Source organism: Litchfieldella anticariensis FP35 = DSM 16096 (assembly GCF_000409775.1).
GTDB lineage: Bacteria > Pseudomonadota > Gammaproteobacteria > Pseudomonadales > Halomonadaceae > Litchfieldella > Litchfieldella anticariensis.
In genome coordinates this window covers 235,766-291,843 of record NZ_KE332391.1, presented here as the reverse complement: position 1 = coordinate 291,843, position 56,078 = coordinate 235,766, and the positions used below count along the sequence as shown (strand labels likewise).

56 protein-coding genes and 1 riboswitch (1 of these 57 cut by a window edge) are annotated in these 56,078 nt (G+C 61.4%); of the genes, 36 read left to right on the top strand and 20 right to left on the bottom strand.

The genetic code is table 11. The annotated features are described in order from the left end of the window. Both L861_RS13755 and L861_RS13750 read left to right on the top strand, forming a co-directional pair. Positions 1-291, top strand: the 3' portion of a protein-coding gene (locus tag L861_RS13755; RefSeq protein ID WP_016417059.1) for an NUDIX hydrolase. 246 nt of this gene lie to the left of the window's left edge; only the last 291 of its 537 coding nucleotides appear in the window; its start codon lies off the left edge, out of view; it ends in the stop codon at positions 289-291. 65 nt (positions 292-356) lie between these two features. Next, the gene (locus tag L861_RS13750) at positions 357-851 is read left to right on the top strand and encodes a glutathione peroxidase (RefSeq protein WP_035568424.1); all 495 of its coding nucleotides are present in this window, start codon (positions 357-359) and stop codon (positions 849-851) included. Between the two features lie 63 nt (positions 852-914). Here L861_RS13750 and L861_RS13745 read toward each other — a convergent pair whose 3' ends face one another. Further along, positions 915-1,304: a DUF7079 family protein gene (locus L861_RS13745; protein ID WP_016417057.1), complete on the bottom strand. Its 390-nt coding sequence runs from the start codon at positions 1,302-1,304 to the stop codon at positions 915-917. A 179-nt stretch (positions 1,305-1,483) separates the two neighbouring features. Between L861_RS13745 and fabV the strand changes: the two genes are divergently transcribed. The 3 genes from fabV to L861_RS13730 all read left to right on the top strand — a co-directional run bounded on the left by fabV (position 1,484) and on the right by L861_RS13730 (position 4,091). After that, positions 1,484-2,683, top strand: coding sequence for an enoyl-ACP reductase FabV (fabV, locus tag L861_RS13740; RefSeq protein ID WP_027947663.1), 1,200 nt, complete (start codon positions 1,484-1,486; stop codon positions 2,681-2,683). Positions 2,684-2,742: 59 nt separating this feature from the next. Continuing rightward, complete coding sequence (locus L861_RS13735; RefSeq protein ID WP_016417055.1) at positions 2,743-2,946, top strand: hypothetical protein; 204 nt, start codon at positions 2,743-2,745, stop codon at positions 2,944-2,946. Between the two features lie 167 nt (positions 2,947-3,113). After that, entirely contained in the window at positions 3,114-4,091 is a 978-nt protein-coding gene (locus L861_RS13730; protein WP_174329832.1) for a GlxA family transcriptional regulator, read from the top strand. A gap of 40 nt (positions 4,092-4,131) precedes the next feature. Here the strand turns inward: L861_RS13730 and L861_RS13725 are convergent, their stop codons facing one another. After that, positions 4,132-4,926: an SDR family NAD(P)-dependent oxidoreductase gene (locus L861_RS13725; RefSeq protein ID WP_016417053.1), complete on the bottom strand. Its 795-nt coding sequence runs from the start codon at positions 4,924-4,926 to the stop codon at positions 4,132-4,134. Positions 4,927-5,146: 220 nt separating this feature from the next. Between L861_RS13725 and L861_RS13720 the strand changes: the two genes are divergently transcribed. The 5 genes from L861_RS13720 (at position 5,147) to astB (ending at position 11,456) form a co-directional block, all read left to right on the top strand. Then, a complete protein-coding gene (locus tag L861_RS13720) occupies positions 5,147-6,361 on the top strand; it encodes an aspartate aminotransferase family protein (protein WP_016417052.1) in 1,215 nt (404 codons plus the stop codon). Between the two features lie 50 nt (positions 6,362-6,411). Next, complete coding sequence (locus L861_RS13715; protein ID WP_016417051.1) at positions 6,412-7,476, top strand: arginine N-succinyltransferase; 1,065 nt, start codon at positions 6,412-6,414, stop codon at positions 7,474-7,476. Further along, positions 7,476-8,492: an arginine N-succinyltransferase gene (astA, locus tag L861_RS13710; RefSeq protein ID WP_016417050.1), complete on the top strand. Its 1,017-nt coding sequence runs from the start codon at positions 7,476-7,478 to the stop codon at positions 8,490-8,492. Before L861_RS13715 ends, astA begins: the two co-directional genes overlap by 1 nt. A 157-nt stretch (positions 8,493-8,649) precedes the next feature. Then, positions 8,650-10,119, top strand: a complete 1,470-nt coding sequence (gene astD / locus L861_RS13705) for a succinylglutamate-semialdehyde dehydrogenase (protein WP_016417049.1) — start codon at positions 8,650-8,652, stop codon at positions 10,117-10,119. Then, on the top strand, positions 10,119-11,456 hold the full coding sequence (gene astB, locus L861_RS13700) for an N-succinylarginine dihydrolase (RefSeq protein WP_016417048.1): 1,338 nt from the start codon (positions 10,119-10,121) through the stop codon (positions 11,454-11,456). Before astD ends, astB begins: the two co-directional genes overlap by 1 nt. A 60-nt stretch (positions 11,457-11,516) precedes the next feature. On the opposite strand, the gene L861_RS13695 is transcribed toward astB, so the two are convergent. Both L861_RS13695 and L861_RS24225 read right to left on the bottom strand, forming a co-directional pair. After that, positions 11,517-12,122 carry a putative adenosine monophosphate-protein transferase Fic gene (locus tag L861_RS13695; protein ID WP_016417047.1) on the bottom strand — a complete coding sequence of 202 codons (606 nt, stop codon included), beginning with the start codon at positions 12,120-12,122 and terminating at the stop codon, positions 11,517-11,519. After that, positions 12,122-12,286, bottom strand: a complete 165-nt coding sequence (locus tag L861_RS24225) for a YhfG family protein (protein WP_016417046.1) — start codon at positions 12,284-12,286, stop codon at positions 12,122-12,124. Before L861_RS24225 ends, L861_RS13695 begins: the two co-directional genes overlap by 1 nt. Before the next feature lie 83 nt (positions 12,287-12,369). Here L861_RS24225 and L861_RS13690 point away from each other — a divergent pair, with 83 nt between their 5' ends. After that, on the top strand, positions 12,370-12,855 hold the full coding sequence (locus tag L861_RS13690; RefSeq protein WP_016417045.1) for a GNAT family N-acetyltransferase: 486 nt from the start codon (positions 12,370-12,372) through the stop codon (positions 12,853-12,855). 16 nt (positions 12,856-12,871) lie between these two features. Here the strand turns inward: L861_RS13690 and L861_RS13685 are convergent, their stop codons facing one another. The 8 genes from L861_RS13685 to L861_RS13655 form a co-directional block, all read right to left on the bottom strand. Then, positions 12,872-13,912: an SPFH domain-containing protein gene (locus tag L861_RS13685; RefSeq protein ID WP_016417044.1), complete on the bottom strand. Its 1,041-nt coding sequence runs from the start codon at positions 13,910-13,912 to the stop codon at positions 12,872-12,874. A 2-nt stretch (positions 13,913-13,914) separates the two neighbouring features. Continuing rightward, complete coding sequence (locus L861_RS13680; RefSeq protein WP_016417043.1) at positions 13,915-14,373, bottom strand: NfeD family protein; 459 nt, start codon at positions 14,371-14,373, stop codon at positions 13,915-13,917. 23 nt (positions 14,374-14,396) lie between these two features. Next, positions 14,397-14,615 (bottom strand): hypothetical protein, encoded by a 219-nt coding sequence (locus L861_RS13675; RefSeq protein ID WP_016417042.1) that lies wholly within the window; start codon positions 14,613-14,615, stop codon positions 14,397-14,399. 126 nt (positions 14,616-14,741) lie between these two features. Beyond that, on the bottom strand, positions 14,742-16,010 hold the full coding sequence (locus tag L861_RS13670; protein WP_016417041.1) for a PHA/PHB synthase family protein: 1,269 nt from the start codon (positions 16,008-16,010) through the stop codon (positions 14,742-14,744). Next, positions 15,988-16,470: a poly-beta-hydroxybutyrate polymerase N-terminal domain-containing protein gene (locus L861_RS25240; protein WP_016417040.1), complete on the bottom strand. Its 483-nt coding sequence runs from the start codon at positions 16,468-16,470 to the stop codon at positions 15,988-15,990. Before L861_RS25240 ends, L861_RS13670 begins: the two co-directional genes overlap by 23 nt. Before the next feature lie 5 nt (positions 16,471-16,475). Then, positions 16,476-18,401 (bottom strand): ATP-dependent zinc metalloprotease FtsH, encoded by a 1,926-nt coding sequence (gene ftsH, locus L861_RS13665; RefSeq protein WP_081645870.1) that lies wholly within the window; start codon positions 18,399-18,401, stop codon positions 16,476-16,478. A 167-nt stretch (positions 18,402-18,568) separates the two neighbouring features. Continuing rightward, complete coding sequence (locus L861_RS13660; RefSeq protein WP_016417038.1) at positions 18,569-19,960, bottom strand: 3-hydroxyacyl-CoA dehydrogenase NAD-binding domain-containing protein; 1,392 nt, start codon at positions 19,958-19,960, stop codon at positions 18,569-18,571. A 2-nt stretch (positions 19,961-19,962) separates the two neighbouring features. Beyond that, positions 19,963-20,733 (bottom strand): enoyl-CoA hydratase-related protein, encoded by a 771-nt coding sequence (locus L861_RS13655; protein ID WP_016417037.1) that lies wholly within the window; start codon positions 20,731-20,733, stop codon positions 19,963-19,965. Between the two features lie 148 nt (positions 20,734-20,881). Here L861_RS13655 and L861_RS13650 point away from each other — a divergent pair, with 148 nt between their 5' ends. The 13 genes from L861_RS13650 to L861_RS13590 all read left to right on the top strand — a co-directional run bounded on the left by L861_RS13650 (position 20,882) and on the right by L861_RS13590 (position 33,584). Then, positions 20,882-23,167, top strand: coding sequence for a bifunctional salicylyl-CoA 5-hydroxylase/oxidoreductase (locus L861_RS13650; RefSeq protein WP_016417036.1), 2,286 nt, complete (start codon positions 20,882-20,884; stop codon positions 23,165-23,167). Further along, the gene (locus L861_RS13645) at positions 23,168-23,911 is read left to right on the top strand and encodes an SDR family NAD(P)-dependent oxidoreductase (RefSeq protein WP_016417035.1); all 744 of its coding nucleotides are present in this window, start codon (positions 23,168-23,170) and stop codon (positions 23,909-23,911) included. Between the two features lie 26 nt (positions 23,912-23,937). Next, complete coding sequence (locus L861_RS13640) at positions 23,938-24,390, top strand: MarR family winged helix-turn-helix transcriptional regulator (protein WP_027947667.1); 453 nt, start codon at positions 23,938-23,940, stop codon at positions 24,388-24,390. Next, on the top strand, positions 24,387-25,196 hold the full coding sequence (locus L861_RS13635) for an enoyl-CoA hydratase family protein (protein ID WP_016417033.1): 810 nt from the start codon (positions 24,387-24,389) through the stop codon (positions 25,194-25,196). Before L861_RS13640 ends, L861_RS13635 begins: the two co-directional genes overlap by 4 nt. After that, the gene (locus tag L861_RS13630) at positions 25,196-26,329 is read left to right on the top strand and encodes an acyl-CoA dehydrogenase family protein (RefSeq protein ID WP_016417032.1); all 1,134 of its coding nucleotides are present in this window, start codon (positions 25,196-25,198) and stop codon (positions 26,327-26,329) included. Before L861_RS13635 ends, L861_RS13630 begins: the two co-directional genes overlap by 1 nt. A gap of 61 nt (positions 26,330-26,390) precedes the next feature. Continuing rightward, positions 26,391-28,037 carry a benzoate-CoA ligase family protein gene (locus tag L861_RS13625; RefSeq protein ID WP_016417031.1) on the top strand — a complete coding sequence of 549 codons (1,647 nt, stop codon included), beginning with the start codon at positions 26,391-26,393 and terminating at the stop codon, positions 28,035-28,037. 56 nt (positions 28,038-28,093) lie between these two features. Then, a complete protein-coding gene (locus L861_RS13620; RefSeq protein ID WP_016417030.1) occupies positions 28,094-29,242 on the top strand; it encodes an ABC transporter substrate-binding protein in 1,149 nt (382 codons plus the stop codon). A gap of 73 nt (positions 29,243-29,315) precedes the next feature. Beyond that, a complete protein-coding gene (locus L861_RS13615; protein ID WP_016417029.1) occupies positions 29,316-30,236 on the top strand; it encodes a branched-chain amino acid ABC transporter permease in 921 nt (306 codons plus the stop codon). Further along, complete coding sequence (locus tag L861_RS13610) at positions 30,229-31,275, top strand: branched-chain amino acid ABC transporter permease (RefSeq protein ID WP_051149343.1); 1,047 nt, start codon at positions 30,229-30,231, stop codon at positions 31,273-31,275. The genes L861_RS13615 and L861_RS13610 overlap by 8 nt, the downstream gene beginning before the upstream one ends. Next, positions 31,268-32,011 carry an ABC transporter ATP-binding protein gene (locus tag L861_RS13605; RefSeq protein WP_016417027.1) on the top strand — a complete coding sequence of 248 codons (744 nt, stop codon included), beginning with the start codon at positions 31,268-31,270 and terminating at the stop codon, positions 32,009-32,011. The genes L861_RS13610 and L861_RS13605 overlap by 8 nt, the downstream gene beginning before the upstream one ends. A 1-nt stretch (position 32,012) precedes the next feature. Further along, complete coding sequence (locus L861_RS13600) at positions 32,013-32,693, top strand: ABC transporter ATP-binding protein (RefSeq protein WP_016417026.1); 681 nt, start codon at positions 32,013-32,015, stop codon at positions 32,691-32,693. A 58-nt stretch (positions 32,694-32,751) separates the two neighbouring features. Continuing rightward, positions 32,752-33,159 carry an acyl-CoA thioesterase gene (locus L861_RS13595; protein WP_016417025.1) on the top strand — a complete coding sequence of 136 codons (408 nt, stop codon included), beginning with the start codon at positions 32,752-32,754 and terminating at the stop codon, positions 33,157-33,159. Between the two features lie 11 nt (positions 33,160-33,170). After that, positions 33,171-33,584, top strand: a complete 414-nt coding sequence (locus L861_RS13590; protein ID WP_016417024.1) for a RidA family protein — start codon at positions 33,171-33,173, stop codon at positions 33,582-33,584. A 25-nt stretch (positions 33,585-33,609) separates the two neighbouring features. Here the strand turns inward: L861_RS13590 and L861_RS13585 are convergent, their stop codons facing one another. From L861_RS13585 to L861_RS13570, 4 genes are all read right to left on the bottom strand, one after another. Next, positions 33,610-34,461: an alpha/beta hydrolase gene (locus L861_RS13585; protein ID WP_016417023.1), complete on the bottom strand. Its 852-nt coding sequence runs from the start codon at positions 34,459-34,461 to the stop codon at positions 33,610-33,612. Positions 34,462-34,556: 95 nt separating this feature from the next. Beyond that, positions 34,557-35,279: an OmpA/MotB family protein gene (locus L861_RS13580; protein WP_016417022.1), complete on the bottom strand. Its 723-nt coding sequence runs from the start codon at positions 35,277-35,279 to the stop codon at positions 34,557-34,559. A 94-nt stretch (positions 35,280-35,373) separates the two neighbouring features. Next, positions 35,374-36,057 (bottom strand): hypothetical protein, encoded by a 684-nt coding sequence (locus L861_RS13575; RefSeq protein WP_236617163.1) that lies wholly within the window; start codon positions 36,055-36,057, stop codon positions 35,374-35,376. A 130-nt stretch (positions 36,058-36,187) separates the two neighbouring features. Next, positions 36,188-36,397, bottom strand: coding sequence for a hypothetical protein (locus L861_RS13570; protein ID WP_016417020.1), 210 nt, complete (start codon positions 36,395-36,397; stop codon positions 36,188-36,190). A 342-nt stretch (positions 36,398-36,739) separates the two neighbouring features. Between L861_RS13570 and L861_RS13565 the strand changes: the two genes are divergently transcribed. The 5 genes from L861_RS13565 to malG all read left to right on the top strand — a co-directional run bounded on the left by L861_RS13565 (position 36,740) and on the right by malG (position 43,652). Beyond that, the gene (locus tag L861_RS13565) at positions 36,740-38,053 is read left to right on the top strand and encodes a DUF2252 domain-containing protein (protein ID WP_016417019.1); all 1,314 of its coding nucleotides are present in this window, start codon (positions 36,740-36,742) and stop codon (positions 38,051-38,053) included. A gap of 113 nt (positions 38,054-38,166) precedes the next feature. After that, the gene (locus L861_RS13560) at positions 38,167-39,612 is read left to right on the top strand and encodes a DNA recombination protein RmuC (RefSeq protein WP_016417018.1); all 1,446 of its coding nucleotides are present in this window, start codon (positions 38,167-38,169) and stop codon (positions 39,610-39,612) included. A gap of 318 nt (positions 39,613-39,930) precedes the next feature. Further along, positions 39,931-41,121 carry a maltose/maltodextrin ABC transporter substrate-binding protein MalE gene (gene malE / locus L861_RS13555; protein WP_016417017.1) on the top strand — a complete coding sequence of 397 codons (1,191 nt, stop codon included), beginning with the start codon at positions 39,931-39,933 and terminating at the stop codon, positions 41,119-41,121. A gap of 57 nt (positions 41,122-41,178) precedes the next feature. Continuing rightward, the gene (gene malF / locus L861_RS13550) at positions 41,179-42,750 is read left to right on the top strand and encodes a maltose ABC transporter permease MalF (protein ID WP_016417016.1); all 1,572 of its coding nucleotides are present in this window, start codon (positions 41,179-41,181) and stop codon (positions 42,748-42,750) included. 11 nt (positions 42,751-42,761) lie between these two features. Next, positions 42,762-43,652 carry a maltose ABC transporter permease MalG gene (malG, locus tag L861_RS13545; RefSeq protein WP_016417015.1) on the top strand — a complete coding sequence of 297 codons (891 nt, stop codon included), beginning with the start codon at positions 42,762-42,764 and terminating at the stop codon, positions 43,650-43,652. A 235-nt stretch (positions 43,653-43,887) separates the two neighbouring features. Here the strand turns inward: malG and L861_RS13540 are convergent, their stop codons facing one another. Both L861_RS13540 and L861_RS13535 read right to left on the bottom strand, forming a co-directional pair. Further along, positions 43,888-44,661: a triose-phosphate isomerase gene (locus tag L861_RS13540; RefSeq protein ID WP_016417014.1), complete on the bottom strand. Its 774-nt coding sequence runs from the start codon at positions 44,659-44,661 to the stop codon at positions 43,888-43,890. Positions 44,662-44,709: 48 nt separating this feature from the next. Further along, positions 44,710-45,504 carry a hydroxypyruvate isomerase family protein gene (locus L861_RS13535; RefSeq protein ID WP_016417013.1) on the bottom strand — a complete coding sequence of 265 codons (795 nt, stop codon included), beginning with the start codon at positions 45,502-45,504 and terminating at the stop codon, positions 44,710-44,712. Positions 45,505-45,668: 164 nt separating this feature from the next. Between L861_RS13535 and L861_RS13530 the strand changes: the two genes are divergently transcribed. The 7 genes from L861_RS13530 to L861_RS13500 all read left to right on the top strand — a co-directional run bounded on the left by L861_RS13530 (position 45,669) and on the right by L861_RS13500 (position 54,561). Beyond that, a complete protein-coding gene (locus L861_RS13530; protein ID WP_016417012.1) occupies positions 45,669-46,652 on the top strand; it encodes a sugar-binding transcriptional regulator in 984 nt (327 codons plus the stop codon). Between the two features lie 74 nt (positions 46,653-46,726). After that, on the top strand, positions 46,727-48,286 hold the full coding sequence (locus L861_RS13525) for an FGGY-family carbohydrate kinase (RefSeq protein ID WP_016417011.1): 1,560 nt from the start codon (positions 46,727-46,729) through the stop codon (positions 48,284-48,286). 36 nt (positions 48,287-48,322) lie between these two features. Continuing rightward, entirely contained in the window at positions 48,323-50,113 is a 1,791-nt protein-coding gene (locus L861_RS13520) for a glycerol-3-phosphate dehydrogenase (protein ID WP_016417010.1), read from the top strand. Between the two features lie 57 nt (positions 50,114-50,170). Beyond that, entirely contained in the window at positions 50,171-50,827 is a 657-nt protein-coding gene (locus L861_RS13515; protein WP_016417009.1) for a DUF2291 family protein, read from the top strand. After that, on the top strand, positions 50,824-52,398 hold the full coding sequence (locus L861_RS13510; protein ID WP_236617162.1) for a sugar ABC transporter ATP-binding protein: 1,575 nt from the start codon (positions 50,824-50,826) through the stop codon (positions 52,396-52,398). Before L861_RS13515 ends, L861_RS13510 begins: the two co-directional genes overlap by 4 nt. Before the next feature lie 27 nt (positions 52,399-52,425). After that, positions 52,426-53,589 carry an ABC transporter permease gene (locus L861_RS13505; RefSeq protein ID WP_016417007.1) on the top strand — a complete coding sequence of 388 codons (1,164 nt, stop codon included), beginning with the start codon at positions 52,426-52,428 and terminating at the stop codon, positions 53,587-53,589. 12 nt (positions 53,590-53,601) lie between these two features. After that, complete coding sequence (locus tag L861_RS13500) at positions 53,602-54,561, top strand: D-ribose ABC transporter substrate-binding protein (protein ID WP_016417006.1); 960 nt, start codon at positions 53,602-53,604, stop codon at positions 54,559-54,561. 90 nt (positions 54,562-54,651) lie between these two features. On the opposite strand, the gene L861_RS13495 is transcribed toward L861_RS13500, so the two are convergent. Beyond that, a complete protein-coding gene (locus L861_RS13495) occupies positions 54,652-55,131 on the bottom strand; it encodes a 6,7-dimethyl-8-ribityllumazine synthase (protein ID WP_016417005.1) in 480 nt (159 codons plus the stop codon). Positions 55,132-55,204: 73 nt separating this feature from the next. Then, a riboswitch (FMN riboswitch) is annotated at positions 55,205-55,383 on the bottom strand. Positions 55,384-55,441: 58 nt separating this feature from the next. Next, positions 55,442-56,078, bottom strand: a 637-nt coding sequence (locus L861_RS23660; protein ID WP_330217783.1) for a transketolase-like TK C-terminal-containing protein, incomplete at its 5' end; no start/stop codon positions are given.

Here is a 56,078-nt window from a genome sequence, read left to right as displayed (position 1 = left end):
GTGGTCGGAGCTGGCGAGGCGGTGCACGTGGCAGCGCGTCGCGAATTGGCTGAGGAACTTGGCATCAGTGGCGTCCCGCTGCGATTCTGTCTCGAGTTTCGCTATGCCCGAGAGGGTAACCACATTTTTGGCAGTACCTACTTGGTCGAGTACGATGGCTCATTAACGCTGCAAGAGGACGAAGTCGTAGATGTCATGTGGTTGCCGCTGGATGAAGCGTTGGCTCATCCACGTGCGACACCGGACACTCACATGGCCCTGACACGCATGATCGAGGGCGGTTGGTTGTGATCCGGCTGGCGCCATGACACAAGTCGTGGCATCGTAAACCTACACGCTAGGTGATGTTTTCGGTCATGCAGATCTACGATCTCGACTGCTCGACCCATAGGGGTGAGCCTTTCAATTTACGCGCTCTGCGCGGCCAGGTGCTACTGGTGGTCAATGTGGCCAGCCAGTGCGGTTTTACGCCTCAACTCAAGGAGTTGGAAGAACTCTATCGGCGTTATCGTGACCAAGGGTTTACCGTGTTGGCATTTCCCTGCAATCAGTTCGCACACCAGTCACCGGAGTCGGCCACGGCGTTTTGTACCTTCAGCGAGCGCGAATATGGCGTTACCTTCCCGCTGATGGAGAAGGTCAAGGTCAACGGTGCTCACGCACATCCCCTGTTCGTTCGGTTGCGCCGCCAAGCACCAGGTGTACTGGGAAGCACCATGATCAAATGGAATTTCACCAAGTTTCTGGTGGGGCGCAATGGCGAGGTGATTCGTCGCTTCGGTCCCAGAGACGGTGCCGTGGAGATTCGCCCGGTCTTGGAGGAGGCATTGGAAGCGCCATTCTCCGCTTGAAGAAACATCGAAGAATTGCCTGCGCGGGCGAATCATTCTGCGTTTCCTTTCTTCCTTTGGTCGTCAGTGGGAGAGTTCACCGCGCTCGATCATGATCCTGGCCATCAGTTCGTTCCAGCGATGACGGGTCATCATGGTGGTCAGGCCGGAAAACAGCGCCCACATCTTGCGGCGCCAGCCATTCAAACGAAGATTGTGCGCTACCAATTGGCGCAGTAGCTTGTTTTCGTCGAAGGCGCGCCATTCTCCGGCTACCGACATCTGCTGGCGTGACAGCACTGGGGCCAGTTCCAGACGAAAGATCCATTCAAGCTGATTCAGGGTCAGGTCATGGCGCTGGATCACTTCCACCATGTGGGCATAGTCGGCTTCCCGGGGTTCACGCTCGAGCCACAGCGTGGACAGGGTCAGCCAGAGTTCGCCGCGTTCGTCGACCAGGGTTTGGGCATCCATCGGTGTTCTCCCGCCGTCACGGCATACACAGCATGAATCGATATCGTAATGGTCAAGCATGCCGAGGATTAGCTCAAGGGCGGACAGGGTATCGATGAGCCGTTAGAATGACCTACTGTAATCGATTTGCGCTCCACGTTGGAATGGTGCGCTTCGCTCATGGAATGTCGAGGTCTGTCGTGATCATCAAACCCAAGGTTCGCGGTTTCATCTGTACCACTACCCATCCCGTCGGTTGCGAGAAGAATGTGCTCGAACAGATCGAGGCGACCCGCGCGCGCGGTCTGGATCGCAATGCCGGTCCCAAGAAGGTGTTGGTGATCGGCGCTTCCAGTGGCTATGGACTGGCGGCACGTATTACCGCTGCCTTCGGCTATGGCGCTGACACTTTGGGGGTATTCTTCGAAAAGCCGGGTACCGAGAAAAAGCCGGGTACCGCTGGCTGGTACAACGCTGCCGCCTTTGACAAGTTCGCCAAGGCCGAGGGGCTCTACAGCAAGTCGATCAATGGCGATGCCTTTTCCCACGAAGCGCGTGACAAGGCGATCGAGCTGATCCAGAAGGATCTCGGCCAGGTCGACCTGGTGGTCTACTCGCTGGCTTCACCGGTACGCAAGCTGCCGGATAGCGGTGAACTGAAGCGCTCGGCGCTCAAGCCGATCGGCGAGACCTACCGGGCCACCGCCATCGATACCAACAAGGACACCATTATCGAGGCCGAAGTCGAACCGGCTACCCAGCAGGAAATTGACGATACCATTGCCGTGATGGGGGGTGAGGACTGGGAGCTGTGGATCAACGCGCTCGATAAGGCGGGCGTGCTGGCCCCTGGAGCCAAGTCAGTGGCTTTCAGCTACATCGGCACCGAAATCACCTGGCCGATCTATTGGCATGGTGCACTGGGCAAGGCCAAGGAAGATCTCGACCGTGCCGCCGGTGAAATCGATGCCAAGCTCAAGGTCAGTGGTGGTGGGGCCAATGTTGCTGTGCTCAAGTCGGTGGTTACCCAGGCGAGTGCCGCCATTCCGGTGATGCCACTGTATATCGCCATGGTCTATAGGATCATGAAGGAAAAGGGCCTCCACGAGGGCACCATCGAACAGTTGAATCGCCTGTTCGGTGAGCGGCTCTATAGCGGTCAATTGCCGGAGACCGATGAGGCTGGTCGCTTGCGTCTGGACGACTGGGAACTGCGTGACGATGTCCAGCAGGCGTGCAAGGACCTATGGCCCCAGGTTACCAGCGATAACCTGTTCTCGATTACCGACTATGCTGGTTACAAGCACGAATTCCTAAAGTTGTTCGGCTTCGAGCGCGAGGATGTCGACTATGATGCCGATGTGGACCCTGCGGTGGAATTTGATGTCGTAACGTTATAAAGGGAGCGCTGCCTCTCAGTGCTCCCATGTAGTTGTCTTGGGAACGCCGGGAGGTGGAGATGGATACCAGGGACAGCAAGAGTCGGGAAGAAGAAAAACGGCATGTGATGGGGCAGCGCATGCCGGAAGACTACGAGCATCCCGAACCGGATGAGGATCAGCCTGAGGCCAAGAGCCCTCCCTCAGGGATGTATCGCCTATTCCCCATCATCATCGTGCTGGTACTCTTGTCAGCTGTCGCTTTCCACTACTTCGGCAAATGAGACTTTCACTTGCCAAGTCCATGAGGTCGCCGGGTCATGCGAGTGGCCCGGTTTTTCATATCCGGGTCACGAGTTTCGTTCTTACCCTGCCGGCGCCGTTCGAGGCTTTCGTTTGCTGCCCTTTTGGTTAAGATGACCGCTTGTTCATGGACAAGCGTATTGCCACGATGCATGACTCTGCCTCCGCGCTGTCGGTTGACGGCGCCCCACGTCAGGTGGGGTTCGTGCTGTTGCCCGGATTTTCGTTGTTGGCTCAGGCATGTGCCCTGGAGCCGCTGACGGTAGCCAATCAACTGGGCGGACGCCGTTTGTACACCTCTGCTACCTTCGGACTCGACGGCCGTGGAGTCCGCAGTGCCGCCGAGCTGTCGTTGACACCTCAGGATGCGATTGGAGAGGAAACTGGTGCGTTGGACATGTTGTTGGTCTGTGCTCCCAGTCCTTTGCCGGCGGTCGATTTGAGCAGACTCGGGCAGTGGCTGAAACGTCTCGCCGGTCGGGGCGTGGTGCTCGGTGGTATCGCTGGGGGCAGCGAGGTGCTTGCACGGGCCGGGGTGCTGGATGGCTATCGTGCAACTCTGCCCTGGCAGCGCATCGATGCCGTTTCTCGTGACTATCCCCGCATCAACCTTTCGCACCAGTTGTTCGAGATCGACCGCGACCGGCTGACCTGTGGCGGCGGTACTGCAGCCATGGACATGATGATGACCTTGATCGGTATGCACCACGGTCAGCGCCTGGCTGACAGAGTCTCCGAGCATTTTGTCTGCGAACGCATTCGTATGGCCGATGAACCTCAGCATGTGCCACTGCGTTCACGCCTGGGGCATGCGCCACAGAGTCTGATCGATGCAGTGGTACTGATGGAAGCCAATATCGAGGAGCCGTTGACCACCCATGAATTGGCCGAACACTTGGGTATTTCCCGGCGCCAACTAGAGCGATTGTTCAAGAAGTATTTGCGGGCCGTACCCAGTCGCTATTATCTCGATTTACGGCTGCAACAGGCACGCAAGCTATTGCGTGAATCCGACCAGCCGGTGGGCGATATCGCGTTGCAAACCGGTTTCTCTTCCGGTGCCCATTTCTCCACCGCCTATCGTAATCACTTTGGCATGACGCCACGCGAGGAACGGCTCGGATAACGGTTTCCAATGGCCCGGCTTCAAGCCGGGCCATTGCCGTTCACGCCATGGTATCGACGACGCCACCTTCTACACGCAGCGCAGCGCCTGTAGTAGCGCTAGCCTGAGGCGAGGCGGCGTAGACGCTCATGCTGGCGACTTCCTCCGGAGTGGCCAGGCGTCCGATGATCGAAGAGGGACGGTTCTCCCTGACGAATCGTGCTTCCATCTCCTCCTGAGAGATCCCCGCCTTCTCGGCAGCCTTGGTAATCATGTCGAGCACACCTTCCGAGCGCGTCGGGCCTGGCATAATGGCATTGACAGTAACGTTGGTGCCCGCCAGCACTTTGGCCAGCCCTCGTGAGATAGACTGCACGGCACTCTTGGTCATACCGTAGTGAACCATCTCAGCGGGGATGTTGAGCGCCGATTCGCTGGACAGGAACTGAACCCGGCCCCAACCTCGCATCTTCATGCCCTGGGCATAGTGGCGAGACAGCCGTACGGCACTCATCACGTTGACCTGGAAGAACTGCTCCCAGGTGGCGTCGTCGATGTCAAAGAAATCTTGTGGTTCAAAGATCCCCAGGTTGTTGATCAGGATGTCGGTTTCAGGGCGGGCCGCGATCAGCGTTTGGCAACCTTCTGCGGTACCCAGGTCGACAGCGACGCCGCTTAGCTTGGCGTCGGGGTCCGCGTGCTTGATCATGTCGATGGCTTGGCCGACTCGTTGCTGGGTGCGGCCAGTGATCGTCACTTCGGCTCCGGCCTCGGCCAGCCCCTTGGCGATGGAAAAGCCAATTCCGGCGGTAGAACCGGTGACGATGGCACGTTTATCGGAAAGGTCGATACGCATGGAGAATACTCCCTATATCGTAACGAATACCCGGCATGTCCTGCCGGGAGAGAATGAGTCACCTGCCAGTAAGGTGGTTCGTGTGCAAAGAATCTCAAGTCGTCACCCGATGAAACGCCGCAGCCGCTTTTCATAATTTGCCGTCCCATTGCTGAAAGCCTGGCTTGGTGGCGGCCCCTATACTCGTTTGACTGATCGATCCCACCGGATGGAGAACAACATGAGCTATACCCCGACCCGCAGCGATTTCGACCATTACATGGCCCCTAACTATTCCCCGCAGAAGGTGATCCCGGTCCGCGGTGAGGGCAGCCACCTGTGGGACCAGGAAGGCCACGAATATATCGACTTCGCCGGGGGGATCGCGGTCAACTCCCTGGGGCATTGCCATCCGGTGCTGGTCGATGCGCTCAAGGCACAAGCCGACAAACTGTGGCATTTGTCCAACGTATATACCAACGAGCCGGCGCTGAAACTTGCCAAGTCGTTAGTCGAGCGTACCTTCGCCGACAAGGTGTTCATGTGTTCTTCGGGTGGCGAAGCGAATGAAGCGGCACTCAAGCTGGCGCGTCGCTACGCTCACGATCGCTTCGGAGAGCACAAGGATAAGATCATCTCTTTCCGTCAGTCGTTCCACGGTCGCACCTTCTTCACCGTCAGTGTCGGCGGCCAACCCAAATACTCCCAAGGTTTCGGTCCGGTACCGGGTGGCATTTTGCACGCTGAGTTCAACGATCTCGACAGCGTGCGCGCCCTGGTCGGTGACGACACCTGCGCGATCATGGTCGAGCCGATGCAGGGTGAAGGCGGCATCGTGCCGGCGACCCCCGAGTTCCTCGAGGGATTGCGCGAGCTATGTGACGAGCATCAGGCGCTGTTGATCTTTGACGAAGTGCAGACCGGCGTGGGGCGTACCGGCAAGTTCTTTGCCTACATGCACTACGGTGTGACGCCGGATATCCTGACCAGTGCCAAGTCGCTGGGTGGCGGCTTCCCGGTCGGCGCCATGCTGACAACCGACAAGGTAGCGCCGTCGCTTGCTATCGGTACCCACGGCTCCACTTACGGTGGCAATGCCCTGGCTTCCGCCGTGGCACTGGCAGCCATCGAGCATATCGATACCCCTGAAGTGCTCGAAGGTGTCCAGAAGCGCCATGAATTGTTCCGCGAACACCTTGAGAGCATCAACCGCAAGTATGGAGTGTTCCGGGAAATTCGTGGCATGGGCCTGTTGATTGGTGCCCAGATGGCGCCCGAGTACGAGGGACGCGCGAAGGATATCCTGCCATTGGCCATCGAAGAGGGCCTGATGGCACTGATCGCCGGCCCCAATGTATTGCGCATGGCGCCCTCGCTAGTGATTCCCGAAGCCGACATCCATGAAGGCATGGCGCGCCTGGAGCGAGCCATCGCCAAGCTTGTCGCTACGGCATGAGCGCAGCCATGAGCGAAGGCTCCCTGGAACCGACAACAAGAGGGCAAGCCATGTTGGTCGTTCGTCCTGCCAGGCCGGCGGATCTGCCGGCCCTGGAGCGCCTGGCCTCGAGCGCTACACCGCGCCTGACCAATCTGCCCGCGCATCGCGATCGTCTCGAGGAACGTATCACCCGTTCTCAACGGGCCTTCACTCGGGAGGTTGAATATCCCGGCGACGAACATTACACCTTCGTGCTCGAGGACCGCGAGCGTAACGAAGTGGTGGGAACGGCTACCATCCGTGCCCAGGCCGGTGCTCATGAGGCTTATTACACCTATCGCCAGGAAACGCTGATACATGCCTCGCAGCAGCTCAGTGTGCGCCGCGAGGTACAGACCCTGTCACTGTCGCACGAGGTTTCCGAGGCCACTCTGCTGTGTGCATTGTCGCTCCACCCCCGTTACAAGGGCACCAGTGCCGAGAGTCTACTGCGCCGTTCGCGGTTGATGTTCATCGCCCAGTATCCCGAGCGCTTCTCAGGGATTCTGGCGGTAGCCTTCCCAGGCTATCTCGACAGTGAGGGCGAGTCGCCGTTCTGGAACAGCGTTGGACGCCATTTCTTCGTGCGCGGTTATCAGGAGATGAATCACATCGCCGGGGTGCGCTCGAAAAGCTTCATCGCCGAGGTGATGCCGCAGTTCCCGCTCTATCTGCCGCTGCTCACGCCTCAGGCACGGGCGGCGATTGGACGTGAACACCCGGAACACGAACGTGCCTTGGAAGAGATGCTGGCCGAGGGCTTCAAACGCTCACGGCATGTCGACATCTTCGACGCCGGCCCGGTGGTCAAGGGGGAGTGCGAAAGGTTGGAGACCTTCCGCAACGCTGCCTGGCACCCGGTCCGCATCCGGCCCGGGCATGCGCTGCCCGATGCCGAGCCGGCCATGGTTGCCAACCAGAAGCTGGGTGATTTTCGCTGCGTGGTGGCGCGCTATGCGCTATCGCCGACGGGCCAGTTGATGCTCTCGTCCGAGCATGCCGAGATCCTCGGCGTGGAAGAGGGGCGAGCCGTATTGGTCGCGCCACTGGCGCTGCCCGCCGCCGAAGATGCTCTCGACGAAGGAGAACTGTGATGCGCATGCGTCCGATTGCCCGCGGCGACTTGGACGGCCTACAGGCCCTGGCCCAGCAGACCGGTGTCGGCTTCACGTCGCTGCCCGACAACCGCGATTTCCTGGCCAGCAAGATTGAATCCGCCTCGCGCGCCTTCGAAGAACGTACCCCGCTGGACGACCGCCTCTACTTCTTCGTTCTCGAAGATGAGGAAAACGGAGAATTGGCGGGTTGCTGCGCCATCGAAGGACAAGTTGGGCGCGAGGTACCGTTCTATCATTACCGACTGGGAACCCTGGCGCACTCCTCGGTGCAACTCGACCTGCACCGTACCATCGACACGCTGTTCCTGAGTTCGGATCATACCGGCGATGCCGAGGTGGCTTCGCTGTATCTGCGCCCTGAATACCGCAAGCATCGCAATGGGGCGCTGCTGTCCAAGGCGCGCTGGCTGTTCATGGCTCAGTTCCGTGATCGCTTCCCCGCCAAGGTATTGGCCGAAATGCGCGGGGTGTTCGACGAGAATGGCGTCAGTCCCTTCTGGGAATGCCTGGGCAGCCATTTCTTCCCCATGGATTTCAACGAGGCGGACCGTCTCACTGGGCTGGGCCAGAAGAGTTTCATCGGCGAGCTGATGCCCAAGTTCCCGATCTACACCACCTTCCTAAGTGAGGAAGCGCGAGCTTGTATCGGCCAGGTGCATGAAGATACCCGTCCAGCGTTGGAAATGCTCAAGAAGGAAGGCCTGCGCTGGGAGGGCTATGTCGACATCTTCGACGGCGGCCCCACCGTGGAAGCGTACATCGACGACGTGCGTGCGGTGCGCATTTCGCGACTATGCAAGGTCGAGGTAGTTGCCGATGCCGAGCAAACCGAACGTCCCACCTGGCTGGTGTCGACCACCGATATGCTTGGCTTTCGTGCCATCTGGATCGGCCGAGGCCCCGACGAGAACGATGTGATCACCCTGACCGAGGAGGAGGCGCGGCGGCTGGAGGTCGTGGCGGGCGATTCCCTCCGCGTCTTGGAAACCTAGTCGAAAAGCGTCTGCGCTCGGCAATACGGCGTTGAACATTGGCTTGGAATGCTCATTTACCCCCTTTGTAAACTCTGCTTCCTCGCCAATGTTCGCCTGGTCTTGCCTTCGCTCGTCAGCTTTTCGAATCAACGCTCAGTGCTATGGGAGACACGTTATGCAACCCAAGCAACAACTACTGATCGGCGGAACCTGGGTCGAAGGCGACGCAGACTCCTTCGCCAAGACCGACCCGGTGTCCGGTGAATCCTTGTGGCAAGCCGCGGCCGCCAGCCCGCAACAGGTCGAAGCCGCGGTTGCCGCGGCTCGTCAGGCTTTTCCTGCCTGGGCGCGGACACCCTTTGCCGAGCGCCAGTCACTGGTCGAGCGCTTCCGCGAGGTGCTGGAAACCCGTCGCGAGGACTTGGCCACCGCCATCGCCCATGAAACTGGCAAGCCACTGTGGGAGGCACGTACCGAGGTGGGGGCGATGATCGGCAAGGTGGCAATCTCGATTCGCGCCTATCACGAACGCACCGGGGAGCGGGAACGCGAGGTGGGGGATGCCAGGGCCGTACTGCGTCATCGCCCACATGGTGTGATGGCTGTGTTCGGCCCCTACAATTTCCCCGGCCACTTGCCCAACGGGCATATAGTGCCAGCGCTGCTGGCCGGCAATACCGTGGTCTTCAAGCCTAGTGAACAGACTCCGTTGACTGCCGATTTGACATTACAGTGCTGGCGCGAGGCCGGTTTGCCCGATGGCGTGATCAACCTGGTGCAAGGGGCGGCCCCGGTAGGGCAGGCGCTGTCCAATGCCCAGGACATCGATGGCCTGCTGTTCACCGGCAGTGCCAAGGTCGGTGGAATCTTGCACCAGCAACTTGCCGGTCAGTTCGACAAGATTCTGGCGCTGGAAATGGGCGGCAACAATCCGCTGGTAGTCAAGGATGTTCCCGATGAGGACGCCGCCGTACTGACCATTCTTCAATCGGCGTTTCTCTCCGGTGGCCAGCGCTGCACCTGCTCCCGGCGTTTGATCGTCCCCGAAGGTCAAGTTGGCGATCATTTGATCGAAACGCTGGTGGCAGCCATCGACAAGCTGCATGTGGCCGCTCAGTTCCACGAACCCGAGCCCTTCTACGGTGGCTTGGTTAGCCCTCAGGCGGCGGATGGACTGCTCAAGGCCCAGGACGACCTCGAAGCACAGGGTGCTACCGTGCTTTCACGCATGCGGCGGCTGAAGGAGGGCACCAGCCTGCTGTCGCCGGCGCTGATCGACGTCACCGGATTGCAGGTGCCTGATGAGGAACACTTCGGTCCACTGCTCAAGGTATACCGTTATCAGGACTGGAATGAGGCGATCGAACTGGCTAACGATACTCGATACGGCCTATCCGCTGGCATGATCGGTGGTGAACGTGCCGACTGGGACGACTTCCTGCTGCGCATTCGCGCCGGCATCGTCAATTGGAACCGCCAGACTACCGGTGCCTCCGGTGATGCACCGTTCGGTGGTGTGGGCGACAGCGGCAACCATCGCCCCAGCGCTTATTACGCCGCGGACTATTGCGCCTATCCGGTGGCTTCGATGGAAAGCGAAACCTTGGCGCTGCCCGATAACCTGCCACCGGGAGTGACGCTGTGATGAGCGTACGTGAAGTCAATTTCGATGGTTTGGTAGGGCCGACGCATAACTATTCCGGCTTGGCCCACGGCAATGTGGCCTCAATGAGCCATGAAGGCCTGGTGTCGAACCCCAAAGAGGGGGCGCTGCAGGGGCTGGCCAAGATGAAATCGCTGCTTGACGCCGGTTTCGCCCAAGGGGTGCTGCCACCCCAACAGCGCCCCGATCTGGGTGCACTGCGGGCGCTGGGTTTCTCCGGCAGCAACGCCGAAGTGCTCACCCGCGCCGCCAAGGAGGCACCACAGATCCTGCGCGCGGTGTGCTCAGCCTCGAGCATGTGGACGGCCAATGCTGGCACCGTCACGCCAAGCGTCGATGCACCGGACGGCCGGGTGCACTTCACCCCAGCCAATCTGCAGTCGAGCTTCCACCGTTACCTGGAGCCGGAAACCACTGGCCGGGTTTTGGCGGCGATCTTCCGCGATGAGACGCGATTCGCCCACCATCCGGTGCTGCCGGCGACGCCGGCGTTTTCCGACGAAGGCGCAGCCAACCATACCCGCTTGTGTGGCGAGCATGGCGAGCCCGGCGTGCACTTGTTCGTCTATGGTCGCCAGGCGTTTGGCGGCAAGAGAGAGCCAAAGCGGTTCCCGGCCCGCCAGACCCTGGAAGCGAGTCAGGCCATCGTTCGTCAGCATGGATTGGTCGAGGCTCAAGTGGTATTCGCCCAACAACATCCAGATGCCATCGATGCTGGGGTATTCCACAATGACGTGATCGCCGTGGGTAATGGGCCGGTGTTGCTTTACCACGAGATGGCCTTTCTCGACGAGCAGAAGACGCTTGACGAGTTACGCCGGAAAATGGCCGCACCATTGATCCCGGTACGAGTGCCCGTCGAGGCGGTCAGTCTCGACGATGCCGTAGCGTCCTACCTGTTCAACTCGCAACTGCTTTCCAAGCCCGACGGCTCCATGGCCCTGGTGGTGCCCGGCGAGTGCCAGGAGAACGAGGATGTGTGGCGGACCATCCAGGACCTGCTACTGGCCGGCCCCAACCCGATCAGCGAAGTGCTGGTCAAGGACGTCAAGCAAAGCATGCGCAATGGTGGTGGTCCCGCCTGTCTGCGACTGCGGGTGGCGCTCAGCAATGCTGAGCGTGATGCGCTCTCCGGCCGGGTACTGCTCGACGAAGCGTTGTATGGCGAACTCACCGCCTGGGTCGAACGTCACTATCGCGACCGCCTGGCGCCGGAAGACCTTGCCGACCCTCAGCTTGCCGAGGAAACCCTGACCGCCTTGGACGAACTGACCCGGATCCTGCAGATCGGCTCGGTGTATCCGTTCCAGTTGGTCTGACAAGAACATACAGAAGACCATTCCTGCATCGGTACCTCATGCAGGGGTGGTTTTTAGGGGTCAGGTAATGACTTCATCCAACGGCTGGCCAATACTGCGTTCGAAGACGGCAGTCATGGGGCCATAATCGCAGTAATAGGCCGCGATATTGGCATCGAGCCACTCTTGCTGGTCGATACCATCCCAGGAAATCTCGTAGCCGCAATTGATAACGATATGCTCGAAGAGCAAGCGTTGGGCCCTGCCATTGCCCTCCCTGAAGGGATGGATAACGTTCAGGTCTCCATAAAGCTCGGCTATTGCCGTGACAAGACGGTTGCGTTTAAGGTTCGTGAAGTCGTCGTTCTGTGCTAAATGGCTAAAGAGCTTGTGGGTTTCGGGCTCGACGCGTTGCACATTGCAAAATCGCGTCTCTCCTTTCGAGATATCGATGGTGCGAATCTGTCCTGCCCAGGGATAGAGATCGCCAAATAGCTGCCGATGCAGTTCTTGCAGATAGGCCAGGTCGTAAGGCGGCGGTGAGAATTGGATTGCTTCGGCGGCCAGCAGCGTTAACTCGCGTTCCGCTGCCTCAAGGGTCTTATCATCGTGGATGTCGAGCAGATTGCGGAGAGTGGAAGTCCCTTCATAGCAATAGGGATCCTGCCCTGAGCCGTACTTGTCCATCAGGAGTCGCGGCGGCGGTATTTTTCCAGGATTGCCGCTTTGCTGGCTGTGGGATAGGACTCTGAAGTGACGCTAAAACCTTCGAGCCGCATGCTGGCCGCGTAATTGGCTCGTTTCACCTTGGTGAAATAGGCTTGCTTGGTTTTCAGGGACACATGCGTCATCGGAAACCCTCGCCAGTGTTTTGCCTTATTTTACCGTATTGCCTTTTCAAGTGCACAAAACCACGTAACTAGAGAATGCTTGCATGAGTCATCCCCTGGAAATTTTGCGGCTGACCGCTGATTCGCCTCATGCGTCGACTGTGGCAAGGTGGACCTACGCCGAGTGGGGATATCTACATCCCGAAGAATCGGCCGAGATGTATTGCAAGGCCTTCATCGCCCAGTGTGGCGATGCTGGCGTGCCCTCGGTATTCGTGGCGATGCATGATGACCGCCCCGTGGGTACGGCGAGCCTGGTCGAGGACGATTTGAGCGTTCGCCGTGAGTTGACGCCGTGGTTGGCGTCGGTGTTCGTGCTTCCCGAGTGGCGTGGGCAGGGCATCGCCTCGCGTCTCGTGCAGCGGGTCGAGCACGAGGCGCGGGAGTGTGGTATGGAACGTTTCTATCTCTTCACACCGGATCAACAGGCGCTCTATTGCCGACTTGGTTGGCAGGATCACGAGTCACTGTCCTATCGCGGCGAAGAGGTAACCATCATGACGCGTGCCTTGACCGTCGGCCCGACCTGAGTGGTCGGGCCATGGATCAGCTTCCCGAGGCTGCGGCGCCGCCAACGATCCCACCACGCAGGCCGTTGCGCTTGAGGTGCTGCGAGACCACGTCTTCCGGCGAGCCGGCCATCTCGCGGAACATGCCCATCGAGCCGAGCAGGGCGGAGGACTCGTAGGGCACGAAGACCCGTTCGCCATCCTGGGCCATGGTTGGCAGGGCCTTGATGTAGCTCTGGCCCAACAGGTAGCCGACCACGGTGCGCTTGTTTTCCTCGCTGTCGCCGATGGCGTTCAACACCAGCTTGATCGACTCCTGCTCGCCTTGGGCGCGCAGGATGGCGGACTCCTTGTCGCCTTGGGCATTGAGAATCGCCGACTCGCGCTGGCCCTGGGCCTTGGCAATGGCGGCGGCCTTCTCGCCTTCGGCTTCGGTGACGGTGGCACGACGCTTGCGCTCGGCAGCCATCTGCAGGCGCATGGCTTGTTCCACTTCTTCAGGCATGGCGATGTCTTGCACCTCGACCCGTGAGATCTTGACGCCCCACTTGGAGGCGGGTTCCTCCATGGCAGCTTGGATCTCATTGTTGACCTCGGCACGCGACTCGAACAGCTTGTCGAGTTCCATCTTGCCGACCACGGAGCGGAGGGTGGTCTTGGCCAATATCTCTACCGCTTGGCTCATGTTCTCGACTTCGTAGACGGCACGCCTCGGGTCGATGATCTGGAAGTAGAGAGCGCCGTTGATCGTCACGGTCACGTTGTCGGTGGTCACCACCGGCTGACCGGGAAAGTCCATCACCGTTTCGCGTCTATCGATGCGAGTTTCGTCGCTGGTGAGTGGATGGAATTCCTCGCCTAGCTTCTTGTAGCGGATCATGGTGATAGCGCGTGGCTGTTCGATGAACGGAATAATGATGTTGATACCGCTCTCCAACACCCGATTGAACGACCCCAGTCGCTCGATCACCATCACCTCCGACTGGCGAACGATCACCAGCCCCTTGACGATGATCACGATACCGAGAACGACGACGATCAGGGCGAGTATCAGACCCGGGCTCACGGGAAACTCCATGTTCAGTGCTCCTTTTGCGATGTCAACGTGACGATGGCGGTGGTGCCATCGAACTCCTGGAAGATGACCTGGGTATCGGCCGGCAGCTCGGTCTCCCCACTCCCGGCGACGCGCAAGCGGTAGAAATCACCATTGATCTTGACGCCGCTGGCACCATCGTAATCGCGTTTAAGGGTTCGGTACTCCTGACCCTTTTCGACACCGGTGCCGGTGGTGCCGTAGGCCACACCATGGGGTGAGAACCTGGGACGAATCACCTTTATCGCCAGCGGGATCAGCAGCCCGGCAAGTACTCCGAATCCTAGCAGTTGCCAAGCTAATACCACGTCCAGATAGGCCAGTAGGGCAGTCAAGGCGGCAGCGATGGCCAAAGCGAGCAACACCAACGCGCCGGAGGTGAGTTCTGCCACTCCCAGCAACAGGGCGATGGCAAGCCAGGTGTGGGCCAGGGTCCAGTCCATGCGGTCTCCGAGTCGAAAAGATGTCAGCGTTCGGGCAGATCGGTCTGTTGGCGAACCTCGCCGTTCTCGTCACGGATGGTGCCGGGACGATATTGGGCATTGTTGCCGTCGGTGTCTTGCGGCACCCCCCACACAGTCTCGCGGCTGCCGTCGGGATAGGTATTGACGGTGCAACCCGCTAGTGTGCTGGCGAGAGATAGCATGACGGACAGAATGGCGAGAGGACGTAAGAATTGCTGCATCAATGAGGTCCCACTTGAGATCGATGATGGTGGACCAATGATCTCAGGAAATCGTTCGCCTGCCCACGATTATGATAGGCAGCGGCTAATGGAGTGCGGTCTGCAAAACCGAGAGCGGCTGGCTATTCACTCCTGCAGCACATAGGTACCGGGAGCATCGCCCAAGGGAGGGTAGCGCGTCGAACCCAACTCGGGAGGAGACGTCTTGGGACCTGAATGGTCCACCAGCCAGGCCTGCCAGGCTGGCCACCATGAGCCTTGGTTGACCGGCGTGCGCGCCAACCAGAGATCGGGATCCACGTAGGTGTCATGATCATGTGTCGTGGTCAGGCGGTAATGACGTCCCGAACCCTCGGGAGGGCTGATGATGCCAGCGTTGTGTCCACCGCTGGTAAGCAGGAAGGCTAATTCCTGGGTATCGGCCAGCAGGTGGATCTTGTAGGTCGAGCGCCACGGGGCGACGTGATCCCATTCGGTGCCTACGGCAAAGATGGGCACACGGATGTCACTGATCGTGACCGGTTTGTCGTCGACCAGAAAGCGCCCCTCGGCAAGGGCGTTGTTCAGAAATAGCTGCCGCAGGTACTCCGAATGCATGCGGTACGGCATACGGGTAGCATCGGCATTCCAGGCCATGAGGTCGTTCATGGGTTGACGTTCTCCCAGCAGGTAGCTGTTGACCATGCGTGACCAGATCAGGTCGTTCGAACGCAGCAGTTGAAATGCACCGGCCATTTGCCGGGTATCGAGAACGCCCTGTGCCCACATCACGTCTTCCAGGAAGGCGAGCTGCTTGTCATCGATGAATAGCATCAACTCACCAGCTTCCCGAAAATCGGTCTGGGCAGCGAACATGGTGATGGAGGCCAAGCGTTCGTCTCCATCCTGTGCCATGGCGGCTGCTGCAATGGCAAGCAGCGTGCCGCCGAGACAGTAACCCACGGCATGCACCTTCGCATCGGGACTCAAGGCGCCAACTACTTCCAGGCTGTCCATGATGCCCTGACGACGATAGTCGTCCAGTCCGAGGTCGCGATCCTCACTAGTGGGATTGCGCCAGGAAATCATGAAGACGGTGTGTCCCTGGTCGACCAGGTATTTGACGAGGGAGTTGTGCGGCGAGAGGTCCAGGATGTAGTACTTCATGACCCAGGCGGGGACGATCAGTACGGGCTCTGCATGCACTTGCGACGTCGTAGGAGCGTACTGAATCAGTTCGATCAGGTGGTTGCGGAACACCACCTTCCCGGGCGTGACGCCGACATTACCGCCCACGACGTAGTCCTCGGCCCCGGCGGGTTTCTTGCCGAGCATGTTGCGCTGCCAGTCATCGACAAGGTGATGCCAGCCCTGGATCAGGTTGGTACCGCCACTATCGAAGGTCTTGCGCAGCACCCTGGGGGTTGGTGAGCGGAAAGTTGGATGGCGCCCACATATCCAGCCATTGGCGTGCACCGAATTCGAGGGCCTGTTCATGATGAGGGGAAAGCCCACGTAACCCGGTGGTGGCATTGAACCACCATTGCTGGTGCAGCAGAAATCCTTGATAGATGACGTTGTAGGGAAACGATCGCCATGACTCGTGCCGGAAACGACGGTCCTGGGGCAGCGGTTCGATGCAGGGCTCGGCGCTGGAATCGAATGCCGATTGAGCGGCCCAGGCAGACAAGCGGAACTGCTTCTTGAGCGCCTTCTGGATTAGCGACATCTGTTTGCCTGGAGAAGCGGCGAGACTGGAGAGCCAGTCCACATAGGTCAGCATGAGTGCCGCCGGTGAAATGTCATTCGTCAGTTGCGCCAGCGACGCACGTATCACGCGATCGACATTCTCGTTCTGGCCATCGTCCTGAAACATGCCAATTACCCTTCTTGGCGCTTGTAGCCAATGATCGGATCAGTGGTAGTTGGATCCACTTCATCGGCCTTCTCGCTGACGACCGGGAGATGGTCAGCGCCATGGGATGGCAACGTGCCTTCGACACGAGGCTTGATGGGAGGAAACTCCTCGGCGGTGAGCGTCTCGCGCTCGAGCAACAAGGTGGCCCCGGCATGCAGGTCCGCCAGACGTCCCTCGAGAGTTTGCATGGCACGAGTGAAGGCTTCGTCGACGAGCTTGAGCACCGCGAGGTCGATTTCACGAGCCGTAGCCTCGGAATACTGCTTGGGACTGGCGATGCCGTAGGTATCGCCCAGAAAGGCTTGTCGCTCCTCCTCGTAGACGACCTGGACATCGCCATCGGCCATGCCGAAATGTGTGACCATACGCCGGGCGATATCCGTTATCTTGGCCAAGTCGTCGGCGGCGCCGGTAGACACCTCCTCGAAGATCAGCCTCTCGGCGGCCCGTCCGCCCATCAACACAGCCATGCGATTCTTGAGGTCCGCGGTGGTTTGCAGGAAACGATCTTCCGTCGGCCGTTGAATGGTATAGCCCAGTGCCCCCACGCCACGCGGAATGATCGACACCTTGTGCACCGGATCCATGCCCGGCAGTGAGGCGGCGACCAGGGCATGGCCCATCTCGTGGTAGGCCACGACCTTGCGCTCCAGGGGGTTGAGCAGCCGGCTCTTCTTTTCCAAGCCAGCCACGATGCGTTCGATGGCGTTGGTGAAGTCCGCCATGCTGACCGCCTCGGCATCGCGACGTGTGGCCAGCAGTGCCGCCTCGTTAACCAGATTGGCGAGATCGGCACCGGTGAAGCCCGGGGTTAGCGAGGCGATGTGGTCCAGGTCGACATCGGGGGCCAGTTTGCTGATCCTGCCGATATGTACCTTGAGAATGGCGATGCGCCCCTGGCGTTCGGGACGGTCGACCAGCACCTGACGGTCGAAGCGCCCGGCGCGCAGCAGCGCTGGGTCCAGTATCTCCGGTCGGTTGGTGGCCGCGAGCAGCACGATGCCCGACGAGGGGTCGAAGCCGTCGAGTTCGGTCAGCAACTGGTTGAGGGTCTGCTCCTTCTCGTCATGCCCGCCGCCTGGTATGCCGGCGCCCCTTGCCCGGCCCAAGGCATCCAGTTCGTCGATGAAGATGATACATGGCTTGGCCTTGGCGGCCTGTTCGAACAGGTCCCGGACCCGGGCGGCGCCAACACCGACGAACATCTCGACGAACTCAGAGCCCGAAATGGAGAAGAACGGCACTCCGGCTTCCCCCGCTACGGCACGGGCCAGCAGCGTCTTGCCGGTACCCGGCGGGCCGACCAGCAGGATTCCCTTGGGGATTCGGGCACCGAGCCGGCCATAGCGCTGCGGGTCGCGCAGGAATTCCACGACTTCCTGAAGCTCGCGCTTGGCCTCGTCGACGCCGGCGACATCCTCGAATGTCACCTTGGTGGCGGTCTCCACGTACACCTTGGCCTTGGACTTGCCCAGCGTCATCATGCCGCCCATTCCCGAACCGCTGGTCATACGGCGAATCAGGAAGGACCAGATCACAAAGAAGAACAGGATCGGTAGCACCCATGACAGGATGGTGGCGAAAAAGGTGTTCTCTACGCTGCCGTTGTAGGTGACATCGTAGCGTGATAACTCATCGGCTAGACCGGGGTCGACACGGTTGGTGGTGAAGGCAGTGCGCCCATCGGGTTGCGGAGACCTGAAGGTGCCGGTGAGACGATCGGTGCCGACCTTGATTTCGTCGATCTTGCCTGCTTCCAGCAGTCGGGTGAACTCCGAGTAAGGGATCGGTTCGACGGACTGCCAGCTGTGGTAGGCATTCTGAAACACCAGGAACAGCAGAACAGCAGCGAACACGTACAGCACATTGAACTGATGTTTCTTGTCCACGGAAGACCTCGAACTCGTTTCATCGGCAGGAGCGAGCCGCGCAAGCAGGGCAGGCCACTTCATTCAGCGGTTCCGTTACTGTAGCCCAGGAATGGCGAGAGAAGACTTGCGCTAGGTCAATGAAAGGTAATGCAGGCCGGGCCCGAAGACACGAGTGCTTGATGTGATCAAGAGGCGGCAGGTACATAGCGCCCGGAGCCGTCTTCTTCGGCGGCGCGTTCGAGTGTGGTGCGAATGCGTTCGGTACCCAGCCGCTCGAGCATTTTCCAGGGGCCAAGCGCAAAATTCAGCCCCAGGCGCATGGCGGTATCCATGTCGTCGGCGCTGGCGATGCCTTCATCCAGGGCGAAGCGGGCCTCGTTGACCAGCATGGCGGCGACGCGCAGCACGACCAGTCCCGCCCGGTCGGCAATTTCGACAAGGCGAACCCCCTGGCCAGCCGCAGCCTCCACCAGCTTCTCTCGAGAAACGGCATCGAGCCCGTGGCTGGCAAAGGCCAGTGTCGCCGGGCGGTCGTTGGGCCAAGGGCGCAGTAGGGTATCGAAGACGATGGTGGCTTGCCCGCGTTCCTTGGCCATCTCGGCGGCAGTGCGTCCATCACTGACCTGGCACCGCTGTGCTAAATCGTCAGGTAGATGCGCGATCACTTCCTCTACCGAGGTGACCCCAGGCGGTGCGAGAGGGGAGAGTTCTTCATCATGATCATCGCCATAGTGGTAGAAGCCCGCGCCACTCTTGCGGCCCAACTGGCCGGTCGCCACCTTGTCGGCCACCAGCGGCGAGGGACGAAAACGAGGGTGGTGGTCGAAGGCCCGCCAGACGGTTTCGGTGGCTCGCAGGCTGATATCGAGGCCCACCAGGTCGATCAGCTCAAATGGGCCGAGGGGAAAGCCGCCGCCACTCTTCAGGCAGACATCGATGGTAGCTGCCGAGGTGGTCCCGTGTTCCAGCAACCATAGTGCCTCGCTGTAGAAGGGGCGCGCGCAGCGGTTGACGATGAATCCCGGGCTGTCGCTGACATCGACAGGCGTCTTGCCCAGTGTGCGGGCGAAGTCGTGAAGTGCCCGTCGCGTGTTATGTGTCGTCGCGTCGGTACTGACGACCTCGACCAGCTTCATCGCGGTGGCTGGGTTGAAGAAGTGCAGGCCGGCGAAGCGTTGGGGCGTGTGCAGCTCGGCAGCGATCTCGGTGACCGATAGCGACGAGGTATTGGTACACAGTAAAGTATCGGCGCGGCACAGCCCTTCCAATTCGGCGAACAGGGCACGCTTGACGTCGAGATCTTCGACGACTGCTTCCACCACCAGGTCGGCCTCGGCCAAATCCCCAAGCGAGTTGGCCACGTTCACGCGGGACAGTGCCGTGGCGGCATCCTCAGTCGTCATCCGTCCCTTGGTGACCCGTTTGTCCAGTGCCTGAGCGATCCGCTGTCGCGCCTGCTCGGCGGCACCGTCCCGCACATCGTGAATCCAGGTGGTGTAACCATGCTGGGCAAAGAGCTGGGCGATACCTTGGCCCATGGTGCCGGCACCGATGACGGCAACGTTGGCGATCGACATGGTCATTTTCCGCTGAAGGAGGGTGGGCGCTTGTCGCGGAAGGCGGCGATACCTTCCGCCTTGTCGTCGGTGGAGAGCAGTAACTCGAAGGAGCGTCGCCCCAGTTCGAAGGCGGCCTGCTGCGGGGTCTCCGTGGCCGCCAGCACCGCCTGCTTGGCAAGGCGCTGGGCAAGCGGCGGACCCTCGGCAAGCCGTTCCGCGGTGGCAATTGCCGTGGCTAGGGCCTCGCCATGACCACAACATTGCGAGGCCAGTCCCCAGTCGTAGGCCTGGCCGCCACTGATGCGCTCGCCGGTGAATACCAAGTGCATGGTACGCGTCTTGCCCAGGGTAATGGCCAGGCGCTGCAGACCGCCGGCGCCGGGAATCAATCCCAGGCGGATCTCCGGTTGCCCCAGTTGGGCATCGTCGGCGACCACCAGCAGATCGGCGCATAGCGCCAGCTCGCAGCCGCCGCCCAGGCAGTAGCCCTCCACGGCAGCGATCAAGGGCTTGGGAAAGCGCTGTATACGTTGCCAGTAACCCAAGCGTGGGTCGCCGGGACCGTCGCTGGCAGATCGCTCGGCCAACTCATCGATGTCGGCTCCCGCGGCGAAGTGGTCATCCGCGCCGTGGATCACCACGCAGCGTACCGTCTCGTCTTGCGCCGCTCGGTCGAGAACTCCGGCCAGCGCTCCCAGCAATTCGGTGTTGAGGGCGTTGCGTACCTTGGGCCGGTTGAGGGTGAGTCGTACCACCCCAGCATCGTGTCGGGTCTCGAGGAGATCGGTCATGGAGCACCTCGGCGGCGGTTGATTGGAGAAGGCTATGCCTTGAGCGTATTGCCCGATGTTGAATACTTCAAGCTTAAAATTTTAAGCTTGAAGTATTTGCTGAGTCGGCCTAACGTGAAATTCAAGAACAACGAGCGAGTGGTGTCCGATGAGAATAGCCTGCCTCGGCGGTGGCCCCGCCGGCCTCTACTTCGCCATCAGCATGAAGCGGCGTGATCCGTCTCATGATATCGTGGTGGTCGAGCGCAATCGTCCGGACGACACCTTCGGTTGGGGCGTGGTGCTTTCCGATGAGACGCTCGACAACCTGGCCCGCAACGATGCCGTCAGCGCCGAGCGCATCCGCGAGCACTTCGCCTACTGGGACGACATCGCGGTGATCCACCAGGGGGTGAAGACGGTTTCCACCGGCCACGGTTTTTGTGGCATTGGGCGCCGGCAATTGCTGATCCTGCTGCAGCAGCGGGCCCGCGAACTGGGCGTGGAGCTGCGCTTCGAGACACCCATCGAGGAAGACGATATCGACGCCTACCGTCGCGAGTTCGACCTGGTGATCGCTGCCGATGGGATCAATTCAAAGACTCGCGAACGCTATCGGGAACACTTCAAGCCCGATATCGACACACGTGCCTGCAAGTTCGTATGGCTCGGCACTCACCAGACCTTCAACGACGCCTTTACCTTCATCTTCGAGCATACCGAACACGGCTGGGTATGGGCGCACGCCTATCAGTTCGACGCCGATACCGCGACCTTCATCGTCGAGTGCAGCGAGGAAACCTGGCGCAAGTTCGGCTTCGGCGAGATGAGCCAGCAGGAGTCGATCGCCGTCTGCGAACGGATCTTCTCCCGACACCTCGGCGGTCATTCGCTGATGAGCAATGCCCGGCACATTCGCGGCTCGGCGTGGATCAACTTCCCGCGTGTACTATGCGAGCGCTGGAGCTTCGACAACGTGGTGCTAATGGGCGATGCCGCCGCCACCGCGCATTTCTCGATCGGTTCCGGCACCAAGCTGGCGCTGGAGAGTGCCATCGCCCTGGCCGACTACCTGCATAGCGAGCCGAGCATGGCGAAAGCCTTCTTCCGCTACGAGGAGGAGCGGCGTCTGGAGGTATTGCGCCTGCAATCGGCGGCACGCAACTCCACCGAATGGTTCGAGCAGGTCGAACGCTACCTGCACCTCGACCCGGTGCAATTCAACTATTCTCTGCTGACGCGTTCGCAGCGCATCAGCCATGAGAACCTGCGCTTGCGTGATCCCGAATGGCTGGCCAGTGCCGAGTACTGGTTCCAGGCGCAGGCCGGCAACCCCGGCAGCCAGCGAGCGCCTATGTTCGCGCCCTTCGAACTGCGAGGGCTCAAGCTTGCCAACCGCGTGGTGGTGTCGCCGATGGCGCAGTACAAGGCTGTCGATGGCTGCCCCACCGACTGGCACTTCGTGCACTATGCCGAACGTGCCAAGGGCGGCGCCGGGCTGGTCTATATCGAGATGACCTGCGTCAGCCCCGAAGGGCGTATCACCCCAGGCTGTACCGGCTTCTATGCCCCCGAACACGAGACCGCCTGGAAGCGGCTATGCGACTTCGTGCACACCGAAACGCCAGCCAAGTTGTGTGCGCAGATTGGCCACTCAGGGCCGAAGGGCTCGACCCAACTAGGTTGGGAGGAGATGGACGCACCACTGCCGGACGGCAACTGGCCGGTAATGGCCGCGTCCGCCGTGCCCTGGTCCGAGCGCAACCAAGTGCCCAAGCCCATGGACCGCGACGACATGGACCGGGTCCGCGAGCAGTTCGTTGCCGCGGCACGAATGGCCGATCGTGCCGGTTTCGACATGCTCGAGATCCACGCCGCCCACGGTTACCTGCTGTCGTCGTTCATCTCGCCGCTGACCAATCATCGCGACGACGAATACGGCGGCTCGCTCGACAATCGCTTGCGCTATCCGCTGGAGGTGTTCCGCGCCGTGCGCGAAGCATGGCCCGACGACAAGCCGATCTCGATGCGTATCTCGGCCAACGACTGGATCGGCGAGGAAGGCGTGACACCGGCGGAGGCGGTGGAGATCGCGCGGCATCTCAAGGCGGCCGGGGTCGACATCTGCGACGTCTCGGCCGGCCAGACCTCGACCCGCGCACGGCCGGTGTACGGGCGCATGTTCCAGACTCCGTTCTCCGACCGCATCCGCAACGAGACCGGCATGGCGACCATCGCGGTGGGCAACATCTACGATGTCGACCACGTCAATTCGATCCTGATGGCCGGGCGTGCCGACCTGGTGTGCCTGGCGCGCCCGCACCTAGCCGATCCCTACTGGACCCTGCATGCCGCGGCACGCTTGGGCGATCGCGGCGTGAGCTGGCCGAACCCCTATCTTGCCGGTCGCGATCAGCTCTACCGACTGGCCGAACGCAACGAAGGACTCGTCTGAATGGAAACCTTGCATGACAAACGCGTCCTGATCACCGGTGGCGGTTCCGGCATCGGCGCCGACATGGCGCTGGGCTTCGCCGAGGCCGGCGCCCGGGTGACCATCGTCGGGCGCCGCCAGGAGGCGTTGGAGCGCGTAGCCGGGCAGCACGACAATATTGATGTGCAGGTGGCCGACGTCACCGACGAGGCCGCCATGCTGTCGCTGTTCGATACGCTCGGTGAGGTCGACGTGGTGATTGCCAATGCCGGTGCCGCCGACAGCGCACCGTTGGAAAGGACCGACCTCGCTCATTGGCAACGCATGCTCGACGTCAACCTCACCGGGGTTTACCTCACCCTGCGTGAGGGGCTGAAACATCTGCGTCCCGGTGGACGCCTGCTGGCGGTGGCCTCCACCGCAGGACTCAAGGGCTACGCCTATGTCGGTGCCTACTGTGCAGCCAAGCACGGCGTGGTCGGCCTGGTCCGGGCGCTGGCCCAGGAAACAGCGGCGCGTGGCATCACCGTCAACGCGTTGTGCCCCGGCTTTACCGAGACGCCGCTGCTCGAGGCCAGCATCGACACCATCGTCGACAAGACCGGTCGCACGACTGAGCAGGTACGAGAGCACTTCACTCGCACCAACCCTTCCGGACGCTTGGTGCAGCCCGCCGATGTCACTGCCACCGCATTGTGGTTGTGCGGCCCTGGCAGCGATGCCATTACCGGCCAGGCGATTTCGATATCGGGAGGCGAGATTTGATGGGAGTCGAGGAGAAATCCCAGGCCATGAGCCCGCAAACCCCCAGCAAGGAACGCCTGCGCCTGTGGCTGCGCATGCTGCGCGTGACGCGACAGGTCGAGGCCGAACTGCGCGAGAAGCTGCGCGTACAGTTCGATTCGACCCTACCGCGTTTCGACGTGCTGGCTGCGCTATACCGACATGCCGAGGGCCTGAAGATGAATGAGCTGTCGCGCCAATTGATGGTTTCCAACGGCAACGTCACTGGCATTGTCAGCCGCCTGGTGGAGGATGGCTATATCGACCGTATCGCCATCGAGGGCGACCGCCGCGCCACCCGCGTATGCCTGACCGAGCTTGGCCGCGCCGCTTTTGCCGAGATGGCCGAGGCCCATGAGGTCTGGGTCAACGAACTGCTCGATGGTGTCACCGAGGAGGACGCCCACCACATGGGTGAACTGCTGCACCGCCTGCCTGCCGAACCGGGAGCCGCACGATGAACATGGCAAGCCTTACCCCCAAGCATTTTCTGTGGCGTATGCAAGGCGAGGTCGCTGTCATTCAACTCGCCCGTCCCGAGCGCAAGAATCCACTGACCTTCGACAGCTATGCCGAGTTGCGCGACACCTTCCGCGACTTGGCCTATGCCGACGACGTCAAGGCGGTGGTGTTCGCCGCCAATGGCGGCAATTTCAGCTCTGGCGGCGACGTGCACGACATCATCGGCCCGCTGGTGGAGCGGGACATGAAGGGCCTGTTGGCCTTCACGCGCATGACCGGTGACCTGGTCAAGGCGATGCTCAACTGCCGGAAACCGGTGATCGCCGCCGTTGACGGGGTGTGCGTGGGTGCCGGGGCGATCATCGCCATGGCCTCCGACATTCGCTTCGCCACGCCCGAAGCCAAGACCGCTTTCCTGTTCACCCGCGTAGGGCTGGCCGGGTGCGATATGGGAGCTTGCGCGATCCTGCCTCGCATCATCGGCCAAGGGCGTGCCGCTGATTTGCTCTACAGCGGCCGCAGCATGAGCGCCGAGGAAGGCCATGCCTGGGGCTTTTACAACCGCCTGTTCGAGGCCGACAAGCTCGAAACCGAGGCCATCGCCTACGCTCAGCGGCTCTGCGAAGGGCCGACCTTCGCCCACGGCATCACCAAGACCCAGTTGAACCAGGAGTGGTCGATGAGCCTGGAGCAGGCCTTGGAGGCCGAGGCTCAGGCCCAGGCGATCTGCATGCAGACCAAGGACTTCGAACGCGCCTACCGGGCGTTCGTGGCCAAGCAAAAACCCGAGTTTGGAGGCGACTGATGAGCGACCGTAGCTTCCTGCAGTGGCCCTTCTTCGACGCTTCGCATCGCGAACTGGCCGAGCGCCTGGAGGAATGGTGCGCCGCGCACTTGCCGGTCTCCCACGCCGATGTGGACGCTACCTGCATCGGCCTGGTGCGTGCGCTCGGCGAGGCCGGCTTCCTGCGCTATACCGGTGGTGAATCCCTCGACGTGCGTTCGCTGTGCCTGCTGCGCGAGACCTTGGCGCGCCACGACGGCCTGGCCGACTTCGCCTTCGCCATGCAGGGCTTGGGCACCGGTGCGATCAGCCTGTTCGGCAGCGAGCAGCAGAAGCGTTGGCTGGACAGAACGCGCAACGGCCAGGCGCTGGCGGCTTTCGCCCTGACCGAGCCTCGCTCAGGGTCGGACGTTGCAAGGATCGAGACCAGCGCCACCCGCGACGGCGATCACTACGTGCTCAACGGTGAGAAGACCTGGATCTCCAATGGCGGGATCGCCGATGTTTATACCGTTTTTGCACGCACCGGCGAGGCGCCGGGCGCCAAGGGGCTGTCGGCATTCCTGGTGCCGGCGGACACGCCGGGGCTGGAGATCCGCGAGCGCCTGGAAACCATCTCTCCGCATCCGTTGGCGCGGCTAGGCTTCAACGATATGCGCCTGCCGCGCGAGAACCTGATTGGCGAGAGCGGGCAGGGCTTCAAGATCGCCATGTCGGTGCTCGACGTGTTCCGCTCCACGGTGGGGGCAGCGGCGCTGGGCTTCGCGCGTCGCGCGCTGGACGAGTCGCTGGCCCGCTGCCGCGAACGCGAGCTGTTCGGTGGGCCGCTCGCCGACCTGCAACTGGTGCAGGGCCATCTCGCCGACATGGCGTTGGATGTCGATGCCGCCGCGTTGCTGGTCTATCGCGCCGCCTGGACCAAGGACCAGGGCGCCGCGCGGGTCACCCGCGAAGCGGCCATGGCCAAGCTCTACGCCACCGACCGTGCCCAGCAGGTGATCGACAAGGCGGTGCAGTTGCATGGCGGTGACGGGGTGCGCAAGGGCCATATCGTCGAGAGCCTGTATCGTGAGATCCGCGCGCTGCGTATCTACGAGGGCGCTTCCGAGGTGCAGAAAGTCATTATCGCGCGCAGCGCCCTGGGAAACACATGAATGAATGCTGGCGCAGCTCAATCGCTGACAACAACAACGTCTCTGACGATGGAGGCCCACGATGTTGGGAAGAACGGCCCATCTCGATACCTTCACCCGGGATAACCTGCCGCCTCGCGAACAATGGCCCGAACTGAGGCTGGCAGGGTTCGACTACCCACTTCAGCTCAATGCTGCCGTCGAGCTCAGTGACCGGCTGGTCGAACGCGGTTTCGGCGAGCGCATTGCGCTGATCGGCAACGACCGGCAACGCACCTATCGCGAACTGGCCGAGTGGACCAACCAACTGGCCCATGCGCTGGTCGAGGACTATGGCGTGAAACCCGGCAACCGGGTGCTGATCCGTTCGGCCAACAACCCGGCGATGGTCGCCTGCTGGTTGGCGGCCACCAAGGCCGGTGCCGTGGTGGTCAATACCATGCCCATGCTGCGCGCCGGCGAGCTGGCGAAAATCGTCGACAAGGCCGAAATCAGCCATGCGTTGTGCGATACCCGGCTGCTCGACGAGTTGAATACATGTGCCGAGACCAGTCGCTACCTGACCAAGGTGATCGGCTTCGACGGCACCGCCAACCACGACGCCGAGCTGGACCGTGCCGCCCTGCACAAGCCGGCGACATTCACCGCCGTGGATACCGCCCAGGACGACGTCGCACTGCTCGCATTCACCTCCGGCACCACCGGCCAGCCCAAGGCCACCATGCATTTTCACCGCGACCTGCTGATCATCGCCGACAGCTATGCTCGCGAGATCCTGCAGGTCACGCCGGACGACATCTTCGTCGGCTCGCCGCCGCTGGCCTTCACCTTCGGATTGGGGGGGCTGGCGATTTTCCCGCTGCGTTTCGGCGCCACCGCAACGCTGCTGGAGAAGGCCTCGCCAGCCAACATGATCGACATCATCGAGACCTACCGGGCGACCGTTTCGTTTACGGCGCCCACGGCCTACCGTGGTATGTTGAAGGCAATGGACGAAGGTGCCGATCTGTCGAGCCTGCGTGTCGCGGTCTCCGCCGGCGAGACCTTGCCAGCCCCGGTCTATGAGGAGTGGAGGCAGAAAACCGGCAAGCTCATGCTCGACGGCATCGGCTCCACCGAGATGCTGCATATCTTCATTTCCAACCGGCTCGACGATGCCAAACCGGGATGCACCGGCAAACCGGTGGGGGGCTACGAGGCACGGGTCGTCGACCTGGAGATGCAAGAAGTGCCTCGTGGTGAGGTCGGCAGGCTGGCAGTGCGAGGCCCCACCGGTTGCCGCTATCTGGCTGACGAGCGTCAGGCTCAGTACGTGCGTGATGGTTGGAACCTCACCGGAGACAGCTTCGTTCGGGACGAGCAGGGATACTTTCACTTCGCCGCGCGCAGCGATGACATGATTGTCTCCTCAGGCTACAACATCGCTGGCCCGGAGGTGGAGGCGGCGTTGCTGGCGCATGACGAGGTGCTGGAATGCGCCGTGGTCGGTGCGCCCGACGACGAGCGTGGCCAGATCGTCGAGGCGTTTGTCGTGCTGGCGCCGGGTGTGGTGGGTGACGAGGCGTGTGCCCAGCGTCTGCAGGGCTTCGTCAAGCAGACCCTGGCACCCTACAAGTACCCGCGCTCGGTGCGTTTCATCGACGAACTGCCCAAGACGGCAACCGGCAAGATCCAGCGTTTTCGCCTCAAGCAGGCGTACCATCCCGCTGCCGCCGGTGGCCAGGCATGATGCCAACCACAACGAGATGACGTGACAACAACACCTGTGCACAAGGGGATCTAACAATGAAGAAACTGACTGCCATCGGCCTCGGCCTGTTGATGTCGACCGGCCTGGCGTCGCTCCAGGCCCAGGCCGACGAGGTCAAGATCGGCATGATCACCACCCTTTCCGGAGGTGGGTCGCACTTGGGCGTAGATATCCGCGATGGCTTCCAGCTCGCCCTCCAGCAGTCCGGTCGCGACGACATCGAGCTGCTAGTGCAGGACGATGCCCGCAAGCCTGATGTGGCCAAGAGCCTGGCCGACGAGTTCATCCAGCGTGACGAGGTCGATATCCTCACCGGCATCGTATGGTCGAACCTGGCCATGGCGGTGGTGCCCTCCGTGGTGCGTCAGGGAGTGTTCTACCTCTCGCCCAATGCCGGACCTTCGGACCTGGCGGGACGTCTGTGTCACGAGAACTATTTCAATGTCGCCTGGCAGAACAACAACCTGCATGAGGCCATGGGTGCCTACATGCAGCAGCAGGGTCTCAAGAAGCCCTTCATCCTGGCGCCCAACTACCCGGCCGGGACCGATGCCCTGGAGGGCTTCAAGAGTCGCTACGGCGGTGAACTGGCCGGCGAGATCTATACCCAACTGGGGCAGACTGATTATGCCGCCGAAATCGCACAGATTCGTGCCAGCGATGCCGACAGCGTGTTCTTCTTCCTGCCGGGTGGTATGGGCATCGCCTTCACCAAGCAGTTCCATGGCTCCGGTGTCGAGCTGCCGATGTTCGGGCCGGCGTTCTCCTTCGACGAGATCATCCTCGGTGCGGTAGGCGATGCGGCGATCGGCGTGGTGAACACCTCACAGTGGGCCTACGACCTCGACAACCCCACCAACCAGGCCTTCGTCGAAAGCTTCCGTGAAGCCTATGGCCGGACTCCGACACTATATGCCTCGCAGGGCTTCGATACCGCCAACCTGATCCTCAGTGCCCTGGAAACGGCGCATCCGGATGATGCGGATGCTTTCCGCGAGGCCCTGCGCGCCGCTGACTTCGAATCCACACGCGGTGACTTCCGCTTCGGCAAGAATCACCACCCGATCCAGGACATCTACGTGCGTACCGTGGTTGCCGGCGACAACGGCCAGCCGACCAATCGGCTGGTGGGTGTTGCCGTCGAGGACATGCAGGACGTCTTCGCGGATGAATGCCGGATGTAACCCGTTCTCACCGTACGGACCGGTGCGCCGCTCCGTACGGTGATCGCTCCTTGCCTGACTCAGGGACGCCAACGTGACCCTACCCCTGCTATTCGAACAACTCCTCAATGGCCTGCAGCTTGGCACCATGCTGTTCCTGATGGCCAGCGGCCTGACCCTGGTGTTCGGCGTGATGGGCCTGATCAATCTCGCCCATGGTTCCTTCTACATGGTCGGGGCTTTCGTGACCGCCTGGACCGCCGGTACCACCGGCTCGTTCTGGGTCGGCCTGGGGGCCGGTATCCTGGCCGCCGCCGCGGTTGGTGCCGTGGTCGAATTGTTGGTAATTCGCCGTCTCTATCATCGCCAGCATCTCGATCAGGTGCTGGCGACCTTCGCCTTGATCCTGATCTTCTCCGAAGGTACGCGCTGGTTGTTCGGCTCCTCTCCCTTGTGGCTCAACGTGCCCGAGGCCCTCTCGGGGGCCGTGGCCCTACCTGGCGGGTCGCGCTACCCGGTATTCCGGTTGGTGATCATCGCCGTGGGCGTGCTGGTGGCGGTGGCGCTGTTCCTGCTGATTTCCCGCACTCGCTTGGGCATGCGCATCCGCGCCGGTGAAAGCGACCGGGAGATGATCGGGGCACTGGGTATCGATATCGCCAAACTCTATACGCTGGTGTTCGCCTTGGGAGCGGCGTTGGCGGGGCTGGCCGGATCGATGATCGGGGCCTTGCAGTCGGTGCAGGTGGGCATGGGTGAACCGGTGCTGATCCTGGCCTTCGTGGTGATCGTGATCGGCGGCATCGGCTCGATCAAGGGGGCCTTGATCGGTTCGATTCTAGTGGGGCTCGTCGACACGCTGGGCCGGGTGTTCCTGCCATCGCTGTTCAAGCTGTTCATGGCCCCGGCTGATGCATCTGGTGTCGGCGCGGCGCTGGCCTCGATGCTGATCTACGTGCTGATGGCCATCATCCTGGCGTTCAAACCGAAGGGGCTGTTTGCTGCCAATGACTAGATTACACAAGGGCGCGTTTGACAAGACGCCAGGAGTGGCGCCGGTGACGGTGCCGCGGATTCACCGCGAAACCTGGGTCAACTGGACGCTGCTCGGCTTGCTGCTGGTGGCGCCGGTGATCGCCAATGCCTTGGGCGAGGTCTACTACGTCAACCTGGCAACCCGTATCGCGATCGTGGCGATGGCGGCGGTGGGGCTCAATCTGGCGATCGGCTATGGCGGCATGATCAGTTTTGGCCACGCCGCCTTCTTCGGGTTGGGTGGCTATGTCGCCGGCATCAGCGCTTTTCACGCCTTCGACATGACACCGGTGCTGAGCTGGCCCGTCACAATGACGGGCACCGACAACTTGCTGGTGATCTGGCCTGCGGCGATGCTGGCATGCGCCGTGCTGGCGCTAGCGATCGGGTCGATTTCGCTGCGTACCTCCGGGGTGTACTTCATCATGATCACCCTGGCGTTCGCGCAGATGATCTATTACTTCGCCGTCTCCTGGCCGACCTATGGCGGTGAGGACGGGTTGCCGATCTACCTGCGTAACCAGTTTCCCGGGCTCGATAGCAACGATCCGCTGAGCTTCTTCCTGATCTGTTTCGTGGCACTGGTGCTGGCTCTGGCGATTACCGCACGGCTGATGCAATCACGTTTCGGGGCGGCGCTGAGCATGGCACGGATCAACGAAACCCGGCTGGCTACCGCCGGCATCGCCCCCTATCCAATCCGCCTGGTGGCATTCGTGATCTCGGCGGTGATCACCGGCCTGGCCGGCGCGTTGTTCGCCGATCTCAACGGCTTCGTCGGGCCGAGCATGCTCAGTTGGCATCGCTCCGGCGAGATCATGGTCATCGTCATCCTGGGCGGTGTCGGCCGGCTCTATGGCCCGCTCTCCGGGGCCATACTGTTCGTGCTGATGGAAACCCTGCTCGGCGGGCTGACCGAATACTGGCTGCTGTTCCTCGGGTTGGTGCTGCTGTTCGTGGTGCTGTTCGCCCGCGGTGGCGTAATGGGGCTGCTGGCGGGGAGGGCGCGTCATGAGTGATGCTGTGCTGACGCTCAGCCATCTTCACAAGAGCTTCGGTGCACTGCAGGCCACCCAGGATATCTCGCTCGACCTCAGGGCGGGAGAAATCCATGCCTTGATTGGTCCCAACGGTGCCGGCAAGTCGACGCTGATCGGTCAGATTACCGGCCATCTGACGCCCGACCGGGGCAAGGTCCAACTGGCCGGTGAGAACATCACCGCGCTCAGCGTGGCGCAACGGGCACGGCGCGGTCTGGGACGCAGCTTTCAGGTCTCCTCACTGGCCGATTCGTTGTCGGTGCTGCGTAACGTGATGATTGCCGTGCAGGGCTTGCAGGGGCACAGCTTTCGCTTCTGGAAGCCGGTGCATCGCGACGCCAGCCTTGTGGAGCCGGCACGCGCGGCCATCGCGCGAATGCAGCTCGAGTCGCGTGCCGAGACGCCGGTGTCGGAGCTTTCCCATGGCGAGCGTCGCCAGGTGGAAGTGGCCTGTGCGCTGGCGTTGAAGCCGCGTGCCCTGTTGCTCGACGAACCCATGGCCGGACTGGGACCGGAAGGCTCCGCGCGGCTTACCGAACTGCTCGAAGAACTCAAGCATGAAGTGCCGATCCTGCTGATCGAGCATGACATGGACGCCGTGTTCCGCCTGGCCGATCGTATCTCCGTGCTGGTGGCGGGGCAGATGATCGCGCACGGTGTCAGCGATGAAATCCGCGCCAATCCGTTGGTTCGTGAAGCTTACCTGGGGGACTGACATGCTGAGCATCGCTGGTATCGAAACCTTCTACGGTCCTTCCCAAGCGCTGTTCGGGGTCGACCTCGAGATCGGCGAGGGCGAAATGGTGGCGTTGATGGGCCGTAATGGCATGGGCAAGACCACCACCATTCGCTCGCTGTTCGGTCTGACGCCAGCCGCCAGTGGCACCATCGAGTTTGAATCTCGCGACCTGCGTAAGCTGCCGTCCTATCGTATCGCGCGTTTGGGGTTGGGGCTGGTGCCGGAGGGGCGTCGTTGCTTTCCCAATCTGACGGTACGCGAGAACCTGGTCGCCACCGCACGTCCTGGTCAGTGGGACCTGACCCAAGTCGAGCGGCTGTTCCCGCGCCTGGCCGAGCGTGCCCAACAGTCGGCGCAAACCTTGTCGGGCGGCGAGCAACAAATGCTAGCCATCGGCCGGGCGTTGATGACCAACCCACGCCTGCTGGTGCTCGATGAAGCCACCGAGGGCCTGGCCCCGGTGATTCGCAAGGAAATCTGGATGGCCATCCACACCCTCAAGCAACAGGGGCAGTCGACGCTGATCGTCGACAAGTCGCTTTCCGAGCTACTGCCACTGGTCGATCGCTGCACCATCCTGGAAAAGGGGCGCACCGCCTGGAGCGGGCTGCCCGGCGAGCTCGACGAAGGTATCCGCGATCGCTACTTAGGCGTATAGCATTTGCCCGAAAAGTCGCCAAGCAAAGGGCGGTTTTCACCCCGGTGAAGGAGATCACATGCCATACATCACGCGGCGCAAGGTACGCTTTCAGCATTGCGATCCGGCGGCCATCGTCTTCTATCCGCGTTACTTCGAGATGATCAATTCGGTGATCGAGGACTATTTCGCCGAGGTGGTGGAGGTCGATTTCCGGGCCATGCATGTCGAGCGTCACGTCGGGGTACCCACCGTATCGATCGAGACCCATTTTCATGCACCTAGCCACCTTGGTGACGAACTGGAGTTCAGCCTGGAGCCGACGGCAGTGGGTACGACCAGTCTGACGCTTTCCATTCGTGCCTGTTGTGGGGATGAAGCCCGCCTAAGCTGCCAGTCGACCTTGGTGTTCGTCGACATGGATAGCGGCCGCCCCATCCCCTGGCCTGATGCCATGCGTCAGCGTCTTGTCTCCGAGCTTGCATAAGGACCTTTGCCATGACATTACTCAAGGCCCATGAGTTGTTGCACCCTGCCAATTGGAAACCCGCCGTGGGCTATGCGAACGGCATGCTGGCGGAAGGCCGCTTGTTGTTCGTGGGTGGCCAGATTGGTTGGAATCAGGATCAGGTCTTCGAGAGCGACGACTTCGTCGCGCAGATCCGTCAGGCATTGGAGAACATCGTCGCCGTGTTGGACGAGGCTGAGGCCCGACCCGAGCACATCGTGCGGCTGACCTGGTACATCACCGACAAGCGCGAATACCTGGCGCGTCTCAAGGAAGTGGGCAGCGCTTATCGAGCCGTGCTGGGCAAGCACTTCCCGGCGATGACCATGGTCCAGGTGGCAGACCTGATCGAGGACCGTGCCAAGGTCGAGATCGAAGCCACCGCCGTGGTGCCGCAGCGCTGAGTCATCATGTCCTGGCTGCCGTATCTCAGTGACTCAAGCGCTCGATGGCGGTAATGAAATCGCCACCGGGACGAACGTAGTGCTCGAGAATCGAGAAGTGATCGTCACCGGCCTTGAGATCCGCATGAACCTCGATTCCCTGGTCGCGCAGATGCTCGGCGTAGGCATTCATCTGGCGTGCGAACTCGGCGGGCTCCTTGCCGCCGGCGGTCAGGATCACTGGGGCTTCGACCTTCGGTGGCAGGAACAAGGGGCTGTAATCCATCACCTCGCGCCACGTGAGCTGCAGGCTGGGCTGCAGCCAGGAGTACGGAAACGGGCGCAGGTCGAATAGCCCGCTGATCGCCAGCGCGCCCTTGATCAGGTCGTTGGGCAAGCCGAATACCCCTTCCCAGTCGGTCGCCATCAGCATGCCGCACAAATGGCCTCCTGCTGAATGGCCGGACACCGTGATGCGCTTCACATCAACTCCCAGCTCGCCAGCGTGGCGGTGTAGCCAGGCCAGCGATGCTTGGCACTGGCGCACCAGTTCGCTGAACGGCACGCTCGGGCACAGCGCATAATTCACTACCGCCACATTGATGCCGGCTTCCACCAGCCGTTCGGCGACAAACGAGAACTCCTTGTGACTCAACGAACGCCAGTAGCCGCCGTGAAAGAACACATGCAGTGGGGCATTGGCCTGTTGTGCGGGGAACAGGTCCAGGCGTTCCGCCAACGAGGGGCCATAGGCCAGATCCTCGCGCACCGACAGGTGCGAGCGCGTCGCCGCACTACGCGTTTGCCAGTCGGCGAGCAATGCCGCCCTGTCGCGACCACGCATGGGGTCGTACTGGGCGTCGATCTGTTCCTGGGTGGCGAAGTCTCGGTAGAGCATGGGAGGTCCTTGTTGTCATGTTTCCACGCGTGCCGTAGAGAGCCTCGATGGAGAGGATCGTTGCTGTCAGCATGGCAAGAGAGCAGTATCGCACATCATGATTCACCATCCAGAATCTGACGAATCTGCGTTTCGGCATTGGTGATCACGCGGAAAGTGACCCGTCTGGACTTATCGGAGTCCTCATGCCCCGCTTCATCCAGCACGAGACGTGAAGAAGAAAAGCCGACGGCCGCAACGTGTTCCTTGATCCAGTCTCGATACTTTTCGATGGCCTCTTCTGTGTAGAGGTATTCAAGGACCGAGCGTGTCCGGCTCTGGGATAGTGCCATATTGTTGAAGTAGGCGGTGGGCTCAGTTGCCTCTGTGTTCCAGATGCTGCTGGTATGACCTTCTATCCGCACTTCGTCGATCGAGCTGGAGAAGTCGAGAAGGATATCAAGGTAGCGAGGGAAGAAGTCATCGAGTATCTCCTGGAATCTCGGTCGAAGATCTGCCGACCCGCGATCGAACAAGACTTCCGGTGACTGAAAGGTGAATGCAAGTGTGTCCTTATTGATATTGGCGTCCCAGCTTTCAAGGTCTCTTTCGAACTCATCCACGAGGTTTTCGTATATGGCAATCTGGTTCTCCTGGTATGCCACTGCCACTTCCTTGATACGATCACGTTCAATCAGGGCATAGCGCATCAGGGCGATGGAAATGAGCAGAAACACCATCATCAAGCCGGTCATCAGATCGGAAACCGATAGCCAGTGATGTTCTTCACCACTACCGCCTGAATTCCCGCGACCAAAAAATGCCTTCATTTGAGCCATTGGCATTGTCCGTTATTGGCTGTCATTACGACTTTCTCCATCATCGATATCAACCACCGACTGCTCGGTTGGCATGAGAGGCATGAACCATGGGTCATGCTGGCTCTTTATGTAGGGTAACTGATGGAGACTTGGAAAAACTTTCAGGAAGGCCGTCCAGCTTATGTTCGATATCTACGGAGAACTGTTCGAATCTCTCCGTTTGACGCTCGGACTCGCGAAGCAACTCGACCAGGATGCCAAGCTGCTTCTGATTACTCTTGTCGATGCTGTCCAGCTTGTTGCCAAGGTCATGGTTGTCCAATCGCAGCAGCTTCAGTTGTGAAACCAGGGAACCGTCCTCGTCACCGGCGATGGCATGACGGAGTTTCGCGAGGATTTCCGTCTGCGCCTGCAGAATGGCATGGATATCTTCCGGGCCAACTTCTTGCGGGCTGATACTCGTGACGGCATTGGGTTGCATGAAACCCACACTGGTCGTTACCACCTTGAAGGCAATGGCCGAGGCCATGCCAAACAGGCTGGTCATGAAAGCGGTCTGCAAGCCGCTGAGTAGCAGGGTAATACTGTTATCGATATCGGCAGGATCAAAGTGCATCAGGCCGATGACGATACCGATGAATGTCCCCAGGATGCCAAGTGAGGTCAGCAGGTTCGGAGCATAATGAGTAAAGCCGCGTATGCGGTCTGTCTTGTAGCAGTACAGTGACAACAGGAAGGCGCCCAGGATGAGCCAGAAGAAGACCACGGTGACTCCTTCTGCCTCTTGGATTCTCAAGAACGATTCAAGAGTTGCTGCTGGATTCATCTTGTAACCTCACATGGTTCTTGCAGCCAGTATGAGCCGATAAAAGGGCAGGTCATGTCGGGCTGGCTTTCTTGCGTATCTCTTCCCAACGGTCGAGATATCAGCCGATTGATGTCTCGGGAATGGAATTGGTGAGCCATTGCCCGGTCACGCCGGGGATGACCTGAGGTTTACCGGTCAAGGTGTCGGTCAATCCGCATTCGGTGGGTAGGTGCCGCACCAGATCACGGTTCCGCGCGTAGAGAAGCTGAAACGTCGGCAGGATGATCTGGCCGTTGTCGACCTGATCGGGAAGGGTAGAGATTTTCACTAACAACGTTCCTTGTTGACCTTGCGCTATCCGTATGCACAGGTGGGAGAAGACTATCTCCCGCTTTTTTTGCGTCGTATGGCCTGGATTATCTTATGGAATGCTCTTGTCAAGAACATAAGAATGTACGGCAGTTTGCCCTGTTTTCCATTGAACGTTGTGCAGGCCAAGATGATAGGGCCATTGATGGAGCCACGTGACACCACGCAACCATGGCCCAAATTGCATGGTGGTTCCGTGCGTTGTCATGTTTCCGTCATATTATCTGCCGAGTCTGGCGCCTATCATGGTGATGTTAAACGCCTTGCATGACTTGCCCCCAAACTACAGGAGACATGCTGCATGTCGCAGCCCTTGACGCACCATAATCGTCCCCGACAGGTACTGGATGCCATCGATACCGCTAATGCCCACCTCTCCGAGACTGATCGTGCCGTCAAGTTCGCCAAGCTTGCAGCCTCGCCATACCGTTTCTTTCGTGGCACCAATCATCTCTACTGGGACGATGTCTGGCACGACTGGCGCTTCGCTCTGTTCGGTGGCTTGCCGAACACCCAGACTTGGCTGCAGGGTGACGCCCATGCCTACAACTTTGGCGCTTACGGCCACCATGACGATAGCATCCGTTATGGCATGGACGACTTCGACGATGCGATGATCGGTGACTACCAGTACGATGTCTGGCGCTTGGCGATCAGCCTGGTGCTGGATGCGCGCGAGAATGTCGGCTTGTCACGCAAGGGGATTCGCAAGGCCCTCAAAGCGCTGTTGGAAAGCTACCACGACGAGTTGGCAGGCCATGTGCGCGGCGAAGTCCCCGGCGCGGTGACGCTGGAATCCGCCAAGGAGCCCTTGAAACCCTTTCTGGAGAAGGTGAGTCGACAACATAGTCGGGCCAGGATGCTCGACAAGTGGACTCGGCTTACCGATGACGGCAGGTGTTTCGCCGAGCGACCGGACAAGCTTGCTGGATTGCCGGCGCACTTGGCCAGTCAGTTGCACAAAGCCATCGAGAACGAGTATCGCCAGTCCTTGCGGGGCACCGTTGCCGAGGCAGAGGAGCACCACTTCAGGGTCAAGGACATGGCACGCCGCCTGGATGCCGGTACCGGCTCGCTGGGTCTCGAGCGCTATTATGTGCTGATCGAGGGTGGGCACGACCAGGAACACGACGACGTTATCCTCGACGTCAAGGAGCAGACGTCGCCGGAAGCCTGGCGACTGATGAGCCGCGAGGAGAAACGTGCCTGGCGCCGTGCTTTCCCTCATGAGGGGATACGCCACGCTGCTGCTTTCCACGCCATCGCCGAGCATCCAGACATCTATTTGGGCTGGCTGCATCTGGGCGATAAGGTGTTCTCGGTGCGCGAGCGTTCGCCGTTCAAGGAGGATTTTCCTACTCACAAGCTTGACGGCGCCAAGCCCTATCGCCGGTTGGTCAAGCGCTGGGGACGAATCCTGGCCCGCGAACACCTGCGTGGCGCCCGAGCCCTGCACCAGGATGACCCAGCACGTTTCGCTCGAAGCGTCTGCGCAAGACTCGACGGACGTCTGGAACACTTCATCGACGTTGTCTCGACGCTATCGGTCAGCTATGCCGATTGTGTGGCCCAGGACTATCGCACTTTTGTCGACGCCCGGATTGCCAAGCGCTGATCGCTTGGCAGCCAAGCACGGCGTCTGTCGAAATAACCCGCCTATCTGTCATCCCGCGCCTCGAATCGAGCTACCATGGCCCGCATTGCATGGCTGACTAATAGGAAGAAAGTATGGCGCCGCTCGACCCAATGATGATGAGCGCCGTGATGGCGCTGCTGGCCTTCGTGGTGGCCTGGGCCCTGTCGAGTTGGCGGGCCGGGCGTCGGCTGGAGGAGGAGCGTGCCGAAGCAGCACGCCTGCGTGAGCGAGTGGCACAGGCCGACGTCGGCCTGGCGCGTCTGGACTCCGAATGCGACGCCTCACGCCAGGCGCTGGAACAGGCGCGCCGCGATGGTGAGACATTGCAGGCACGGCTGGCCGAGTTGCAGGAGTGCGAGCAGCGCCTGCGCCAGGAGAGGGCCAGGATGTCGGAAACGCTGACGCTCAAGGAGGCGCATTTCCGCGAACAGCTCGAACTGGTCAAGGAAAGCCGCGATCAGCTGAAGCGCGAGTTCGAGAATCTGGCCAACGAGATTCTCGAGCGCAAGGGCAGGGCGTTCTCGGAATTGTCGCAGAAGAATATCAGCGGCCTGTTGCAGCCGATCCAGAGCGAGATGAAGGGTTTTCGCGAGAAGGTCGAGTCGATCCATCAGCAGGAGACCGAGCAGCGCGTGCAGTTACGTACCGAACTGCAGCATTTGCAGAATCTCAACCGCGCGATCACTGATCAGGCCGATAAGTTGACCACAGCGTTGCAAGGGCAGAAGAAGATCCAGGGCAACTGGGGCGAGCTGATGCTGGAGAACGTGCTGGACGGAGCGGGCCTGCGCCTGGGCAAGGACTATCGGCGCGAGGTCAGTTTCTCTACCGAGGATGGCCGCCAACGTCCCGATGCCATCGTCTATCTGCCCCAGGACAAGCACCTGGTGATCGATGCCAAGACATCGCTGGCGGCCTATACCCGCTATGTGAACAGCGACGACGAAGGGGAACGTCGTCAGGCCCTGGTCGAGCACTGCCAGGCGGTCTCCGATCGCATTCGCGAGCTGGCCGATCGCCACTATTACGACCTGCCGGGGCTCAATTCGCCGGAAGTGGTGGTGATGTTCATTCCCGTGGAGTCGGCCTATGTCGAGGCGCTCAAGTTCGACGAGAGTCTCTACCAGCGCGCCATCGAGAACAATGTGCTGGTCGCCACCCCGACCACGCTGCTGACCAGCCTGAACATCGTGCGCCAGCTATGGCGCTTCGAGGACCAGAGCAAGCATACCGCTGAGCTCGCCCGGCGCGCCGAGAAGTTCTACAGCAAGCTGAGCACCTTTCTAAACAGCATGGAGGATGTCGGCAAGAAGCTCGACGGGGCACGCCTGAGCTACGACAAGGCCATGGGCCAGTTGGTCAACGGCAAGGGCAACCTGATCAAGCAGACCGCCGAGTTCAAGGAACTGGGTGTGGCGGTGAAGAAGGAGCTGCCCGACGAACTGCTCGAACGGGCACGACTTGAGCTGGATAGTGGAGCCGCTCACGCTGAGGAGAATCCATCGAGCGAAGCGGCTGCCGATCAGCAGTATCGATAGGTCTTGCGCTGAAGAAACAAGTTCTCCCCCTGGGGATGCCTGTCTCTCCTCTCTCTACGCCCCTCCCATACGCCACCCCTACGCCCCAGGGGGATGAGGAAGGCATGACGAGGATTGGCGAGTCTAGGAGCGTTCAATCTTAACGCTCGATAAGGAAGCGCTGAAGGAATCGTCGAGCGGAGTAAAGCGCAAGGCGCCCGGAGCACAGGAACCGGAGCCTATGGGGCATAGGTGAGGATTCCGAGCACCGCGCAACGCAGCGATTTGCCCGCGCAGACATTCATTCAGTGCTTCCAAACAACAAGGGGCACTAGACTCATGACCAAAACACGCCACGGCCTTCTGGGATCGTTTCTCGCTGCTTTCCTGAGTGCCGGTCTCGCGCTGCCGGCGATGGCCTTCGAGGACGACAAGCTGACCATCTGGATGGGCGATAACAAGGGACCTGAGGGCATCCGCGAAGTGGCCGAGCGGTTCACTCAGGATACCGGCATCGCCATCGATATCGTCAATCCCGACAACCTTACCGACCGCTTCCAGCAGGCCGCCGGCAGTGGCCAGGGGCCGGACATCGTGATCTGGGCCCACGACCGCATGGGTGAGTGGGCCAAGAGCGGGCTGCTCAAGCCGATCGCGCCATCCGATGACTATCGTGAACGCTATTTCGACTTCACCTGGGATGCCGTGGTCTGGAACGGCGAGACCTACGGTTATCCGGTATCGGTGGAGTCCCTCGGCTTGATCTACAACAAGGCACTGGTCGAATCCCCGCCCGAGAGCTTCGCCGAACTGGTCGAGCTTGACGCCAAGTTGGCCGAAGAGGGCAAGAAGGCGATCCTGTTCGATTATGGTGAGCCCTATTATGGCTGGACCCTGCTGGCCGCCAACGGCGGTTATCCCTTCAAGCGTACCGAGAGCGGCTTCGATGTCACGGATATCGGGGTCAATAACGAAGGTGCCATAGAAGGCGCGACGCTGCTGGTGGAATTGATCGAAAGTGGTGTGTTGCCGCGTGGCACCGACTACAGCGTGATGGATACCCGCTTCAATCGCGGTGAAGTGGCGACCATGATCAGTGGCCCCTGGGCGTGGAGCAATCTTGAGCAGAGCGGTATCGACTTCGGTGTGGCGTTGTTGCCCAAGGTGGGCGATGAACGTGCCAAACCGATGTTCGGTGTGATGACGGCGATGATCAACTCGGCGTCACCCAACGATTTCCTGGCCACCGAGTTCCTCGAGAGCTACCTGCTCAGCGAACAGGGCATGAGGACCTTCAACAGCGATGGATCCCTGGGCGCTGTGGCGCATCGGGCCTACCAGGCGGAACTGGCCGAGGATCCGAGGATCGCCGCGACGTTGGAAAATGCCGAGATCGGCGAGCCAATGCCCAACATTCCCGAGATGGGCGCCTTCTGGGCGGCGATGGAACCGGCGTTACAGAACATCGGCAGCGGTCGCCAGGCCCCCCAGGAAGCACTCGACGCTGCTGCACGGCGGATGCGCCAGTAAGCCACTTCGATGTTCCGGGCCGACTCAATGAGTCGGCTCGACGCCCAGGAACTTCTCATGTATACGACCAATGCTTCGCGCGGCTTGCCGCGCCACCGTTCTCGCTACCCCGCCGAGCGTTACACCCGCTGGACCATGCGTGCGCTGATGGCGGTGCTGGTGCTGTCGACGCTGTGGCTGGTGGTGGCCTTTCATCTGCGTGGACAGTGGATGTTTGCGCTGCTGTTTCTGGTGCTAGGTGCCTCGCTGGCCATCGTCTTCGGCAAGCGCACGCTAATGAGCCATCGTTACGTGTTTCCGGCACTCGCCGGCATGGGCGTGTTCGTGATATTTCCGCTGATCTATACCGTCGGCATCAGCTTCAGCAATTACAGTTCGAGCAATCTGCTCAGCGAGGAGCGGGTGCGCGCCCAGTTCCTCGAGCAGACCTATCAGGCCGAAGGCGTGGCCTTCGACTTCCAGCTCTATCGCGAAGGAGATCGAATACGGTTATATCTCGAGGCGAAGAGCGGTGCTGGGCTGGAAGGCGCTCGTCGGCTGATTTCGGAGCCACTTGGCAAGGCCGGGAAAGGGAAGCTGGCGGTGCGCCCGACCGATGCGCCGCCGCCGGGCGAGGCGCTGGGCCTGCGCGAGGTGATCGCCAATCGCGACCGGCTGCAGGCATTGACCCTGGAAACACCAGACGGCACCGAGCTCAGCATGGTGGGACTGAGAAGCTTCGCGCCAATGCTGCCGCGCTATCAGGAGAATTCCGACGGCAGCCTCACCGACCTACGCGATGGCGGTGTACTGACGCCCGATCAGGAGAATGGCTTCTTCGTCACCGAGAGCGGTGAACGTCTGACACCAGGGTGGCCGGTGGCGGTGGGCTTGGACAATTACACTCGGATCTTCGCCGATCCGGACATCCGTGGGCCTTTTCTGCAGATCTTCGTGTGGACCTTCGTTTTCGCCGGGTTGACGGTGGTCTTCACCCTGGCGGTAGGCTTTGTGCTGGCGTCGCTGTTGCAGTGGGATCAGCTCAAGGGCAAGGCCATCTACCGTACCTTGTTGATCCTGCCTTATGCGGTGCCGGCCTTCATCTCGATCCTGATCTTCAAGGGCATGTTCAATCAGAACTACGGCGAGATCAATCTGATCCTGGAGAACCTGTTCGGCATCCGCCCTGAGTGGTTTACCGATCCGTGGCTGGCGCGGACCATGCTGCTGATCGTCAATACCTGGCTGGGCTATCCCTACATGCTGCTGCTGTGCATGGGGTTGATCCAGTCGATCCCGCGCGATCTCTACGAGGCTTCGGCGGTCGACGGCGGTGGCCCACTGGTCAATATGTTCAGAATCACTCTGCCGTTGATCCTCAAGCCGCTGACGCCGCTGTTGATCGCCGCCTTCGCCTTCAACTTCAACAACTTCGTGCTGATTGCCCTGCTCACCGGCGGCAGCCCGGACATCCTTGGCGCCAGTACTCCCGCGGGGACCACCGACCTGCTGGTCAGTTACACCTATCGCATCGCCTTCCAGGATGCCGGCCAGAACTTCGGCCTGGCGGCGGCCATCGCCACCTTGATCTTCCTACTGGTGGTCGGTCTGTCCCTGCTCAATCTGCGCCTGCCCAAGGTCAAGGTTTAGGAGAACTCGCTATGGCCATGGTTCAACCTCGTTCCATCCGCACCCGCAAGCTGGGTGCCCATTTCGCCTTGGCGGGCTTCGTCACCCTGGTCGTATTCCCGCTGCTGCTGGTGATCTCGATTTCCTTCCGCGAGGGCAATTTCGCCACCGGTAACCTGATCCCCGAGCGTTTCTCGCTGGAACACTGGGCGCTGGCCTTCGGCATCCCCTGGGAGCGTCCGGACGGTAGCGTGGTGCAACCACCGTTTCCGGTGCTGCTGTGGTTGTGGAACTCGATCAAGGTGGCGGTGGTGTCCTCGCTGATGATCCTGCTGCTTTCCACCACCAGCGCCTATGCCTTCGCGCGGATGCGCTTCAAGGGCAAGGCGCCGATTCTCAAGGGCATGCTGATCTTCCAGATGTTCCCGGCAGTGCTCTCCCTGGTGGCACTCTACGCGTTGTTCGATCGGCTCGGTCAACTGGTGCCCTGGCTCGGCATCAATACCCATGGCGCGCTGATCCTTGCCTCGTTGGGAGCGGTGGCGCTGCACATCTGGACCATCAAGGGCTATTTCGAGTCGATCGACGGTTCACTAGAGGAAGCGGCCATGGTCGACGGCGCCAGTACCTGGCAGGCCTTCCGGCACATCCTGCTACCGCTGTCGGTACCGATCCTGATGGTGGTGTTCATCCTCGCTTTCATCATGTCGATCATGGAGTACCCCATGGCCTCGGTGCTGCTGCTCGACGAAAGCAAACTGACGTTGGCCGTCGGCGCCCAGCAGTACCTGGCCGACCACAATCAGCGTTGGGGTGACTTCGCCGCTGCCGCGGTGCTCTCCGGTCTGCCGATCACCATTGCCTTCCTGCTCTGCCAGCGCTGGATCGTCGGTGGGCTGACATCGGGAGGCGTCAAGGGCTGACAACAAGCACGAAGACTGGCTGCGCTCAACAATACTGCGTTAAACATCGTCTCAAAATGCTCATTTACTCTCGTAAACTCCGCTTTTTCGACGATGTTGTGCCTTGTCTTGTCATCGCTCACTGCGTCTTCGTGCCCGTTGTGAACCGATTTTCCTCATCCTACTGCGACGCGTCTTGCCCCGGTCTTGGCTGGGGCTTTTTTGTGGAAACATTCAGTGGACCAGCAAGCAGTCGTTAGTTGCCGAACCGAGCTGTAACGACTCGCTCTGCAATGGCCAGCAAGCCTTCAGGCTGCCAGGCGGAGCGTCCAATGAAGAGCCCGGATACCTCCGGTAGCGTGGCAAGAGCGGCACAGTTGTCGAGGTTGACGCTGCCGCCGTACAGCACCGGGATGGAAGTGCCCTGGGGAGTCGTCGGCAGTGCCTCGTGGATATGGCGATGAATCCAACCGGCGTAATCTGCGGTAGCTGGCGTGCCATGCTCGCCGATGGCCCATACCGGTTCATAGGCGATCAGGACCTTGTCCAGATCCTCATCGGCGACGTCGCTGAGGGCGATGCGACACTGACGGATCACGGTATCGGCGGCGACTCCCAAGCGTTTCTCCTCGGCGGTCTCGCCAACGCAGATCAATGGGCGCAGCCCGTGGGCCAGGGCGGCCTTGACCTTGAGATTGATAGCCGCATCGGTCTCATTGAAGTATTCGCGGCGCTCCGAATGCCCCAACTCCACGATATCGGCGCCACAGTCCTTGACCATCGGTGGTGAAATCTCGCCGGTGAAAGCGCCTCGTTCGGCCCAATGCATGTTCTGGGCACCGACCATCAGTGGCTCATCGGCCAGTGTCTGGCAGACGTGGTGCAGGGCGGTAAAGGGGGGAATCACGAAGCCCTGCAGACGTTCGTCGCGAAACAGGTCGACCCCGCGAAGGGCCTGCGCATAGTGGGCCGCTTCATCCAATGTCTTGTTCATCTTCCAACTGGTGCCTACCCAGAACGGCGTCGTCATGGCGTACTCCTGTGGTGCGGTCGGTTGTGGGGGCAACGGGGGCCCGGTTCAGTCGTGCCGGATGCCGTAATCGCGAATCCAGTGCAGTGAGTCTTCCGTCGTGCCGCTGGGGGTGTACTCCAGCGAGACGTAACGATCGAAGCCCATGCGCTCGAGCTCGGCGAACAGGAAGCGGTAGTTGATCTCGCCGGTCCCCGGCTCATGCCGCCCCGGGTTATCCGCTAGTTGAATGAAGCCGATGCGCTCGTTGTAGCGACGAACCGTCTCGATGAGCTCTCCTTCCGAGCGCTGCATTTGATAGAAGTCATACTGAATCAACAGGTTGGGATGGCCGACAGCATCCAGCAGGGCGGCAGCTTGGGTGGTGTTCACCAGTGGATAGCCGGGGTGGGTGATCGGATTGAGCGGCTCCACCATCAACTGGATGCCGGCCTGTGCCGTGGCGTCGGCGGCATGGCGCAGATTGTCGACCAGCGTCCTGTGCTGCATCTCCTCGGACAGGTCGTTGCGTGGATAACCGAGCGGGCAGTTGAGTTGCGCGCAGCCGAGCTGTCTGGCGATCTCGATGGTGGCATCCACGCCTTCACGGAACTCGTTGGTTCGTTCAGGCAAGACGGCAAGACCGCGTTCCCCCGACTCCCAATCTCCGCCCGGTAGGTTGAAGTGCACGATTTCCACGTCGGCCTCGGTGGCGGCATCGCGAATCCGCTCGGGCCTTTCACAGAACGGGTAAGGGTTATGGAATTCGATGTAACGAATTCCCGCTGCCTTGGCCCGGGCGAAACGTGCCAGGAAGGGCACTTCGGTGAACATGAACGTCAGATTGGCAGCGAGCTTTAGCATGTTGGTCTCCAGCGTTGTTGTGTTCGGACCCAAGGAAGACGGCAGTGAGGACCGCCGTTTCACGGGGTGCCGGGAGGTGGGGAAAACCGGTTGACAGCCTAAAAAATGTTCACTAGCGTTATTTTTAACATCAACCGAAAAAAATTTCAAAACGGAAGCAGTCGATGAAGAACAACCATTCGAGCCATAGCGAAAAGGACCTGGCCCTGCGCGCGGCATGGCTCTCCTATGTTGGCGGCTATACCCAGGCCGAGATCGCCGATCGTCTGATGGTGTCGCGAATGAAGGTGCATCGTTTGATCGCGATGGCTCACGACATGGGCGCGGTCAAGGTCTTCATTCAGGGCTCTCCCGAGGATCTGCTGAAACTGGAAGACGAGCTGAAGCAGCGCATGAACCTCGATGTCTGTTCCGTGGTGCCTGCCATGCCCGTAGAGGAAGGGGTCAACCATTTCGCCAACCTGGGAACGGCCGCTGCCCATTACCTGAAGAGTCGTCTGGATGCCAAGGACGTCGAGGTGCTGGGACTGGGTTGGGGGCGGAGTCTGTCGGAGATGGTCAACCGTCTCCCGCAGATGGACTACCCCGACCTGAAGATGGTCCCGGTACTGGGAAGTGTCGTACGCAAGATGGCCTTGAACCCCTATGACGTCATTCACCGCCTGGTCGACAAGACGGGAGGCGAGGGGTACCTGCTGCCGGTACCTCTGTTTGCCGACACCGCGGAGCACAAACGGGTGCTGATGGAGCAGCGCAGTGTCCAGGACGTGATCAATATTGCGGTTTCAGCCGACCTGACCATGGTCGGGCTGGGAGCCGTACCGTCCCAAGGGCATTCCCTGCTCAAGGAACTGGGGGAAATCGATGCCGAGGATTGCCGCAAGCTTCATGAGGCCGGCGCCGAGGCGGAGTTGTTGGGCCAGTTTCTGGATGCCAATGGCAACCTGGTGGATTGCGAGATCAACAGCCGCACCCTGGGACTGGGCCTCGAGCAGTTACGTGAACACAACATCGTTGCCGTCGCCGGTGGCGAGGAGAAGGTGCATGCCACCCTGTCCGTGCTACGCAGCGGCCTGCTCAAGGGGCTGATCACCGACGAGATCGTCGCTCGCCAGGTGCTTGCTCTGCTAGACGAGGGCGATACGTAGCCACGCCAGGCCCAGCCCACGCCATAACGACAACGAAAACGAATAGAAGAACGACAACATCAGGAGACACGCCCATGCCGGATGACGTGATCGTCGGTCTGGATGCCGGCACCTCGGTGATCAAGGCGGTGGCCTTCGAGCGCCAGGGCCGGGAACTGGCCAAGACCCAGTGCGAGAATCGGCTCGAGACCCGCCCCGACGGCGGAGTCGAGCAGAGCCTTTCAGGTACCTGGGAGGCTGCCCGGGCCACGCTCAAGAACCTGTTTGCCAAGCACCCGGAACTCGCTCCGCGGCTTGCCGCCATCGCGGTAACCGGCCAGGGCGACGGTACCTGGATGATCGATGACCAGGGCCGTCCCGTGGGCGATGCCCTGCTGTGGCTCGACAGTCGCGCCAGTGACATCGTGTCCCATTGGCGGGCGACCCGTACCGGTCCCGAGACCTACCGCCGTACCGGTACCGGCCTCAACCAGTCGATCCAGAGCGGCCAACTGAGCTGGCTCGATCGTCACGATCCCGAGCGTGTCGCAGCAGCGGCCACCATCTTCCACTGCAAGGACTGGCTGTATTTCTGCCTGACCGGCGATCGTGCCACCGACCCGGCCGAGGCATTGTGGACCTACGGTGACTTTCGCAGCGGCGACTACTCGAACGAGGTGCTCGAGCAGTTCGGCTTGTCCAAGTACCGCGAGCGACTGCCGCGGATTCTCGACGGCAGCCGCGAACATGGCGACCTCGGTGCAGAAGTGGCGCGGGAGATCGGGGTGGCCGAGGGTACCCCGGTGGTACTGGCGCCGGTCGACATGCTGGCCACCGCCCTAGGCGCCGGCGTCTATGAGCCCGGCAAGCGGGTAGCCTGCAGCATCATTGGCACCACCGGAGCCCATCTGTGCGTGCGCGAGAACCCGCTCGACATCGTGCTCAGTAACCAATCCTGCTACACCATGCCCTGCATCGCGCCCGATACCTGGGTCCAGCTGTGCTCCAACATGGCCGCCACGCTCAACCTGGAGTGGTTCATCAAGGGCCTCAACCAGATGCTCGAGGCGCTGGGTGAAGCGCCGCTGACCGCCGAAGGTTTGCTGCCGCGGCTCGATGCGGCGCTGGCCACTACCGAACCGGGGCGGGTGGTCTATCACCCCTTCATCTGCGCCAACGGTGAACGCGGTCCCTTCTTCAACCCCCGCGCCCGCGCCCAGTTCCTGGGACTCTCCACCGAGGTCAACCATCTGCACATGGCGCGGGCCATCTACGAGGGTGTCGCCTTCGCCGCCCGCGACTGCTACCACGCCCTGGAGGCCCACCCGGAGGAGCTGCGGCTGACAGGTGGCGCCGCCCAGAGCAAGACGCTATGCACCATCCTAGCCTCGGTGATGGGCGTGCCGGTACGCACCATGACGCGGGGCGAAACCGGCGCGGCCGGCGCCGCCATGGTGGCGAGCCTGTGCCTGGGGCACCACCGCGACCTGGCCGAGGCCTGCCAGACCTGGGTGTCCCCCTTCCTGGCCGAAGAATGCGTGGTGCCCGATCCCGCCCTGCAGAACCTCTACGAGAGGTTGTTCGGGGTCTACCGTCGCTCCTACACCAACTCGGATGGCTTTTGGCGTCATTTCGAGCGCGTCACCGCCGAATGATGAAGCGGTCCACGATTTTCCCGAATGGAGGCAAGCATGTCCGATTCATCCGCCAAGGCCCAGACGCGCGACCGCCGTCCCCGCTATGACCTGCTGATCATCGGTGCCGGCATCAACGGCGCGGGCTTCGCCCGGGACGCCGCCGGTCGCGGCCTGTCCATCGTCCTGTGCGAGAAGGACGACCTGGCCCAGGGCACCTCGTCGCGCAGCGGCAAGCTGATTCACGGCGGCCTGCGCTACCTCGAGTACTACGAATTCCGCCTGGTGCGCGAGGCGCTCAAGGAGCGCAGCGTCATGTTGAAGAAGGCGCCACACATCATCTGGCCGATGCGCTTCGTGCTGCCTCACAGTCCCGAGCAGCGTCCGGCCTGGCTGGTCCGGGCCGGCCTGTTCCTCTACGACCACCTGGGAGGTAAGGACGACCTGTTGCCTGGCAGTCGGAGCCTCGACCTGCATACCTGTCCGGAAGGCGAGGCGCTCAAGGAGCGCAGCGTCATGTTGAAGAAGGCGCCACACATCATCTGGCCGATGCGCTTCGTGCTGCCTCACAGTCCCGAGCAGCGTCCGGCCTGGCTGGTCCGGGCCGGCCTGTTCCTCTACGACCACCTGGGAGGTAAGGACGACCTGTTGCCTGGCAGTCGGAGCCTCGACCTGCATACCTGTCCGGAAGGCGAGGCGATCAAGGACGAGTACCCCAAGGGTTTCAAGTATGCCGACTGCTGGGTGGACGATTCCCGCCTGGTGGTTCTCAATGCACTCGACGCCGCACGCCTCGGGGCCAAGGTCTACACCCGTGCTGCTTGCACCAAGGCCACCCGGCTGGCCGATCATTGGGAGATCGAGCTCACCGACACCGAGAGCGGGGATATCACCACTCTCGCCGCCAAGGCGGTGATCAACGCCGCCGGCCCTTGGGTGGACAAGGTACTCAAGGGCGCCTTCGATCAAGGGGGCAAGGACAGGGTCAAGCTGGTCAAGGGTAGCCACATCGTGTTGCCCAAGCGCTACGCCACCGCCAACTCCTATCTGCTGCAGAACGACGACAAGCGGGTGATCTTCGTCAATCCCTACGAGGGCGACAAGCTGCTGGTAGGCACCACCGACATCGTCTACGAGGGCGACCCTGACAAGGTGGCCATCGACGAGGAGGAGATCGACTACCTGCTCGGTGTGGTCAATCGCTACTTCAAGATCCCCTATACCCATGACGACATCCTGACGAGCTTCTCCGGTATTCGTCCGTTATTCGATGACGCCCAGGACAACCCCTCGGCGGTGACTCGCGACTACGTCTTCGATGTCTCCGACACGAATGACAAGGCGCCTCTGCTATCGGTGTTCGGTGGCAAGATCACCACCTATCGCAAGCTCGCCGAGCACGGTCTGGAAAAGCTCGCGCCCTACTTCCCGGAGATGGGAAAGACCTGGAACGAGACCGCGCCGCTGCCTGGTGGCGACATGCCGGGGGCCGACTTCGAGACCTTCCTGAAAGGGCTCAAACGCGACTATCCCTGGCTCGAGGAGACCACCGTCACCCGCTATGCCCGCCTCTACGGCACCATCGCCCGACAGATCCTCGGCGAGGCCAAGCGCCACGCGGACCTGGGCGAGCACCTGGGGGCCGATCTCTACGCCGTGGAAGCTCGTTATCTGGTCGAGCACGAGTGGGCGCGCAGCGCCGCCGACATTCTCGAGCGACGCACCAAGCTCTACCTGGTCATGCGCGATGCGGAGGTCGAGCGGGTCGAGGCCTGGGTGGCACGGGAGGTCGGTGAGCCTCGGGGCGTCAAGACCGACGCCCACGCCGACAGCGTCGCCACTTCCTAAGCCCGGCCCTTCGCTTGCGACGGCACAGACATTCCAACAACAAGAGGTCTTTTCACCATGAATGCATCAGTCAACGCCGGACCGATACCTCGCCCCAGGAAGGGGCGTGGACTCGCTACGGCAATCGGTATCGCGTTCGTCCTGCTGGGCGCCATGGCCCTGGACACCACGGTCGTGAAGATCGGATCGGAAGCGGATCTGCGCGATGAGGGTTTCTCGGCCGAACGCTTCGGTGCGGAGCATTTCCCCATCGTGCGAGACAGCGTCGAGGAGCGTGCCGTCGAGGCCAGCGAGCTGGCGGCCGCCATCGCCGAGGACCAGACCGCAGCCGGCGAGCGCTACGGGGTGCCGTCCGGTATCGCGCCGGTGATTCCCCTCAGCTTCTCCGGTGTGGTTGGAGAGGGCAAGGCCGGCATCTACACGGTCAATGTCGAAGGCGTTCCCGACGATCTGACGATTCGGGTGCAGACCGGGCCGGCCATCAACGGGACCGATCTGCGCGATGCCACCGGTGACATCCAATTCGGCCAGTTCACCAACCAGATCGAGTACCAGAATGCCGGGGCGGCAATCAACGCCGAGATGAAGCAGCAGGTGCTGTCGGATATCGACACCGGTGACCTGACCGGCATGGCCATTTCGGTCACTGGCGTCTTCCAACTGATCAATCCGCACAACTGGCTCGTGACACCGGTTCGGCTGGACGTTCAGTGAGCCAGACATCCCTCAAGGGTGAGCATGCAATGAGTCAGATACCTCACAAAGAAGACAGCAACGATGAAGTCATCCTTTCGGCACGCCACATCGCCAAGTCGTTCGGCAATGTCCATGCCCTGAAGACGGTGAACTTCGATATCCATCGCGGCCAGGTCACCACCCTGTTCGGCGAGAACGGTGCCGGCAAATCGACGTTGATGAAGATCTTGTCGGGCGTGCTTCAGCCGACATCGGGCGAGATCCTCCTGGATGGCCAACCGGTGAATGTCACCTCGACCACGGAGGCGCAGCGTCTCGGCATCTCGATCATCCATCAGGAGCTGAGTCTCGCGCCCAATCTCAGCGTGCGCGACAACATCTTCATGGGACGCGAGCTGGGTGGGCCGACCAACATCGACTACGCCGAGGAGGAGCGCCAGACGCGTCTGCTGATGGAGGAGTTGGACGAGCCCATCGATCCGCTGACCCCGGTGGAAGACCTGCGCCTGGGGCAGCAGCAGATCGTCGAGATTGCCCGGGCGCTGTCGGCGAACTCGCGAATCCTGATCATGGACGAGCCGACCTCGGCGCTCTCCGCCTCCGAAGTCGAGGTGCTGTTTCGGGTGATCCGTGATCTCAAGAGCCGTGGCGTCTCGATCGTCTATATCTCTCACCACCTCGAGGAAGCGCTGCAGATTACCGACCACGCGGTGGTGCTGCGCGACGGCGTCATGACGGCCTATGCCCAGCGCAAGGACATCGATCTGGAGTGGATCGTGCGCAACATGGTCGGCGAGGGCTTCGACCTCGGTTCACCGCCCACCGGCTACCGCATGGGAGACGTGGCACTGTCGCTGCGCGAGGTGTCCGTCGCGGACGCTTCAGTACCCGACCGATCGGTCGTCGACCGGCTATCCCTCGACGTGCGTGCCGGCGAGATCGTTTGCATTTACGGCCTGATGGGCGCTGGTCGCACCGAGTTGCTCGAGAGCGTCGCCGGCCGCATCCCGTTGACGGGAGGCAGTGTCGTGCTCGAGGGCCATGACGTCTCGAGCCTGAGCATCGCCGAGCGCATCGAGCAGGGCCTGGTGCTGGTGCCCGAGGACCGCCAGCGCGACGGGCTCGTCCAGACGATGTCGGTGGGGGAGAACCTCTCGCTGGCCAGTATCGGTGCATTCACACAGTGGCTCTTCACCTCGCGCCGGCGGGAACAGGATGTCGTCGAGGCCTCCATCGGCAACGTGCATATCAAGACCGACGGCGGTGGGGCCGACATCGGCTCGCTGTCGGGCGGCAACCAGCAGAAGGTCGTCATCGGCAAGATGCTGGCGACGCATCCCCGGGTCGTACTGCTCGACGAGCCCAGCCGCGGTATCGACATCGGTGCCAAGGCCGAGGTGTTCCGGCTACTCAGTGAAGGCGCGCGGCAGGGGCTGGCCGTCGTCTTCTCGACCTCCGAGGTCGGCGAATGCCTGAGCATCGCTCACCGAGTCGTGGTGATGAGCCGCGGCAGAATCTCGGCGGAATTCGGTGCCGACGTCACTAAAGAAGAGATCATGGCCGCCTCGGGTGAAGCCGTGGTCGCGTGATCCACACGAATAGCGGAGTACATAACAATGACCAACGTCAGCCAAGCGGCAAATGGCTCCCAAACGAGATCGTCCGGTGGCGGCTTCGACCTGGGACGCCTGCTGCTCGAGGGCAGGGCGTTTTTCGCCCTGATCGCGATCATCATCATCTTTTCGATCCTGTCGCCGGTCTACTTCTCGGCGAACAACTTCCTGACCATGTCATCGCATGTGGCGATCTTCGGACTGTTGTCCATCGGCATGCTGCTGGTCATTCTCACCGGCGGCATCGACCTGTCCGTAGGCTCGACGCTGGGGTTCGCGGGCGTCTTCGCCGGCTTCCTGATGCAGGGGGTGTCGTTCGAGTTCTTCGGCGTCGTGGTGTATCCCCCGGTATGGGCGGTCGTCGTCCTGACCTGCGCCCTGGGGGCCTTCGTCGGCGCGATCAACGGCGTACTCATCGCCTATTTCAAGGTGCCGGCGTTCGTCGCGACCTTGGGCATGCTCTACGTTGCCCGCGGCGTCGCCTTGCTGATGACCGATGGCCTTACCTACAACAACCTCGGCGGCAGCCCGGAGCTCGGCAATACCGGCTTTGATTGGCTCGGTTTCAATCGGCTGTTCGGCGTGCCGGTCGGTGTGCTGATTCTGGCAGCCGTGGCCATCGCCGCCATGCTGGCGCTGACGCGCACCCCCTTCGGCCGCTGGGTCTATTCCACCGGTGGTAACGCTCGGGCGGCGGAACTGTCCGGGGTGCCGGTCAAGCGCGTGCAGGTGACGGTCTATGTACTGTCGGGGATCTGCGCCGCCATCGCCGGCCTGGTGTTGTCGTCGCAGCTGACCTCGGCAGGACCGACGGCGGGTACCACCTACGAACTGACCGCCATCGCCGGGGTGGTCATCGGCGGGGCGGCGCTGACCGGCGGCCGTGGCAACGTGCGGGGCACATTGCTCGGGGCATTCGTGATCGGCTTCCTGTCCGACGGGTTGGTGATCATCGGCGTCTCGTCCTACTGGCAGACCGTGTTCACGGGTGCCGTCATCGTTCTCGCCGTGCTGCTCAACAGCATTCAATACAGCGGTCGGAAGAAGAAGCGCCCGGCGCCTTCCGACGCTCAGACGTCTTCCTCACAGCAGCGTACTGCGACCTGGCGTACGAATACCGCTGTGGAAAGCCCAGCCGAGGAATCGGCATCACAACCACAACAGTAAGGAAGGTCCACCATGTTCAAGACTGGAAAGCGCCTGCTGATCGCCGCTCTCGCCGTGAGCGCTCCGTTCTTCGCCGGAGCCGTCTCGGCCCAGGATCAGGGGCTCATCTCGATCATCGTCAACGACAATTCCAACCCCTACTGGTTCACCGAGGGCAAGGTTGCCCGCGAGACCGCCGAGGAGTTGGGTTATCAGGCCAATGTCAGTTCTCACAAAGGCGATACCAACGCCGAGAGCCGGCAGATCGATACCGCGATCACCAATCAGGCCAAGGCGATCATTCTCGACCCGGCCAATGCCGACGGTTCCATTGGCGCCGTGCGCAAGGCCGTCGACGCCGGGATCCCAGTGTTCATCGTCAATGCCGAGATCAACCAGCAGGGACTGGCCGAGGCGCAACTCGTATCCAATAACGCTCAGGGGGCGGCGTTGGGCGCCCAGCAGTGGGTACAGGAAATCGGCGGCGAGGCCAAATACGTCGAACTCAAGGGCGCGCCCTCCGACAATAACGCCGCGACGCGCTCGAACGGCTACGAGACCGTGCTCAGTCAGTATCCGAGCCTGGAGCGGGTCGGCGTGGACGTCGCCAACTGGGATCGCACCCAGGGCTACAACAAGATGCAGAGCTTGTTGCAGGCCAATCCCAACATCCAGGGGGTGATCAGCGGCAATGATGAGATGGCGCTCGGTGCGATCGCAGCGCTCAAGGAAGCCGGCAAGCTAGACGACGTGGTGGTCGGTGGGTTCGATGGCTCGCCCGACGCGGTCGATGCGGTCAAGGCCGGCGAGATGGCCTACACGGTCCTGCAGCCGGTGGCTATCTTCTCCGAGCAGGCGGTTCGCATGGCAGACGAGTACATCCGTACTGGTGAGACCGGGCTTAGTGAGGAGAAACACCTCTTCGACTGCCTCCTCGTCACCGCGGACAACGTGGATCAGTACACCGCCCCCTTCGTACTAGCGCAGCAATAGGGCTCCTTTTCAAGCACCTGGGCACACCCATCCCATCTGATACGACACTGCCCGGCCAAGTGCCGGGCAGTGTCGTTGCGGTGTCGTACGTCAGTCGCCCAGTTGCCGTGCCTTGCGGTGGTTCTCCAACGTCATGGCGCAAGCGTCGGCGGCCTCGCGTCCCTTGGACACAAAGTGCTCGTGGAAGAACGCTGTGTGGGTGGCGTGCTCGTGGAAATGGTGCGGGGTGAGCACCACCGATAGCACTGGTACCTCGGTGTCGAGTTGCACCCGCATCATGCCGTCGATCACCGCCTGGGCGACGAAGTCGTGGCGATAGATGCCACCATCGACCACGAAACCGGCACCGACGATGGCGTCATAGCGACCGCTCTTGGCCAGCAGCTTGGCTTGCAGGGGAATCTCGTAGGCACCGGCAACGCTGAACACCTCGACCCGATCGGCCTCGATGCCGTGCTTCTCGGCGAGAGTGGTGGTGAATGCCTCGCGGGCCTGGCCAACGATATCGCTGTGCCAGCTGGCCTGGATAAAGGCGATACGGGGGGATTGACTGGGGGTTGACTGATTCATGGTCTTCCTCGTTTATCATAACCAGAATCAGGGCATGCGGAACCAATCGCCGGGCGCGAGCACCCGTCAACGGAGCCGTTCTCTTCCATCCGGACTATCACCGTCGGCTTCGGAATCGCACCGAATCTGCTGACCCCGATCTTGGCCGCGTCGCCAGGAAAGAGACGCAGGAACCGGATCGGGCGCTCGCGGGCTGAGGCAAAAGTCGCCATCACCGCCGGTGGGGACTTTCACCCCGCCCTGAGAACACGTGGCCGTGGTAGATCCACGGCCACGTCATTTTACGTCGAGCGGCATGGCGGCGCCAGATCTAGCTGACTTCCATCAGCAGAATTTCAGCCTGCTCCACGACGTTATCGACGGTGAAGCCGAAGTGCTTGAACAGGTCGCCGCCCGGGGCCGACTCGCCGAAGCCATCCATGCCGACGATGCGCCCATCGAGGCCCACGTACTTGTACCAGTAGGCGTAGTGGCTGGCCTCGATGGCCAGGCGCTTGGTGACCGCCTTGGGCAGTACCGCCTCGCGGTAGCTGGCGGGCTGGGCATCGAAGGTGTCGGTGGAGGGCATCGACACCACGCGCACCGCCTTGCCTCGGGATTCGAGCTCGACGGCAGCATCCATCGCCAGGCCGACCTCGGAGCCGGTGGCGATCAGGATCAGCTCGGGTGTCACCACGTTGTCCTTGAGGATGCTCTCTTTCAATACGTACCCACCACGCTCGATCTCGCCCAACTGCTGCTGGGTGCGCGCCTGGTGCGGCAGGGTCTGGCGCGACAGCACCAGCGCGGTGGGCGCGCCATGACGCTTGAGCGCCGCGTCCCAGGCAGCGGCGGTCTCCACCGCATCGGCCGGGCGCCAGGTCGACAGGTTGGGAGTGCTGCGCAGCGCCCCCAACTGCTCGATCGGCTGGTGGGGGGGGCCGTCCTCGCCGAGCCCGATGGAGGCA

Excerpts from the sequence above, each read along its gene's own strand:
- L861_RS13750 (WP_035568424.1), top strand. The coding sequence starts at position 357 with ATGCAGATCTACGATCTCGACTGCTCGACCCATAGGGGTGAGCCTTTC.
- L861_RS13745 (WP_016417057.1), bottom strand. The coding sequence starts at position 1,304 with ATGGATGCCCAAACCCTGGTCGACGAACGCGGCGAACTCTGGCTGACC.
- L861_RS13735 (WP_016417055.1), top strand. The coding sequence starts at position 2,743 with ATGGATACCAGGGACAGCAAGAGTCGGGAAGAAGAAAAACGGCATGTG.
- L861_RS13730 (WP_174329832.1), top strand. The coding sequence starts at position 3,114 with ATGCATGACTCTGCCTCCGCGCTGTCGGTTGACGGCGCCCCACGTCAG.
- L861_RS13725 (WP_016417053.1), bottom strand. The coding sequence starts at position 4,926 with ATGCGTATCGACCTTTCCGATAAACGTGCCATCGTCACCGGTTCTACC.
- L861_RS13720 (WP_016417052.1), top strand. The coding sequence starts at position 5,147 with ATGAGCTATACCCCGACCCGCAGCGATTTCGACCATTACATGGCCCCT.
- L861_RS13715 (WP_016417051.1), top strand. The coding sequence starts at position 6,412 with ATGTTGGTCGTTCGTCCTGCCAGGCCGGCGGATCTGCCGGCCCTGGAG.
- astA (WP_016417050.1), top strand. The coding sequence starts at position 7,476 with ATGCGCATGCGTCCGATTGCCCGCGGCGACTTGGACGGCCTACAGGCC.
- astD (WP_016417049.1), top strand. The coding sequence starts at position 8,650 with ATGCAACCCAAGCAACAACTACTGATCGGCGGAACCTGGGTCGAAGGC.
- astB (WP_016417048.1), top strand. The coding sequence starts at position 10,119 with ATGAGCGTACGTGAAGTCAATTTCGATGGTTTGGTAGGGCCGACGCAT.
- L861_RS13695 (WP_016417047.1), bottom strand. The coding sequence starts at position 12,122 with ATGGACAAGTACGGCTCAGGGCAGGATCCCTATTGCTATGAAGGGACT.
- L861_RS24225 (WP_016417046.1), bottom strand. The coding sequence starts at position 12,286 with ATGACGCATGTGTCCCTGAAAACCAAGCAAGCCTATTTCACCAAGGTG.
- L861_RS13690 (WP_016417045.1), top strand. The coding sequence starts at position 12,370 with ATGAGTCATCCCCTGGAAATTTTGCGGCTGACCGCTGATTCGCCTCAT.
- L861_RS13685 (WP_016417044.1), bottom strand. The coding sequence starts at position 13,912 with ATGGAGTTTCCCGTGAGCCCGGGTCTGATACTCGCCCTGATCGTCGTC.
- L861_RS13680 (WP_016417043.1), bottom strand. The coding sequence starts at position 14,373 with ATGGACTGGACCCTGGCCCACACCTGGCTTGCCATCGCCCTGTTGCTG.
- L861_RS13675 (WP_016417042.1), bottom strand. The coding sequence starts at position 14,615 with ATGCAGCAATTCTTACGTCCTCTCGCCATTCTGTCCGTCATGCTATCT.
- L861_RS25240 (WP_016417040.1), bottom strand. The coding sequence starts at position 16,470 with ATGTTTCAGGACGATGGCCAGAACGAGAATGTCGATCGCGTGATACGT.
- L861_RS13660 (WP_016417038.1), bottom strand. The coding sequence starts at position 19,960 with ATGTCGATCGCCAACGTTGCCGTCATCGGTGCCGGCACCATGGGCCAA.
- L861_RS13655 (WP_016417037.1), bottom strand. The coding sequence starts at position 20,733 with ATGACCGATCTCCTCGAGACCCGACACGATGCTGGGGTGGTACGACTC.
- L861_RS13650 (WP_016417036.1), top strand. The coding sequence starts at position 20,882 with ATGAGAATAGCCTGCCTCGGCGGTGGCCCCGCCGGCCTCTACTTCGCC.
- L861_RS13645 (WP_016417035.1), top strand. The coding sequence starts at position 23,168 with ATGGAAACCTTGCATGACAAACGCGTCCTGATCACCGGTGGCGGTTCC.
- L861_RS13640 (WP_027947667.1), top strand. The coding sequence starts at position 23,938 with ATGAGCCCGCAAACCCCCAGCAAGGAACGCCTGCGCCTGTGGCTGCGC.
- L861_RS13635 (WP_016417033.1), top strand. The coding sequence starts at position 24,387 with ATGAACATGGCAAGCCTTACCCCCAAGCATTTTCTGTGGCGTATGCAA.
- L861_RS13630 (WP_016417032.1), top strand. The coding sequence starts at position 25,196 with ATGAGCGACCGTAGCTTCCTGCAGTGGCCCTTCTTCGACGCTTCGCAT.
- L861_RS13625 (WP_016417031.1), top strand. The coding sequence starts at position 26,391 with ATGTTGGGAAGAACGGCCCATCTCGATACCTTCACCCGGGATAACCTG.
- L861_RS13620 (WP_016417030.1), top strand. The coding sequence starts at position 28,094 with ATGAAGAAACTGACTGCCATCGGCCTCGGCCTGTTGATGTCGACCGGC.
- L861_RS13610 (WP_051149343.1), top strand. The coding sequence starts at position 30,229 with ATGACTAGATTACACAAGGGCGCGTTTGACAAGACGCCAGGAGTGGCG.
- L861_RS13605 (WP_016417027.1), top strand. The coding sequence starts at position 31,268 with ATGAGTGATGCTGTGCTGACGCTCAGCCATCTTCACAAGAGCTTCGGT.
- L861_RS13600 (WP_016417026.1), top strand. The coding sequence starts at position 32,013 with ATGCTGAGCATCGCTGGTATCGAAACCTTCTACGGTCCTTCCCAAGCG.
- L861_RS13595 (WP_016417025.1), top strand. The coding sequence starts at position 32,752 with ATGCCATACATCACGCGGCGCAAGGTACGCTTTCAGCATTGCGATCCG.
- L861_RS13590 (WP_016417024.1), top strand. The coding sequence starts at position 33,171 with ATGACATTACTCAAGGCCCATGAGTTGTTGCACCCTGCCAATTGGAAA.
- L861_RS13585 (WP_016417023.1), bottom strand. The coding sequence starts at position 34,461 with ATGCTCTACCGAGACTTCGCCACCCAGGAACAGATCGACGCCCAGTAC.
- L861_RS13580 (WP_016417022.1), bottom strand. The coding sequence starts at position 35,279 with ATGGCTCAAATGAAGGCATTTTTTGGTCGCGGGAATTCAGGCGGTAGT.
- L861_RS13565 (WP_016417019.1), top strand. The coding sequence starts at position 36,740 with ATGTCGCAGCCCTTGACGCACCATAATCGTCCCCGACAGGTACTGGAT.
- L861_RS13560 (WP_016417018.1), top strand. The coding sequence starts at position 38,167 with ATGGCGCCGCTCGACCCAATGATGATGAGCGCCGTGATGGCGCTGCTG.
- malE (WP_016417017.1), top strand. The coding sequence starts at position 39,931 with ATGACCAAAACACGCCACGGCCTTCTGGGATCGTTTCTCGCTGCTTTC.
- malF (WP_016417016.1), top strand. The coding sequence starts at position 41,179 with ATGTATACGACCAATGCTTCGCGCGGCTTGCCGCGCCACCGTTCTCGC.
- malG (WP_016417015.1), top strand. The coding sequence starts at position 42,762 with ATGGCCATGGTTCAACCTCGTTCCATCCGCACCCGCAAGCTGGGTGCC.
- L861_RS13540 (WP_016417014.1), bottom strand. The coding sequence starts at position 44,661 with ATGACGACGCCGTTCTGGGTAGGCACCAGTTGGAAGATGAACAAGACA.
- L861_RS13535 (WP_016417013.1), bottom strand. The coding sequence starts at position 45,504 with ATGCTAAAGCTCGCTGCCAATCTGACGTTCATGTTCACCGAAGTGCCC.
- L861_RS13530 (WP_016417012.1), top strand. The coding sequence starts at position 45,669 with ATGAAGAACAACCATTCGAGCCATAGCGAAAAGGACCTGGCCCTGCGC.
- L861_RS13525 (WP_016417011.1), top strand. The coding sequence starts at position 46,727 with ATGCCGGATGACGTGATCGTCGGTCTGGATGCCGGCACCTCGGTGATC.
- L861_RS13520 (WP_016417010.1), top strand. The coding sequence starts at position 48,323 with ATGTCCGATTCATCCGCCAAGGCCCAGACGCGCGACCGCCGTCCCCGC.
- L861_RS13515 (WP_016417009.1), top strand. The coding sequence starts at position 50,171 with ATGAATGCATCAGTCAACGCCGGACCGATACCTCGCCCCAGGAAGGGG.
- L861_RS13505 (WP_016417007.1), top strand. The coding sequence starts at position 52,426 with ATGACCAACGTCAGCCAAGCGGCAAATGGCTCCCAAACGAGATCGTCC.
- L861_RS13500 (WP_016417006.1), top strand. The coding sequence starts at position 53,602 with ATGTTCAAGACTGGAAAGCGCCTGCTGATCGCCGCTCTCGCCGTGAGC.
- L861_RS13495 (WP_016417005.1), bottom strand. The coding sequence starts at position 55,131 with ATGAATCAGTCAACCCCCAGTCAATCCCCCCGTATCGCCTTTATCCAG.